Origin of the sequence: Delftia sp. DS1230 (genome assembly GCF_040112715.1) — a bacterium.
GTDB lineage: Bacteria > Pseudomonadota > Gammaproteobacteria > Burkholderiales > Burkholderiaceae_C > Comamonas > Comamonas tsuruhatensis.
Map to the genome: position 1 here is coordinate 2,783,189 of NZ_CP157763.1, position 56,759 is coordinate 2,839,947.

Below are 56,759 nucleotides of genomic sequence, written 5' to 3' on the forward strand. Positions count from 1 at the left end.
GAATGTGCCCACGGTGCGTGAGGGCCGGGAGCTGAAAAACTTCGCCTACAAGACTTGGACCAGCTTCCTGGTGCGCAAGGACACGCCGCAGGAGGTGGTGCAAAGGCTGCACCAGGCGATAGGCGCCATGCTCAAGGACCCGGGCGTGCGCGAGCAACTGGCCCTGCAGACCCAACTGGCCGCGGCGCCCATGTCGCTGGCCGAAGCGGCGCAGTTCTATGAGGCCGAGACGGCCCGCTACCGCAGCATTGCCCGCTCCATCCGCCTGCAACCCCAGTGAGACGCCGCACATGAACACCCTTCTGGACACTTTGCGCGGCTCGGCCGCAGCCTTCGTCGAGCTGCGCCGCGACATCCACAGGCACCCCGAGCTCGGCTTCGAGGAACATCGCACCAGCGCCCTGGTCGCGCAGCAACTGGAGCAATGGGGATACGAGGTGGAACGCGGCCTGGGCGGCACGGGCGTGGTGGGGCGGCTGGTGCGCGGCAGCGGCCACCGGCGCCTGGGCCTGCGCGCCGACATGGATGCGCTGCCCATCACCGAGGCCAATGAATTCGCCCATGCCAGCACGCATGCCGGCGTCATGCATGCCTGCGGCCATGACGGCCATACCGCCATGCTGCTGGCAGCGGCCCGGCATCTGGCCGAGCACGGCGGCTTCGACGGAACGCTCACGCTGATCTTTCAGCCTGCGGAGGAGGGCGGCGGCGGGGCCTTGCGCATGATGGAAGACGGGCTGTTCGAGCGACATCCCTGCGACGCCATCTTTGCCATGCACAACATGCCGGGCCTGCCCCAGGGAAGGCTGGCCTTGCGCGAGGGCGCAGCCATGGCGTCCTCCGACTACGCCACGCTCACGCTCACCGGGGTGGGCGGGCATGGTGCCATGCCGCACCGCGCGGCCGACCCCATCGTTGCGGCCGCCAGCATCGTCATGGCCTTGCAGACCATCGTCTCGCGCAACATCGATCCGCTGCAGATGGCGGTGGTGACCGTGGGCGCCATCCATGCGGGCAAGGCCAACAACGTGATCGCCCACAGCGCGGTGCTGGAGTTGAGCGTGCGTGCGCTGGACCCCGAAGTGCGCAGCCAGCTGCAGCGGCGCATTCGAGAACTGGTGGATGCGCAGGCTGCCAGCTTGGGCGTGCAGGCCCGGCTTGACTGGCGGCCGGGCTATGCCGTGCTGGTCAACACGCCACAGGAAACCGAGTTTGCGCGGCGCGTGGCCCTGGAGCTTCTGGGTCCCGATCACGTGACGCTGCAGGCGCCGCCCCTGCCCGGCAGCGAGGACTTTGCCTTCATGCTGCAACGCGTGCCCGGCAGCTACCTGCTGATCGGCAATGGCCATGCAAGCGAGCAGGGCGCCTGCATGGTGCACAACCCGGGCTATGACTTCAACGACGACAACATCGCCGTGGGAGCGGCGTACTGGGTTCTGCTGGCGCAGCGGTTTCTGGTGGCCGGTTGAACGGGTTCGGCCCGGCGCATTTCACTCGCCGTGGTGGATCTCCATCCAGCCCACGCGTCCTTGTCCGCCCTCATTGAGGCGGCCCACAAAGCCTTCAGCCTGCGACTGCGGCAGGCGCAGATCGAACTGCACCAGCGATCCATGCTCGACCTGGAGCAATTCGGCGCCTGCCGCCTCGATCTCGCGCCGCACCAGGCCTTCGAGCGCATAAGGGACACTGCAGCGCAGCAATTGCATGCGCTGCAGCGTCACCTTTTCGGCGGTCAGCAAGGCCTGGGCCACGGCATCGGTGTAGGCACGGACCAGGCCGCCGGCGCCCAGCTTGACGCCGCCGAAGTAGCGCACCACGGTGGCCAGCACGCCTTCCAGGTCCTGGTGGCGCAGCACGTCCAGCATGGGGCGGCCTGCCGTGCCGCTGGGCTCGCCGTCATCGACGGCTGCCGACTGGCCGCCTGCCAGCAGCGCCCAGCAGACATGGGCGGCGCCGGGGTGCTCGCGCCATAGCGCATCGACCACCGCCTGGGCGCTGGCGCGGTCGGCCATCGGCTGCACGCAACCGATGAAGCGGCTTTTCTTGATGAGGAGTTCGCTGTGCGCGGGCGCGCGGAGTGTCTGTGGCATGGAGGGCGGCAAGCTTACCCGATCGTCCCTGGCCCGGGGTTTGGCGCATGGATTCATTACGCCTTTATTACGAAGCGCTACACATTTGTGAGCATGCGTACCTTGTGTTATTTCAGCTTCAGAGGGTTGCATCCAGGTTTGTCCTACAGAAATCGTGAAAGATTCGCAGTAAGCTTTCTGTCAAGGAGGCGCAACCATGAACACCCCACCTTCCCGCGATCCCGTTCTCACCGAACACACCTTTGGCCGCGATCATTTCAGTCCTCCGCCCATGGCGTTGGAGCAGGCAGGCCAGGACCATGAAGCCGCCGGTGGCGGCCTTCCTCTGGACCTGGACCAGCGCATTCGCAACGTAGGCGAATGGTGATGGCTGCAGCCGTGCAGCCAAGGGCCATCCGGCCAGGCTGAGCGGCTCCAACGACCGCCGACAGGAACGCAGCAGGCAATGGCCTCGCTGCGCTGGATTTATCATTCCAACATCTTCACCCAGGCCGGCTGCGCAATGCACCGGCCTTTTTGCATTCCTGCCACAGCCTGTTCCCGCACCCATGAGCAATGACACCATTCGCAGCCATTGGCTGCTGGCACCTGCCTGCGCCAGCGATGCCAGCCTGCCTGTGCCGCTGGGCGATGTGACGGCGCTGCTGGAGCAGGTGGGCCGTTCCAGCGGCAGCAGCGACGAGGTGGCCGGGCAGCTGCTGCACTTGCTGGGCCGGCATGTGCCGTTGGCGCAGTGCACGATCTTTTCGTTCCAGGGGCGATCTCGGCCGCGCATCGTGGGGTTCGGGGACCGGGCACGCACAGGCGCACTGCCTTTGATTTCCCAGGATTACAGCGAGCGCTTCTATCCACTGGACGGCGCGCAGCGCGTGATGCAGTCCGAGCTGGCGCGGCAGCAGCGCAATCCCCAGGCGCCAGCGCGCGTCTGGCTCCATCGCCAGAAGCCTTCGGACGTGAGCCATCCCGAGTACCGCCGTGTCTGCTATGACCTGCCCCGCCTGGTGGAGCGGCTTTCGCTGCTGACCCTGCAGACCGGCGCACGCTGGCTGGCGGTGAATCTGTACCGGGGTGAGGAGCACAGCGGCTTTGACCCGCAGTCCATTGCACGCATCGAGGCCTTTGCTCCGCTGGTCATGCAGGCCATGCGCCTGCATTACGCGGGCCAGGCCCTGCAGGACGATCTGGCGGGCCTGGTGCTGGCGCGCCTGGCGCGGCGCTTTGCGCATCTCACGCAACGCGATATGGATGTGGTGCGCTGCGTGGTCGAGGGGCTGGACACCGAGCGGCTGGCGCAGCGCCTGGGCATCACGGTGGCCAGTGCCCGGACCTATCTCAAGCGCGTCTGCGGCAAGCTGGGCGTGCAGGGGCAGCGCGAGCTGTTTGCCTTGCTGATGGAGCCCGAGGCGCTGTCCTGAGCCTGGGGGCTGGAGGGTCCTGTCTGTCCCCATCCGGGGACATTGCCGGAGCGGGGGCTGCCTACACTGCGGCCTCACAAAGACGCAAGACGCAAGACGGAGACATCCATGCACCAGCCCCATGCCCAGCCGCGGCATTCCATCTACTACCGGTACCGGGTGCACCAGCCCTGGCTGCCTTCGCAGCATCCAGGGGTGCAGCGCCATCCTGTCGTCATCGTCGGCACGGGCCCTGTGGGGCTGACCACGGCGCTGGAGCTGGCGCGCCACGGCCAGCGCTGCGTGCTGCTGGAGTCCGAACTGCAGGTGTCCGAAGGCAGCCGCGCCATCGTCTTCACGCGCCGCTCCATGGAGATCCTGCAGCAGGTGGGCGTGGCCGAGCGGGTCATGGCGAACGCCTTGCCCTGGCGCTGTGGCAACTCGTTCTACCGGGGGCAGCGCGTGTTCCGCATGGAGGCGCCGCACAGCGATGACGATCGCTTCCATCCCATGACCAATCTGCAGCAGCAGTACCTGGAGGAATACCTGGTCGATGCGGTGCTGGCCCATCCGCTGATCGAGCTGCGCTGGGGCAACCGCGTGGACCGGGTGGAGCAGGTCGGCAACGGCGCCGCCGCAAAGGCGCGGCTGCAAGTGGACACGCCGCAAGGCCCGTATGCGATGGAGGCCGACTGGCTGGTCGCCGCCGATGGCGCCCGCTCCGGCATACGCACGGCCATGGGCCTGGTGATGGAGGGGGCGTCGTACGAGGGCCGCTTCGTGATCGCCGACATCCGCATCGACCTGCCACTGCCCACGGAGCGCCTGGCCTTCTTCGACCCGGTCTGGAACCCCGGCAACACCATCCTCATGCACCGCGAGCCGCATGGCATCTGGCGCGTGGACTACCAACTGCCTGCGGGCGAGGACGCGCAGCAGGCGCTGCAGCCCGAATCGCTCAAGGCGCGCATCGACGCGCAGCTGCAGATGATCGGCTTCGGCGGCACGCCCTGGGAAATGGACTGGAGTTCGGTCTACTCCGCCCGCGCGCTGACCTTGCCGGACTATGTGCACGGCCGCGTGATCTTCGCGGGCGATGCGGCCCACATGCTGCCCATCTTCGGCGTGCGCGGTGCCAACACGGGTTTTCAGGATGCCCAGGCCCTGGCCTGGCGGCTGGCCCTGGTGGCGCGCGGCGTGGCGCCGGTGAGGCTGCTGGACAGCTACAGCGGCGAGCGCGTGGGCGCGGCGCGCGAGATTGTCGAAGAGGCCGGCAAGAGCACGCGCTTCATGGCGCCGCCCTCGCGCGGCTTCCGGCTGCTGCGCGATGCCGTGCTGTCGCTGTCGCTCACCCAGGAATTCGTGCGGCCGCTGTACCACTGGCGCACCTCCCGGCCGCACGAATACGCGCACTCGCCGCTCAACAGCGCGGATGACGACAACCACCTGTTTGAAGCCGGCCCTGGCCATGGCGCACCGCCGCTGAACCTGCGCCTGGGGACCGATGACTATTTGCTGGACCACCTGGGCGGTGGATTCGACCTGCTGTATTTCACCGATGGCACGCCCGTGCCTGCCCCGTGGTGCGAAGTTGCCAGGATGGTGCGCGGCCGTGGCGTGGGCCTGCGCATCGTGGCCATCTCCAGCCAGGCGGCCGCGCAGCCGGTCCAGGGTGCCGATCTGACCCTGGCCGATGCAGATGGCCGCTGCCGTGCACGCCATGGCGTGCCGGCAGGGCACCCGCCCGGCGCCGCCTATCTGCTGCGGCCCGATCAGCATGTCTGCGCGCGCTGGCTGGCGCTGGATGCCCGGCGCCTGCAATCGGCCATCGACAACGCCACCTGCACGCAAGGAGTTCCGGCATGAGCCAAGAACAGACATCACCCCACACCCTCGATATCGCCGGCCTGGAAACTGTCTACGACCAGCTGGCCACAGCCATCGACACGGCGGGCCCGCAGCGGTCCGAGCTGTTCCTGGTCAAGCTGGCGCTGCTGGCGGCCGAACGGCTGGGCAGCGCGTCCGTGTTCTCGGAGCTGGTGCAGGCGGCGCAGCAGGATCTCTAGTGCGTAGTCGCGCTCCAGGGAAAACCGCTATCGCTGTCGGGGCGCCGACGGGCCGTGGCATGGGCGGCACTGGCTAACATCGGCCCGAAAACAAGGGTCCCGCGAGCCATGGATGTACTCAGTGAAGTTCTCGATATTTGCCGCTCGGAGCGCGCCGTCACGGCGCGCTTTGCGCTGACGGCGCCGTGGAGCCTGAAGTCCACGGGCGTCACCGGCGCCATGATCCGCATGGCGCGCGGCGCGCCTTACTGGATCCAGGTGGAGGGCATGCCGGCGCTGCGGGTCGACCCCGGCGATCTGGTCATGCTGCCCATGGGCGCCGCGCATGTGGTGGCGTCCGACATGGACGTTGCCAGCGAGCTGTTCTCGCGCATGATCGCCCGCCACGCCGAAGGACCGCGGGACGAGAATCCCCTGGTCTTCAGCCATGGCGGCGGCGGCGAGGCCACGGACATGTTTTCGGCCCTGTTGTGGTTTTCCGCCTACTGCCGTCATTCGGTGTTCCGCATCCTGCCGCCGCTGATCCACATCCGGGCAAGCGGCCTGCCGCTGGCCGACTGCCTGGCCACCACCATGGAGTCGCTCACGCTGGAGACGCTGGCGCGGCGCCCGGGCTGGCGCCTGTCGGCCGCGCGCATGGGCGAACTGCTGCTGGTCAACATCCTGCGCGAGCACCTGGCGCGCGAGGCCGCCGTGGGTGAAGGCTGGCTGCGGGGCCTGGGCGACGCCTGTGTTGCGCGTGCCCTGGTGTGCATGCACCGCGAACCGCAGCGGGCCTGGAGCGTGGAGACGCTGGCCATCGAGGCCGGCATGTCGCGCACCCGCTTCAGCATGCGTTTCAAGGAGCTGGTGGGTGCCACGCCCATCGGCTATCTGACGGCGCACCGCATGGCGCTGGCCGCCCAGCAGATGGAGGCCGGCGGGCTGTCATCGGCCCGCATCGCCGAGAACGCGGGCTACGACTCGCCGAAGGTGTTTGCACGGGCATTTCGCCGCTGGTCCGGGCACACGCCCAAGGCCTGGCTGGCGCAGGAGGCCGCAAAGAGGTCGGGCTGGCAGCAGCAGGAAGGCCGTATCAGGGGGCTGGAGCAAGACCCTTGACCAGCAGGGTTGAGTGCCGAAACGTACACTGGCCGGTTCCTTCCGCACAGGCTCCCAGAAGCCGAACCGCCCATCATGAACGCCCCCGTTGACGTTTCCTTCTTCCATCGCGCCGCCAAGCCGCTGACCAGCTATCGTCCTTACTGGGCCAAGCGCTTCGGCACGGCCCCGTTCCTGCCGATGAGCCGGGCCGAGATGGAACAGCTTGGCTGGGACAGCTGCGACGTGATCCTGGTGACGGGCGACGCCTATGTGGATCACCCCAGCTTCGGCATGTCGGTGATCGGCCGGGTGCTGGAGGCACAGGGCTTTCGCGTGGGCATCATTGCCCAGCCTGACTGGCAAAGCGCCGAGGCCTTCAAGGCCCTGGGCCGGCCCAACCTGTTCTGGGGCGTGACGGCGGGCAACATGGATTCCATGATCAACCGCTACACGGCCGATCGCAAGATCCGCTCCGACGATGCCTACACGCCGGGCGACGTGGGCGGCAAGCGCCCTGACCGCGCGGCCATCGTCTACAGCCAGCGCTGCCGCGAGGCCTACAAGGACGTGCCCATCGTGCTGGGCGGCATCGAGGGCAGCCTGCGCCGCATCGCCCACTACGACTACTGGAGCGACAAGGTGCGCCGCTCCATCGTCGTGGACAGCAAGTGCGACATCCTGCTGTACGGCAACGCCGAACGCGCACTGGTCGAGGTGGCCCACCGCCTGGCTGCGCGCGAGCCCGTGGAAAGCATTACCGATGTGCGCGGCACGGCCTTCTTCCGCCGCGAGTCGGAAGCGGGCTGGTTCGAGCTGGATTCCTCCGTGGTGGACGAGCCCGGCGTGGTCGAGCCCCACATCAACCCCTACATGACCACCAGCGAGCAGGCCGAGGCCCAGGGCCAGACCTGCTCCAAGGAAGAGGGTGATGCCGACGCGAAGCCGGACGGCGCCTCGGTCGCCGCCGTTCAGACCATCCAGTTCGTGCCCAACCCGTCGCTGCGCGGCAAGGGCAAGCAGCCGCCGCGCGACAAGACCGTGCTGCGCCTGCCCAGCTACGAGCAGGTCAAGGCCGATCCCATCCTCTACGCCCACGCCAACCGCGTGCTGCACCTGGAGACCAATCCCGGCAACGCCCGCGCCCTGGTCCAGGCCCACGGCGAAGGCGTGACCGCGCGCGATGTGTGGCTGAACCCGCCCCCCATCCCGCTGACCACCGCCGAGATGGACTGGGTCTTTGGCCTGCCGTATGCGCGCAGCCCCCATCCCAGCTATGCCGACGCCAACGGCAGCCATGAGGGCGAGACCAAGATCCCGGCCTGGGAGATGATCCGCACCTCGGTCAACATCATGCGCGGCTGCTTCGGCGGCTGCACCTTCTGCTCCATCACCGAGCATGAAGGCCGCATCATCCAGAGCCGCTCCGAGGAGTCCATCATCCAGGAGGTCGAGGACATCCGCGACAAGGTCAAGGGCTTCACCGGCACCATCTCCGACCTGGGCGGCCCCACGGCCAACATGTACCGCCTGGGCTGCAAGAGCCCCGAGATCGAGGCCGCCTGCCGCAAGCCCAGCTGCGTGTTCCCCGGCATCTGCCAGAACCTGCACACCGACCATGCCCCGCTGGTCAAGATCTACCGCCGCGCGCGCAATCTGCCGGGCATCAAGAAGATCCTGATCGGCTCGGGCCTGCGCTACGACCTGGCCGTGAGGTCGCCCGAGTACGTCAAGGAACTGGTGCAGCACCATGTGGGCGGCTACCTGAAGATCGCGCCCGAGCACACCGAATCCGGGCCGCTGACCAAGATGATGAAGCCGGGCATAGGCAGCTATGACCGCTTCAAGCAGATGTTCGAGCAGTTCAGCGAGGAAGCGGGCAAGAAGCAGTACCTGATTCCCTACTTCATCGCCGCTCACCCGGGCACCAGCGACGAGGACATGATGAACCTCGCCATCTGGCTGAAGAAGAACGGATTTCGCGCCGACCAGGTGCAGACCTTCTACCCCAGCCCCATGGCCACGGCCACGGCCATGTACCACTCGGGTCGCAACACCCTCACCAAGGTGCGTCGCCAGATGCGCGACGTGAACGAGGAGTCGGTGGACATCGTGCGCGGTGAAAAGCGCCGTCGCCTGCACAAGGCCTTCCTGCGCTACCACGACCCCAACAACTGGCCGCTGCTGCGCGAGGCCTTGAAGACCATGGGCCGTGCCGACCTCATCGGCAACGGCAAGCAGCACCTGATCCCCACCTTCCAGCCCCTGGTCGATGGCGGCTACCAGAGCGCGCGCCGCAAGAACAGCACCCAGGGAACGGGCGTGGCCGCGCGTGCCGTTGTCTCCCAGCAGGGCAAGGCCTATGCCCTCAACAAGGCCGGTGGCAAGAGTGCGGGGCCGGGCAAGGCGCAGGCACAGGCCCGCGACCCCGGAGGCGACGTGCGCTTGCGCTCCAGCCAGCCCAAGCCCGGCCGCATGCTGACCCAGCACACGGGCCTGCCACCGCGCCCTGGCGTGGGCGGCTCCGCAGGCGCTGCCGGGGCCGGCCGCAAGGCCGCGCCGGGCGGACGCAAGCCGCGCTGACGCGCCTCAGCCGACTGCCGGCGCCAGCGTGCCCTGCCATTCGCGGCGGGCGGCCTGGGCACCGCTTTCGAAGTACTGCGTGTCCAGCGGCACGGGCCGCGCCAGGGCAAAGCCCTGTGCGTAGTCCACGCCCACGGCCTGCAGGGCCTGGGCGATCTCCCGGCTTTCCACATACTCGGCCACCGTGCGCTTGCCCAGGATATGGCCTATGCGGTTGATCATCTCCACCATGGCGTGGTTGCTGGGGTCCTGCAGCATGTCGCGCACGAAGCCGCCGTCGATCTTCAGATAGTCCACGGGCAACTGCTTCAGATAGGTCAGCGAGGACATGCCCACGCCGAAGTCGTCCAGCGCAAAACGGCAGCCCAGCGTGCGCAGGGCCTGGATCAGCCGGGTGGCGCTGGACAGACTGGCGATGGCGCTGGTCTCGGTGATCTCGAAGCACAGCAGCTGCGGCGCGATGCCGTGCGTGCTCAGCTGCGCCTGCACAAAGTCCAGCAGCCCGTCGTCGTCGAGGCTGGGGCCTGACAGATTGATGGCGCAGGTGTCGATATGGCGCAGCGCGGCCGGATGCTCGGCCAGCGTGGCCAGCGTTCTGGCGATCACCCAGCGGTCGACGGTGGGCATGATGCCGTAGCGCTCTGCTGCGGGTATGAACGCGGCTGGCGAGATGATCTGGCCCTGCTCGTCGCGCAACCGCAGCAGCACCTCGAAATGCAGGCCGCGCTGGCCATCGGGCTGCAGCGGTGCAATGCTTTGTGCGTACAGGCAAAAGCGCTCCTGCTCCAGCGCCGTGCGTATGCGCGTGACCCATTCCATCTCGCTGACGTGGCGGGTGTATTCGCCGTCGTCGCTGCGGTAGACATAGATGCGGTTGCGGCCGCGCTCCTTGGCGCGGTAGCAGGCCATGTCGGCCATGCGCAGCAGGTCCTGGGCCGACTGGACCTCGCCGCCGATGTGGACCAGTCCAATGCTCAGTCCTGTGCGCAGCACCTGCTTGCCCCAGTGCACGTGCAGGGCTTCGGCAGCCTGGCGCAGCTTTTCGGCAATGCGCAGCGCGGGCTCGGGCGGACAGTTCTCCAGAAGAACGCCGAATTCGTCGCCGCCCAGGCGGGCCAGGGTGTCTGTCTCGCGCAGGTTGTGCAGCAGCAGACGGCTGACCTCGCACAGCATTTCATCGCCCGCCGGATGGCCGCAGGTCTCGTTGATGAGCTTGAACTGGTCCAGATCCATGTACAGCAGGGCTGCGGGCCGCAGCCTGTGCTGGCCCTGGTTGAGCAGGCGCTGCAGGCGGCGCTCGAATTCCACGCGGTTCTCCAGCCCGGTCAGGCCGTCATGGCTGGCATGCCAGGAAAGCTGGTCCAGATACTGCTGCTCACGCGAGACATCCCTGAGCACGATCACCGCACCTGCCGGGCGCTCCCCGCCGCCGCTGATGGCCGAGCCCATGAGCTTGACCGGCACGATGCTGCGGTCATGGCGCCGCAGCCACCGCGTGTGCTCTTCGCGCAATTGCCGACCCGACAGCAGATGGGTCAGCAGGCTTTCCGCCGTCTGGGTGGTGTCAATGCTGTTGAAATGCAGGCCCTTGGCCAGGTGCCGTCCCTTGAGCTGCTGCTCGCTGCTGCCCAGCAGGCCCAGCGCGGCAGGGTTGGCATAGTCCACCACGCCCTGGGCGTCCGTGGTGATCACGGCATCGCCCAGCGATGCCAGCGTGGTCTGGGCCCTTTCCTTTTCGGTCAGCAGGTCGTTTTGCACCTGCTGGCGCTGCTGCAGCATGCGCCGCGTATGCCAGAGCGCCACCAGGATCAGCGCCACGCCCAGCATCAGGTGAATGCACTGCAGCCACACCACCATCTGCCGGGAGCTGCGGCCCAGCGAGGCGCTGAACTGCTGGGTGGCGGGTGTGACGCCGGCGTTGATCTGCTCGATCTCGCGCTTCCAGGTGATGACGTCCTCGGCGCTCACGCTTCCCACGGTGTGGCGCTGCTCTATCTCCTGCGCCAGCCGGTCGAGCTGCTGCAGGTACTGGTCGCCCTGCTTCCAGTAACGATAGGGCTCCTCCAGCAGTTCGACATGGCGAAAAGTCTGCATCAGCCAGATCAGCGCGTCGGCATCGTCCGGGTGGTTGCCTCCCAGCAGAATGCCTGCGCGCGCGTCCTTGACCCTGGCCGGCACATCGTCCAGCGCCATGCGGGCCTGCCAGTCGCCTGCAGGAACGATCATGGCCTGCTCGAAGCGCGCCAGGTCGCGCGCCGAGCCGCTGTCCACATAGCGGCTCAGGGCGTAGATGGCATCCTTCTGTGCCTTGGACCACAGGCTTTCTCCGGCCACGAAGGCGCGCACCGCAGACACAAGGTAGAGGCTGCCGCTGGCCATGACCACCAGCACCACGACCACCAGCACCAGGGGCCAGATGCGCTGCACCAGCTGCAGTACCGGCACATGGGCTGGGGGCTGGCTTTGCATAGGCGGTGGACGGAAGGGGGACCCGGCGGCGGCCTCAGGCGCTGGCGCCGATGCGCTGCAGGCCAGGCGCTGAGTGGCTAGGTGGCTGACGCATCCCGGATAGCGGGGCGGTCGATGGATGTTCTCGAACCATGGGGCTGCCTCCAGATGAGCCGATTATGGGTGTTTCCAGATGTGTTCGGGTTGTCTGGTTGTATGCGCAGCTCTGATTTAAGAGGAGCAGGCTATCGCGGTAAAGAGGGTCGTCGGCAGCAGCATGTTCATACTCAGCGGGCAGCCGCGACCCAGGCGGCTTGTAGGTCGTGCGCAGATGCTGCCTTTCGGCATTCGCCTACAAGCGGCGCGAGGCCGCTGGCTGAGCGGCGAGCGGATGCAGGGGCAGGTCGTGGCGCTCGGCCAGGTCTGCCAGTTCGGCGCAGGACAGGGCAGCCAGGAAGGCTTCCAGGGCCGCATGCGTGGCCGGGTTGCGCATGCAGGCGATGCTGCCATCGCCCGGCACCGATGCTGCTGCGCACAGGCGTGCCGCGAAATGCGGCTCCAGTGCCGCCACGGCCACCGAACCGTCGGCGCAGGCATAGACGCGATAGCCTGCGTGTGCTCCGCCCACATCTCCGTCGGGCCGGGTCAGGCCCCAGTGCCAGGGCAGGGCCAGCCATTGCGCGGCCTGTGCCAGTCCTGTTTCCTGGAGGTTGCCGTGGCCGCTGCGCTGGCGCAGCAGCCAGGCCTTGAGCACGGCCTCGCTGGCCATCAGCGCGCCAGCCATGTCGGCAAACAGGCTGGGTGGCATGGCGCCGCCCTGTACCAGCCCCGCCTCGGCCTGATAGGTCAGGTCATGGCCCGGCACATCGGCCAGGGCTCCCGCGCTGCCGACGATGCGCACCAGCGACAGCTGCGGATGGCGCTGCTGCAGCGACGCCCAGTCCAGCCCCAGCTTGGCCAGCGCGGCGGGGCGGAACGAGGTCAGCAGGATATCGGCGCTGTCCAGCGCCTTGTGCAGCGCGGCCTGTCCGTCCTCGGTCTTGAGCTGTGCCTGCCAGACCGCGATGCCCTGGTGCATGTCGGAATAGGCCTGCGGGCTGTAGAGCGCCATCGGGTCCGCGCCGGCAGGCCCTGGCTGCGCAGAGGGCGGCTCCAGCTTGCTGCACTGCGCGCCCATGGCCGCGCAGCGCATCAGGGCGGCGGGACCCGGCAGGTTCAGTGCCAGGCTCAGAATGCGTACGCCGGACAGGGGCAGCCCGTCTGCAGGCGAGGAGGTGAAGGGAGTGAGGCAGGCGTAATCTGGCATGGGAATGGAGCGTCTCGTTCTTCATTCGATGTTTCGGCTGCCCGCATGATCGCACCGGTACCCGCGCAGCCCTGGCGCATACCGGACTGCCAGGATGCAAAAATCGCCCGCACAAAGAAAATGCCGCCAGGGCAGGGAGCGCTGGCGGCATGCCTTCTCACCCGGCGCAGGGCCAGGTGGCTGGAGTGGCGGTCAGACCACCTTGGCGATCGACTGGCAGACGTAGTCGATATTCTTGCTGTTGAGCGCGGCCACGCACATGCGGCCCGTGTCCGTGCCGTAGACGCCGAACTCGGTGCGCAGGCGCACCATCTGGTCCTTGCTCAGGCCGGAGTAGCTGAACATGCCGATCTGCGTGGTGATGAAGCTCATGTCCTGCTGGACGCCGGCAGCCTTCAGGCCATCGACCAGCTTCTGGCGCATGGCCTTGATGCGCACGCGCATCTCGCCCAGTTCCTTTTCCCACAGGGCGCGCAGCTCGGGGTTGTTCAGCACGGCCGCCACCACGGCGCCACCATGGGTGGGTGGGTTGGAATAGTTGGTGCGGATCACGATCTTGAGCTGGCTCAGCACGCGGGCCGCCTCTTCCTTGTCGTTGGCGACCACCGACAGTGCGCCCACGCGCTCGCCGTACAGGCTGAAGCTCTTGGAGAACGAGGTCGAGACGAAGATGTTCAGGCCGGCGGCCACGAACTTGCCGATCACGGCGCCGTCTTCGGCAATGCCGTGGCCAAAGCCCTGGTAGGCCATGTCAAGGAAGGCCACCAGGCCCTTGGCCTTGACGGCGGCAATCACCTGGTCCCACTGCTCGGCCGTGATGTCGTAGCCGGTCGGGTTATGGCAGCAGGCGTGCAGCACCACGATGGTGCCAGGGGCCGCTGCGTTCAGGTCGGCCAGCATGCCTTCGAAGTTCACCTTGCGGTTGACGGCGTCGTAGTAGGCATAGGTGCCCACCTCGAAACCGGCGTTCGTGAAGATGGCCTTGTGGTTTTCCCAGCTCGGGTCGGAGATCAGCACCTTGGCAGCGGGGCTGATCTTCTTGAGGAAGTCGGCGCCGATCTTCAGGCCGCCGGTGCCGCCGATGGCCTGCACCGTGGACACGCGGCCGGACTTGACGACGTCGGACTCGGCGCCGAACACCAGGCCCTTGACTGCGGCATCATAGGCAGCGATGCCGTCGATGGGCAGGTAGCCGCGGGCCGTGGGCTTGTCCATCATCGCCTTCTCGGCGGCCTGCACGCACTCGAGCAGGGGCAACTTGCCGTTGTCGTCGAAGTACACGCCCACGCCCAGATTCACCTTGCTGGGGTTGGTGTCGGCAGCGAACTGCTCGTTCAGACCCAGGATGGGGTCGCGGGGGGCCATTTCGACGGCGGTAAACAGAGACATGAAGCGTCCTTGGGATGTCTTGGGAGGTGGAAAAAACGCGGCTAGCCCCAAGCTGCGGTAGGCTTTCGGGTTAACCCATGAATTCTAGCGATCTCGCCGGCCGATACCCACTTTTGCGAACCCACGTCATGCACGAAGTCTCTGATTCCTCTCCAGCACCTGCGGCCTCGGGCCAGTTCGTGCATTTCGCGGACTCCCCCTTCGAGCTGTTCCAGCCCTATCCACCGGCTGGCGACCAGCCCGCCGCCATTGAGAAGCTGGTCGAGGGCATCCAGGACGGTGAATCCTTTCAGACCCTGCTGGGCGTGACGGGCTCGGGCAAGACCTTCACCATGGCCAACGTGATCGCCCGCCTGGGTCGTCCGGCCATCGTCTTCGCACCCAACAAGACACTGGCCGCACAGCTGTACAGCGAGTTCCGCGAGTTCTTTCCCAAGAACTCCGTCGAGTACTTCGTCAGCTACTACGACTACTACCAGCCCGAGGCCTACGTGCCCCAGCGCGACCTTTTCATCGAAAAGGACAGCGCCATCAACGAGCACATCGAGCAGATGCGGCTTTCGTGCACCAAAAGTCTCATGGAGCGGCGCGACGTGGTCATCGTGGCCACGGTCTCGGCCATCTACGGCATCGGCGAACCCGAAAGCTACCACCGCATGATCATGACGCTGCGTACCGGCGACCGCATCAACCAGCGCGACGTCATCGCGCAGTTGATCCGCATGCAGTACCAGCGCAACGACCAGGACTTCAGCCGCGGCAAGTTCCGCGTGCGCGGCGACACCATCGATGTCTTCCCCGCCGAGCATTCCGAGCTGGCCATCCGCATCGAACTCTTCGACGACGAGGTTGAAAGCCTGCAACTGTTCGACCCGCTCACGGGCCGCGTGCGCCAGAGCATTCCGCGCTTCACTGTCTACCCCAGCAGCCACTACGTCACGCCGCGCGACAAGGTGCTGGCCGCCGTGGAAACCATCAAGCTGGAACTGGCCGAGCGGCTCAAGCAACTGGTGGGTGACGGCAAGCTGGTCGAGGCCCAGCGCCTGGAGCAGCGCACGCGCTTCGACCTTGAAATGCTCACCGAGGTCGGCCACTGCAAGGGCATCGAGAACTACACGCGCCACCTCTCCGGCGCAGCCCCGGGCGAGCCGCCCAGCACATTGACCGACTACCTGCCCAGCGACGCGCTCATGTTCCTGGACGAAAGCCACCAGATGATCGGTCAGCTCAACGCCATGTACAGCGGCGATCGCTCGCGCAAGACCACGCTCGTGGAATACGGCTTTCGGCTGCCGTCGGCGCTGGACAACCGGCCGCTGAAATTCGAGGAATTCGAGCGGCGCATGCGCCAGGTCATCTTTGTCTCGGCCACGCCGGCAGACTACGAAAAAACCCACTCAGGTCAGATCGTGGACCAGGTTGTGCGCCCGACGGGGCTGATCGACCCCGAAATCGAAGTGCGCCCAGCCACCAACCAGGTGGATGACGTGCTGCAGGAAATCCGCCTGCGCGTCGAGCGCGGGGAGCGTGTTCTCATCACCACGCTCACCAAGCGCATGGCCGAGCAGCTCACCGACTACCTGAGCGAAAACGGGGTCAAGGTGCGCTATCTGCACTCCGACGTGGAGACGGTGGAGCGCGTGGAGATCATTCGTGACCTGCGTCTGGGCGTCTTCGACGTTCTCGTGGGCATCAACCTGCTGCGAGAGGGCTTGGACATCCCTGAAGTCTCGCTGGTCGCCATCCTCGATGCCGACAAGGAAGGCTTTCTTCGCGCCGAGCGAAGTCTCATCCAGACCATCGGCCGCGCAGCACGCAACCTGCACGGCAAGGCCATCCTCTACGCGGACAGGATCACGGAGTCGATGAAGAAGGCCATCGGCGAGACCGAGCGCCGCCGCGCCAGGCAAATGGCGTTCAACGAGGAAAACGGCATTGAGCCCAAGCAGATTGTCAAGCGGGTGAAAGACCTGATTGATGGTGTCTACAGCGAAAAAAGCGGCAAGGAAGCGGAACGTCTGGAGGCCAATCAGCTCGAAAGAGCGCGTGTCGAGGACATGTCCGAAAAAGATGTGGCCAAGGAAATCAAGCGTTTGGAGAAGCAGATGCTTGAACATGCGCGCAGCCTGGAGTTCGAACAGGCGGCGCGGGTGCGCGATCAGCTGGCACTGCTCAAGGAGCAACTGTTCGGAGGCTCTTCCGCGCAGGTTTCCTGAGGCGGTGCCTTGTCTGAAGCCTGTTGGCTCTTGTTACCCGACAAAATTGATGGGGAATGTGGTACACTCAGGGTCAACACTCAACAACAACAAAAACTTCGATGAAAAGAAGGGCTCTGAACCTTTTGAACAGGACGGAGTAAGGGCGGAGACTGTGCCCAACTCCAGTCAAATCGCTGGAGCGGGTGTTTCTGTAACGTACAAGCCTGACTGAAGGAGCTCGTAATGCGTCTCACCACCAAAGGCCGTTTTGCGGTCACTGCCATGATCGATCTGGCCCTGCGCCAGAACAATGGCCCTGTTACGCTGGCTGCCATCAGCCAGCGACAGCAGATTTCCCTGTCGTATCTCGAACAGCTGTTCGGCAAGCTGCGCCGCCATGAACTCGTCGAGTCCACCCGTGGACCCGGCGGCGGCTACACGCTGGCCCGCAAGGCTGGCGACATCACCGTGGCCGACATCATCGTCTCCGTGGACGAGCCCATTGACGCCACCCAATGCGGCGGCAAGGAAAATTGTCTGGGCGAAGCAGGCCGCTGCATGACGCATGAACTGTGGGCGGCATTGAATCAGCGCATGGTCGAGTTCCTCGATTCCGTGACGCTGCAAAAGCTCGTCGACGAACAATTGGCCAAGGGCATCCAGATCGAGGACAAGCCCGTAGTGCGTCGTGCGATTTCCACGGCCCCCGTGGTCAAGCCCATCCGCGTGAATGCACCGAACTCGGTATTCGCGCTGGGCAACGCCTTCGCCAAGTCCTGATCGACTTTTGACACCCTGAGGGCAGGGCGCCGCTGCGCATGGCTGTGTGGCGCGGTGCTGCCCGCCCGGATGGATTCACCGGAGTTCATCGCCTTCCCGATTTTTGCCAGCCGGAACTTTGATAAGAGCCAGTCATGGACATGACCCCGCATTTCCCCATCTATCTCGACTATGGCGCGACCACTCCCGTGGACCCTCGCGTGGTGGACGCCATGATCCCATGGTTGCGTGAGCACTTCGGCAACGCTGCATCGCGCAGCCATGCCTGGGGTTGGGAGGCCGAAGAGGCCATCGAGAAGGCCCGCGGCCAGGTGGCGGATCTGATTGGCGCGGATCCCCGTGAAATTGTGTGGACCAGTGGCGCGACCGAGTCCATCAATCTTGCCATCAAGGGTGCGGCGCACTTCTATCAAGGCAAGGGCAAGCATCTGATCACGCTCAAGACCGAGCACAAGGCCGTGCTCGACACCATGCGTGAACTCGAGCGCCAGGGCTTTGAGGTGACCTACATGGACGTGCAGCCTGATGGTCTGCTCGACATTGAGGCCTTCAAGGCCGCGCTGCGCCCCGACACCATTTTGGTCAGCGTGCTCTTCGTAAACAACGAAATCGGCGTCATCCAGGACATTCCCACCATCGGCGCGCTGTGCCGCGAGAAGGGCATTCTGTTCCATGTGGATGCTGCGCAGGCTACGGGCCGCGTGGAGATCGACATGTCCAAGTTGCCGATCGACCTGATGAGCATGACCGCGCACAAGACCTACGGTCCCAAGGGCGTGGGTGCCCTGTACGTGCGCCGCAAGCCGCGTGTGCGCCTGGAGGCGCAGATCCACGGCGGTGGTCATGAGCGTGGCATGCGTTCGGGTACGCTGCCCACGCACCAGATCGTCGGCATGGGCGAGGCTTTCCGCATCGCCAAGGAAGAGATGGTCGAGAGCAATGCCAAGGCCTATGCGCTGCAACAGCGCCTGCTCAACGGTTTGAAGGATCTGGAACAGGTCTTCATCAACGGCAGCATGGAGCACCGTGTGCCTCAGAACCTGAACATGAGCTTCAACTTCGTCGAAGGCGAGTCGCTCATCATGGGCATCAAGGGGCTGGCAGTGTCGTCGGGCTCCGCTTGCACTTCGGCCAGCCTGGAGCCCAGCTATGTGCTGCGTGCCCTCGGTCGCAGTGACGAGCTGGCGCACAGCAGCCTGCGCATGACCATCGGCCGTTTCACGACCGAGGAAGAAATCGACTACGCGATCAGCACCATCCGCACCAATGTGGTCAAGCTGCGCGAACTCAGCCCGCTGTGGGAGATGTACAAGGACGGCATCGACCTCAGCACCATCCAGTGGGCGGCGCACTGAGCGTCGGCCGGCACGCGAATCAAGTATTGAAGAGGTAGACATCATGGCTTATTCCGACAAAGTGGTAGACCACTATGAAAACCCCCGCAACGTGGGTTCGTTCGACAAGAGCGACGAATCGGTGGGCACCGGCATGGTCGGCGCGCCTGCCTGTGGCGACGTGATGAAGCTGCAGATCAAGGTCAACCCCGAAACCGGCGTCATTGAAGATGCCCGTTTCAAGACCTATGGCTGTGGTTCGGCAATCGCCTCGTCTTCGCTGGTGACCGAGTGGGTCAAGGGAAAGACGCTGGATGAAGCGGCTGCGCTGAAGAACAGCCAGATCGCCGAAGAACTGGCCCTGCCTCCCGTCAAGGTGCACTGCTCCATCCTGGCCGAAGACGCCATCAAGGCCGCAGTGGACGACTACCGTGCCAAGCGCACTGCGGTGGTGGCCGCCTGATATGGCGATCTCGCTGACCGAGTCCGCGGCCCGCCATGTGAGCCGCTACCTGTCGCGCCGCGGCAAGGGCATCGGCGTGCGCCTTGGGGTCAAGACCACGGGCTGCTCCGGGCTGGCCTACAAGCTGGAGTATGTGGACGAACAGTTGCCCGAGGATGTGATCTTCGAGGACCACGGCATCAAGGTGCTGGTCGACCCCAAGAGCCTGGCCTATATCGATGGCACGGAACTGGACTTTGTGCGTGAAGGCTTGAACGAAGGCTTCAAGTTCCACAACCCCAACGAGCGCGATCGCTGCGGCTGCGGCGAGAGCTTTCGCATCTGACCGGCATTTGCCGGGGGGCCAGGCTCTGGTGGCCTGGCGGCATGCCCGGCAGGCCCTGACTTTTTACTCCCTCAAGAGGCCGCCATCGCTTCGGTGCTGGCGGCTTTTTATCGACATGAACCTGCAATCGGACGATTTCGAGCTGTTTGCGCTGCCGCGCCAATTTGCGCAGGAGCGCAGCACCATTGACGCGCGCTGGAAGGAGTTGCAGCGCGAGGCCCATCCTGACCGCTTTGCCTCGCAGGGCGCAGCTGCGCAGCGTGTGGCCATGCAATGGTCGGTGCGCATCAACGAGGCCTATCAACGGCTGAAAGAGCCGCTCAGGCGAGCAGCTTATCTTTGCGAATTGCTGGGTGCACCCGTGCGTGCCGAGGACAACACCTCCATGCCCACCGCCTTTTTGATGCAGCAGATGGAATGGCGCGAGGCGCTGGACGATGCGCAGGACGAGGCGGCCTTGGACGCGCTGGACGGCGAAGTGTCGCGGGCCAGAAAGAGCATGCTGGCCGAATGCGGCCGCCAGCTCGATGAACTGCACGATCCCCAGGCGGCCGTGCAGCAGGTCAGAGCCCTCATGTTTGTTGCGCGATTTGCGCAGGACATAGAGCGTCGCCGCGATCAACTGGGACAATAGTCCGCGACCCGAACCTCCCACGAGAGTCCCTCATTCACAAGGCAGGCCGGCCGGCCCGGACCTGCAATTTCCCCGAGTATTTCCATGGCGCTTTTGCAGATTTCCGAACCCGGTCAGTCCCCCGATCCCCACCAGCGACGCATTGCCGTGGGTATCGACCTGGGCACCACCCATTCGCTGGTCGCCGCAGTCCGCAATGGCGTGGCCGAATGCCTGCCGGATGATCAGGGCCAGGTACTGCTGCCTTCCGTCGTGCGCTATCTGCCCCAGGGGCGCCGCGAGATCGGCTACGCCGCGCAGGCGGCGCTGTCCACCGATGCGGGCAACACCATCGCCTCGGCCAAGCGCTTCATGGGCCGTACGCTGGCGGACATCGACGCGCCGGAGAAGCTGCCTTACCGCTTTGCTGAGCAAGAAGCCGGTCGTGGCGTGATCGGGATCGAGACCATCGATGGCACGAAGACCCCCGTGGAAGTCAGCGCCGAGATCCTGGCCACGCTGCGCTTTCGCGCCGAGGACACCTTCAACGACGACATCCATGGCGCGGTCATCACCGTGCCAGCCTACTTTGACGACGCGCAGCGCCAGGCCACCAAGGATGCGGTCAAGCTCGCCGGCATCAACCTGCTGCGCCTGATCAACGAGCCCACGGCTGCCGCCATTGCCTATGGCCTGGACAACGGCTCCGAAGGCGTTTACGCCGTCTACGATCTGGGTGGCGGCACTTTCGATATTTCGGTCCTGCGCCTGTCCCAGGGTGTGTTCGAGGTCGTCTCCACGGGGGGGGACTCGGCCTTGGGTGGCGATGACTACGATGCGGCACTGGCTGAGTGGGTGGCCCAGCAGACCGGCGTGGTTCCGCAGACCGCCGAGGACAAGGCCCGCTGGCGTATGGCGGCACGCCTTTGCAAGCAGGCATTGACGGATGCTCAGGCCGCCACGTTCACGGCAGAGCTGTCCACCGGCACTGTGCATTTCGATGTCAAGCGTGGCGACTTCGATGCGAGCACGGCCCATCTGACGGCGCGCTCGCTGGCGGCGGTGCGCCGCGCACTCAAGGACGCTGGCCTGACGCGCGACGAGGTGCAGGGCGTGGTCCTGGTCGGTGGTTCCACCCGCATGCCCCAGGTGCGCGAGGCAGTGGCCCAGTTCTTTGGCCGCGATCCTCTCGTCAACCTCAATCCCGATGAAGTCGTGGCGTTGGGCGCTGCCATTCAGGCCAATCAACTCGCGGGCAACAGTTCCAGCGGCGACATGCTGCTGCTGGATGTGATTCCCCTGTCGCTGGGTGTGGAGACCATGGGCGGCCTGGTGGAGCGCATCATCACGCGCAACGAGACCATTCCCACGGCCCGCGCCCAGGACTTCACCACCTACAAGGACGGGCAGACGGCCCTGGCCATTCATGTGGTGCAGGGTGAGCGCGATCTTGTGGCGGACTGCCGCAGCCTGGCGCGTTTCGAACTGCGCGGCATCCCGCCCATGGCAGCCGGCGCGGCGCGCATCCGCGTGACCTTCACCGTGGATGCCGACGGCCTGCTGTCGGTGGGTGCCAAGGAGCAGATCAGCGGCGTCGAGGCGCATATCCATGTCAAGCCCTCGTACGGCCTCTCGGACGACGAGGTTGCCCGCATGCTGCAGGACGGCTTTGCCACGGCCCAGCAGGACATTCAGGCGCGCGCGCTGGTGGAGGCGCGTGTCGATGCCGACCGCATGCTCATGGCCACGGAGAGCGCGCTGCAGGCCGATGGCGATGTGCTGGCTGCAGACCAGCGCGCAGCCATCGACGCTCTGGTCGACGCCCTGCGCGCCAGCGTGGGCTCCGAGGATGCCGCCGTCATCGAGGCCGCAACACAGGCGCTGGCCAAGGGCACGGAGTCCTTTGCCGCCGAGCGCATGAACCGCAGCATCCAGCAGGCCCTGGCCGGCAAGAGCGTGCAATCCCTTTCCTGATTTCTGATCCGAACGCAGATCCGCCATGCCCGTTATCAAAATACTTCCCCACGCCGAATACTGTCCTCAGGGTGCCGAAATCGAGGCGCCTGCCGGCACCTCCATCTGCGAGGCACTGCTGGACAACAACATCAAGATCGAGCACGCCTGCGACATGAGCTGTGCATGCACCACCTGCCACGTGGTGGTCAAGGCAGGCTACAACTCGTTGAACGAGGCCGAGGAAGAGGAAGAAGACCTGCTGGACCGCGCATGGGGCCTGCAGCCGCAGTCCCGCCTGTCCTGCCAGGCCATCCTGGCGCGCGAGGACGTGACCATCGAGATTCCCAAGTACTCGCTCAACCACGCCAAGGAAAACCACTGAGGACCCAGCACATGTCGCGTCAAATCATTCTCGACACGGAAACCACGGGCCTGTCCGCCGACAACGGCGACCGGCTCATCGAGCTGGGGTGCGTGGAGATGGTCAACCGCAAGCTGACCGGCAACAACCTGCATCTGTACTTCAATGCGGGGCGCGACAGCCATCCGGACGCGCTGCGCGTGCACGGCATCACCACCGAGTTCCTCAAGGACAAGCCTCGCTTCGAGCAAAAGGTCGATGAGATCTGGGAGTATCTGCAAGGCGCTGAACTCATCATTCACAACGCGCCTTTCGATCTGGGATTCCTGAACAAGGAGCTGGAGCTTGCCAACCGCCCGCCGATCAGGCAGTGCGTGAGCGGTGTCATCGACACCCTGGTCATGGCCAAGGAAATGTTCCCAGGCAAGCGCAACTCGCTGGACTCGCTGTGCGACCGCCTGGAAGTGGACAACTCCGGGCGCACGCTGCACGGCGCCTTGCTGGATGCGGAACTGCTGGCCGATGTCTACATCAACCTCACGCGAGGCCAGGAGGCCCTGCTGATGGTGGAGGAGCCGGCCCAGTCCGAGGGCGGCCTGGTGGTCGCGCAGGTCGATCTGCGCAGCTTCAGGCTGCGCGTGGTGAGCGCCAATGATCAGGAGCTGGCCGCGCACGAGGACGTGATGGTGCAGATGGATAAATCGAGCGGCGGCAAGACAATTTGGCGCAGCTTCGAAAATCAGTCCTAGAAGTTATGACATAATCTAAGTCTTGTCGCAGTAACGACATATGGGTGATTAGCTCAGCGGTAGAGCACTGCCTTCACACGGCAGGGGTCACATGTTCGATCCATGTATCACCCACCAGTTTTTCCAGGGAAGCGGGCCTCACAGCCGGCTTCATGGGTGATTAGCTCAGCGGTAGAGCACTGCCTTCACACGGCAGGGGTCACATGTTCGATCCATGTATCACCCACCAATTTTTTCCAAGGAAGCATGGCCTCGCAGCCATGCTTCACGGGTGATTAGCTCAGCGGTAGAGCACTGCCTTCACACGGCAGGGGTCACATGTTCGATCCATGTATCACCCACCAATTTTTTCCAAGGAAGTACGGCCTCGCAGCCGTGCTTCACGGGTGATTAGCTCAGCGGTAGAGCACTGCCTTCACACGGCAGGGGTCACATGTTCGATCCATGTATCACCCACCATTCAAGCCCTCCTGAAACTTGTTCAGGAGGGCTTTTCCGTTTTGGTTGCTCCCATTTGTTCCAGGTCCTGGATATTCCAGTGCAGCCCGGTGATCTGCGGCGTATTCGTATCTGGCGCGGTCTGATAATCAGTGGCTGAACGACGAAAGGGCAGGCAGGATGAGCGAGCAGGTCGATTGCGTGGTGGTGGGGGCGGGCGTCGTGGGGCTGGCCGTGGCCAGGGCCCTGGCGTTGCAGGGCAGGGAAGTCATGGTGCTGGAGGCAGCTGAAGCCATTGGTACGGGCACCAGTTCGCGCAACAGCGAGGTCATCCATGCCGGCATCTACTATCCCCAGGGTTCGCTGAAGGCCCGGTTTTGCGTCGAAGGCCGCAAGCGTCTCTATGCCTATTGCGAGGAACGCGGCGTTGCCCACCAGCGCTGCGGCAAGCTCATCGTGGCAACGGATGAGGCGCAGCGCGGCCAGCTCCAGGCCATTGCGCGCAAGGCCGAGGCCAATGGCGTCAATGATCTGCGCTGGCTGGATGGCCCCGAGGCACGGGCCTTGGAGCCTGCGCTGCAGTGTGTGGCGGCACTGCATTCGCCCAGCACCGGCATCATCGACAGCCACGGCCTGATGCTGGCTCTGCAGGGCGATCTCGAAAACGCAGGCGGCATGGTGGTCTGCCATGCCGAGGTGCAGGAGGCCGCCGCAACGTCTGGCGGCGTGTGGCTGCGCACCGCCGACGGCACGCAGCTGCAGGCGCGTAGCCTGGTCAACGCGGCAGGCCTGAATGCCCCGTTGCTGGCGGCGCGCCTGCAAGGCTTTCCGCAGCAGTTGGTTCCACGCGCCTTCTATGCCAAGGGCAACTATTTCACACTGTCCGGGCGCGCGCCGTTCTCGCGCCTCATCTATCCCGTGCCCGAGGCTGCAGGTCTGGGCGTTCATCTCACGCTGGACATGGGTGGACAGGCCAAGTTCGGCCCCGATGTGCAGTGGGTGGAAAGCGCAAGCGATCTGCAGGTCGATCCAGCGCGCGCCGACGCCTTCTATGCAGAGATCCGCCGGTACTGGCCGGCCCTGGCCGATGGCGCGCTGGTGCCCGGCTACGCTGGCATCCGTCCCAAGATCAGCGGTCCTGGCGAGGCGGCGGCAGACTTCACGATCCAGGGACCGCAGGTCCATGGCGTTGCGGGCGTGGTGCAGTTGCTGGGCATCGAATCGCCGGGTCTGACCAGCTGCCTGGCCATCGGCGCACATGTGGCGAAGCTGCTGGCCTGATGGTCTGCCGGTCCACGACACACGGCCACGGCAGGCCTTGTCTGACAAGGCTCAGGCCCCCTCGCTTCCCGGAAGCCAGGGAACAATTGGATAAGATGCTTGCATGTAACAAGGGCCTGCCCATGTTGCGTGACAGGTATCGGGCGACATGATTGCCTGCTCCCCGCTGTATTTGTTTTCACCTCAATAGAAAGGCTCATCATGACGAAGTCGATCACTGAAACCGTCTCCACCGCGCAAGCCGATCTTGAAAAACTGGTCAGCGACCTGCGTGGCCTGCTGTCTGCCAAGGAGCTGGATGCCGTGCCGGAAATCCACATGCTGCGCCAGCGCATCGATGACGGCATGTCCAATGTGCGTGACTCGGCTGTGCGCGCCGCGCAGGAAGCGGCCCGCCAAGCCAAGGATGCCGCCTATGCGGCGGATCGCTATGCCCACGACGAGCCGTGGCGTGTGGCTGGCGCAGCCCTGGCTGTGGGCGCCTTGCTGGGCTTCATGCTGGGCCGTCGCTGATCAACGGCATGCCTGACCAGAAAAGGATGCCTGTGAACTGGATTTCCCTTCTGGGTTTGGATGCCTGGGTGGCGCGCTGGCGTGCTGCCGTGATCGAGCTGGCCATTGCCGCCGAGGACCGTACCGACCTGGCTCGGCTTGAATGGGTCCAGCACAAGCGCAGCATGCAGACCGTGGTCGTGCTGCTGATTGCGCTGGCCGGACTCAGCGTCGTGGTCATGCTCATGCTGTCCGTGGCGGTGCTGGTGCAGTTCTGGGACACCGAGCACCGCGTGATGGTGGCCTGGCTGCTGTTTGGCGGCTGGCTGGCTATCCTTGCAATTGCCTTGTGGCAGTTGCTTGCGGCCGTACGACGTCTGGCACGCCCTTTCATCCTCACCCGCAACGAGCTGAGCCAGGACTGGCAGGCGCTGAAGAAGAGGCTGTAATCATGGTCAATGCTTCCAACGCTTCCCAATCCCGCGACGAGGTTGCGCCGCCTAGGCCCACGGGCCCCAATGCGGCGCTGTGGCCCACTTCCACCGTGGAGCAGCAGCAGGTGATGCAGCGCATTGCCCAGCAGCGCGAGCGCCTCAGGGCGCGCTCGGCGGCCGTGGCCCAGGCCCGGGCGCTGAGCCGTGCCGCCACACACGTGCGCCCGGATGCACCGCTGATCGAGCGCGTCGCAACGTTTGCGCGTCTGCACCCCGTGGCCGTGGGCGTGGCGGCTGCCGCTGCCTTGGTCATGGGGCCGCGCAAACTGATCCGCATCGGCACCACACTCATGCCTTTGCTGGCACGCCTTCAGCAGCGCAGGGGCTGAGATAAGGCCTTGCAAGGCTTCTTGCACAAAAAACGCCCGGCATGCCGGGCGTTTTCTTTGGTCAGCACGCGGATAACGCGGCAGTCAACGCAGTTGCGCGATGGCCCGTGCGGCCTCTGGTACCAGGCAGGGGCCCCGATAGATCAGGCCGCTGTAGATCTGGACCACATCGGCGCCCGCCCGGATCTTGCTGACCGCATCTTCGCCGCTGAGAATGCCTCCCACGCCGATGATGGGGTAGCGGCTTCCCAGCGCAGAGCGCAGTTGGCGGATGACCTGGTTGCTGGCCTCCAGCACCGGCGCGCCGGAAAGGCCGCCCGTTTCTTCGGCGTGGGGCAGGCCCTTGACGGCATCCCGGCTGATCGTGGTGTTGGTGGCGATCACGCCGTCCATGCCGTGGCGCTGCAGCGTGGTGGCGATGACGCCGACCTGCTCCTCATCCAGGTCGGGTGCGATCTTCACGAACACCGGCGCACGCTTGCCGTGCTGCGTGGCCAGTTGCTCGCGCCGCTCGGCAATCGCTCCCAGCAAGGCATCCAGCGCTTCGTCGCTTTGCAGGGCACGCAGATTCTTGGTGTTGGGCGAGCTGATGTTCACCGTCACGTAGTCGGCATGCGGGTAGACGCCATCGAGCGCCTTGAGGTAGTCGCTGGTGGCTTCTTCGATGGGCGTGCTGGCGTTCTTGCCGATGTTCAGCCCCAGCAGCATGGGCTTGCCCATGGCGCGGGCCTGTGAGCGCTTGACGTTGCTCAGGAATGCATCGAGGCCTTCGTTGTTGAAGCCCAGTCGGTTGATCAGCGCATTGCGTTCGGGGATGCGGAACATGCGCGGCTTGGGGTTGCCGGGCTGCGCGCGCGGAGTCACGGTGCCCACCTCGACGAAGCCGAAGCCCATGGCGGCCAGCGCATCGATACAGCGTGCGTTCTTGTCCAGGCCTGCAGCCATGCCGACGCGATTGGGGAACCTGAGTCCGGCAAGCTCGACGGGATCACTCACCATGGGTTGGGCCCAGGCCTGCTGCAGGAGCGTGTTCTGCCCCTTTGCCATCAGGTTCATCGTGAGATCGTGGGCGGATTCGGGGTCCATGCCGAAGAGAAAGGGACGGGTCAGGGCGTAGGGGATCAAAGACATGGGGATAATCGAAGGATTACCTGGATTTTCCCTCATGACGACATCTGCTGCCTCTTTTTCCCAAGATGAACTCAAAGCCCTGGTCGGGCAAGCCGCTCTGGCCTACGTAGTGCCCGGCGAAATCGTCGGCGTCGGCACGGGCTCGACGGTCAACAAGTTCATCGATGCGCTGGCCACCATCAAGGACCAGATCCCTGGGGCCGTGTCCAGCTCCGTGGCCAGCACCGAGCGCCTGAAGGCGCTGGGCATCAAGGTGCTGGATGCCAACGAGGTGGACCGCCTGTCGGTATACATCGATGGCGCCGACGAGATCGACGGCCGGGGCTACATGGTCAAGGGCGGGGGCGCGGCACTGACGCGCGAGAAAATCGTTGCGGCGCTGGCCGAGCGCTTTGTCTGCATCGCCGATGCCTCCAAGCGCGTCGAGGTGCTGGGAGATTTTCCGCTGCCTGTGGAGGTGATTCCCATGGCTGCTGCCCAGATTGCCCGGCGTTTCGAGGCCAGGGGTGGCCGGGCCGAGATCCGCATGAAGGACGGCGCTCCTTTGGTGACGGACAACGGCCAGCACATTCTTGATGTGCGCGACCTGAAGATTGCTGAGCCGCTGGCCTTTGAGTCCGAGGTCAACCAGTGGCCCGGCGTGGTCACCGTGGGCGTTTTTGCGCACCAGAAGGCATCGGTCTGCCTGCTGGGCACGCCTGAAGGCGTGCAGACGCTCGACTATTGAGGCAGGAACCCGGTCCTGGCCTCTCGGCTGCTAGCCGATGCTCTCGAACACCGCAGCGCCTGCGGTCCAGACGAGCAGGGCCATGCCACCGAGACACAGCGCGCGCAATGAGGCTTGCGTGCGCTGCTTTTTGATGCGCTGAATGAGCCAGGTGACGGCCGCCAGCCCGGCGTAGATGGCAAAGAAGCCAGCCGTCGTCATGTAGTAGGCCAGGCGGTTGAGACCGTTGCCCAGGCCTCCGTCATGCATGAACCACAGCGTGATCAGGCAGGGCACCAGCACCAGGCAGGTTAGCCGCAACGGCTCTCGCCACGAAGGCCTTGCCACCAGTACCCACCCGATGAGCGCAGGCAGGCCCACAAGAATGCCCAGCCTGGCCAAGGTCCAGGCCACGTCGGACAGCATGGAATCCACGGCCGGGCTCCTGACGGCGGCAGTGTCTGCCTAGAAGCTCAGGCCTGCGGGGTTGTCGCTGGTGCGTGCACCTGGCGCGGGGGCGGGTATGGGGGTGCGCCTGTTTGCCTGCTCCTCGGCGGTGGGTGCTGCGGCGGGAGCTGATGCGGCCGGTGCGGCAGGCTTGGGTGTGGTCAGGGGCTGCGCGGGTGGCCGCTTGTACTGGGCTGGCAGCTGGGAGCTTGCGGGGTAGCCTGCGGCATCCAGGTACTGCGTCCATTCGCTGGAGGAGAAGCCGGTCAGAAACTGCTTGCCGATGGTGGCAAACGGCAGTCCGGTCTGCCCGCTGAGCTTGTTCAGGGCTGCCGCGTCCGCCTCGGTCTGCACCAGGCGCTCGGCATAGGGGATGCCCCGGGACTGCAGCAACTGACGAGCGCTATCGCAGGGCGTGCAATCGGACGAGGAGTACAACGTCACTGGAAAGCGGCTCGCAATCTGGCGCAGCGCATAGGGCAGGCCTGCGTTGCTGTCCGAGGCGCCCGCCACTGCCTGGGCGGCGGGCGCTGCCTGCTGCTGTGCGCTTGGGGCGGGGCGGTCCGAGAAGGTGACTTTTCCATCCGGCCCGACGATACGGTAGACCTGCTGTGCGGCAGCTGGCAGCGCGGCGGCAAGGCAGGCGAGGGCGAGGCATGGCATCAGGTGGCGCAGGGCGCCGTGGCCAAGGCTGGGAGAAGACTGCATGGACGATCTCGGTTTCGGAAGAAGGGTTTCGTGCCGGGGCGGCGACCACTCGCCGGATGGATGCCCGCACAGGAGTGCCTGCAAGCATAGCGTGCCATTCATCCTGGGCCATCTTCTGGAGTCGCAGGATGTGGCTGCGCGCATCCGGTGGAGTTGCCGGGCCAGGAAAAAGCGCCCCATCGGGGCGCTGCAGACCGGGTTGCCAGGCTCAGGCCTCGGCCATGCCCTGGTGGCGCAATAGCGCGTCCAGCTGGGGTTCGCGGCCACGGAAGGCCTTGAACGACTCCATCGCCGGGCGGGATCCGCCGGCTTCAAGAATGGCCTCGCGGTAGCGGCGGCCTGTCTCGGGGTTGGGGGTTCCATCGGCCAGCATGGTTTCCTCGAAGGCCGCATAGGCATCCGCCGAGAGGACTTCGGCCCACTTGTAGCTGTAGTAGCCCGCTGCGTAGCCGCCTGCAAAGATGTGGCTGAAGGTATGGGCCGAGCGGCTGTAGGCGGGCGAGGGCAGCACGGCCACTTCGGCGCGAACCTGGGCCAGCAGCGGCATGATGTCGGCCTTCGGATCGTGCTCGGTGTGCAGCAGCATGTCGAACAGCGAGAACTCGATCTGGCGCAGCGTCTGCATGCCCGACTGGAAGTTCTTGGCCGCGATCATCTTGTCGTACAGTGCGCGCGGCAGTGGCTCGCCCGTGTCCACGTGGGCGGTCATGTGCTTGAGCACTTCCCACTCCCAGCAGAAGTTTTCCATGAACTGGCTCGGCAGTTCCACCGCGTCCCATTCCACGCCCGCGATGCCCGAGACATCGCGCTCGTTGACCTGGGTCAGCATGTGGTGCAGGCCATGGCCTGTCTCATGGAACAGCGTGATCACGTCATCGTGCGTGAGCAGGGCCGGCTTGCCGTCAACGCCGGTGGCAAAGTTGCAGATCAGGTGCGCGACCGGCGTCTGCAGCTTGTGGCTGTCGGGGCGCAGCCAGCGGGTGCGTACATCGTCCATCCAGGCGCCGCCGCGCTTGCCCGAACGCGCGGGCTGGTCCAGGTAGAACTGGCCGACCAGTTGGGGGCCTTGTGGCGTGCTGCGCTCGATGCGATAGAACTCGACAGCGGGATGCCACACCGGCGCCACGTCGCGGCGGATGGCCACGTCGAACAGCGTCTCCACGATCTTGAACAGGCCGGCCAGTACCTTGGGGGCGGGGAAGTATTGCTTGACCTCTTGCTCGCTGAAGGCATAGCGCGCTTCCTTGAGCTTTTCGGAGATATAGGCCCAGTCCCAGGGCTGGGGATCGGCCAGGCCCAGTTCCTTGCGTGCGAAGCTGCGCAGGTCGGCGACATCCTTTTCGGCATAGGGGCGGGCGCGGTGCGCGAGGTCACGCAGGAAGTCGATCACCTGCTGCGGCGAATGCGCCATCTTGGGAACCAGCGAGATCTCGCCGAAGTTGCGGTAGCCCAGCAGCTGCGCCTCTTCCTTGCGCAGGGCAAGTATTTCGGAAATGTTGGCCGTGTTGTCGAAGCGGCGGGCATCGCCCTCTGCCTGGTCGGAGGCGCGTGTCACATAGGCGCGGTAGAGCTTTTCGCGCAGCGCGCTGCTGGTGGCGAACTGCATCACGGGCAGGTAGCAGGGCATCTTCAGCGTGAGCTTGAAGCCTTGCTTGCCTTCGGCTTCGGCGGCGGCACGGGCGGCCTGGCACACGTCCTGGGGCACACCGTCCAACTCATCGGCCGTGGCGTAGTAGGCAAAGGCATCGGTGGCATCCAGCGCGTTCTCGCTGAACTTCTGCGTGAGTTCGGCCGAGCGTTCCTGAATCTTGGCAAAGCGCAGCTTGGCTTCACCCTGCAGCTCCGCGCCAGACAGCACGAAATTGCGCATGGCATGGTCCCATGCGGCGCGCTGCTCCACGTTGAGCGTGGCAGGGTCGATGGCCTTGTACTTGGCGTACAGCCGCTCGTCGGCGCCCAGGCGCGTCCAGAACTCGGTGACCTTGGGCAGGGATTCGTTGTAGGCAGCGCGCAGCTCGGGTGTATCGGCCACGCTGTTGAGGTGGCTGACGGCGCCCCAGGCGGTCCCCAGCTTCTCGGTGGCGACATCGAGCACGGCGGAGATCGAATCCCAGCGCGCGGGGAAGTCAGGTGCCGTGACGGTCTCCAGGGCCTCGCAGGCCCCGGTCAGAAGATGGTCGATGGCCGGGCCGACGTCGGCGGGGCGGATGCGATCGAACAGGGGCAGGTCGGAGGATTCGAGGAGGGGATTGCTCATGCGTGTCAGATGCCGTCGGGTGCATTGAAATCAAGCGGCTCCCCGGGGAGCTGCCCGATGCTTGTCAGCTCCTGGTCAGCCGGCGGCGCGCTCGGCCGCCTCCATGGTGTTGACCAGCAGCATGGTAATCGTCATGGGGCCGACGCCGCCCGGCACGGGGGTGATGAAGCCGGCCACTTCCTTGACACCGTCAAAGTCCACGTCGCCGCAGAGCTTGCCTTCGTCGTTGCGGTTCATGCCCACGTCGATGACCACGGCGCCAGGCTTGCACATGTCTGCGGTCAGCACATTGCGCTTGCCCACGGCGGCGACCACGATGTCGGCCTGGCGCGTCATGGCGGCCAGGTCCGCCGTGCCGCTGTGGCAGATGGTGACGGTGGCATTGGCGGCCAGCAGCATCATGGCCATGGGCTTGCCGACGATGTTGGAGCGGCCGATGACCACGGCGTGCTTGCCGCGCAGGTCCTTCATGCCGATGGATTCGAGCATCTTCATGCAGCCATAGGGCGTGCAGGCCTTGAAGCCGACTTCGCCCACCATCAGCGCGCCGGCGCTAGCCACGTGAAAGCCATCCACATCCTTGAGCGGCGAGATGGTCTCGATGACCTTGTGGTCGTCGATGTGGGCGGGCAGCGGCAGCTGGACCAGGATGCCGTGGATGCGGGGGTCGTTGTTCAGCGCCTCGACGCGGGCCAGCAGTTCGGCTTCTGTCATCGAGGCGTCGTACTTCTCCAGCACGGAATGAAAGCCTGCGTCCTCGCAGGCCTTGACCTTGTTGCGCACATAGACCTGGGAGGCCGGGTTGTCGCCGACCAGGACCACGGCCAAGCCGGGCGTGGTCCCTCGGGCCTTCAGGGCAGTGGCGCGCTGTGCGACTTCGGCACGCAGTTGGCGGGAGAGGGCGTTGCCGTCGATGAGTTGGGCTGTCATTGCAGTGGATACCAAAATAAAAATGCTGCTAGGGCTTGTTGGTCAAGCGCTAGCAGCCCTTTGAAAAAAGCAGGGGATGGCGTCGGTGCTTATCCTGCGACGGCCGCCTTGGCCGCCGCAGCGGTCTGGCCCTGGCCCAGGGCGATCTTGAGCAGGTCGGCCACGGTGTTGGCGTTGAGCTTTTCCATGATGTTGGCGCGGTGCGCCTCCACGGTCTTGATGCTGATGCCCAGATCGTCGGCGATCTGCTTGTTCAGGCGGCCGGCGACGATGCGCTCGAGCACCTGGGCTTCGCGGCTGGTCAGCTTGGCCAGCAGGGCGTCGCGGCTGGCGGCCTGCTGGTGGCCGGCAAAGGCTTCGCGGGCATGGTCCAGCATGCGCTCGACCAGGTTCAGCAGTTCTTCCTCGTTGAACGGCTTCTGGATGAAGTCCAGTGCGCCCTTCTTCATGGTGTTCACCGCCATGGGCACGTCGCCGTGGCCGGTGATGAAGACGATGGGCAGGGGAGACTTGCGTTCGATCAGTCGGTCCTGCAGTTCCAGGCCGGTCATGCCGCCCATGCGGATGTCGACGATGAGGCAGGCGATTTCGCGTGGGTCGTAGCGCGAGAGGAAGGTCTCGGCCGAGTCGAAGCAGCGCACACGATAGTCCTTGCCCTCCAACAACCATTGCAGCGAATCACGAACCGCTTCGTCGTCATCAACTACGTACACAGTGCCTTTTTTGGGGATCAAGCTCATGCAATCGTCCTTGTTGTGGGTTCAATGGTCGCTGCCGGCGTTGTCGCGTCGCCCGGCGGGGCCAGCGGCAGCCAGAATGAAAATCGGCAGCCGACAACCTCGGAACCATTGTAGAGGTTCTCGGCACGCATACGGCCCTGGTGGGACTCGACAATGCTGCGGCACAGATTCAGGCCCATGCCCATGCCTTCGCTCTTGGTGGTGAAGAAGGCCTCGAAGAGGCGCTCCAGCACCTCGGGCGGCAAGCCCTTGCCGGTGTCCTGCACGTTGAATTCGATGACGCGCTGGTCCTCGATGGTGCGCGGCACCACGCGCAGTTCCACGTTGCGCTGGTGGCTGGGTCGGCCCGATTGCTCGATGGATTCGGCGCCGTTCTTCATGAGGTTGACCAGCACCTGCTCGATGAGGATGGTGTCGGCCATGATGGCCGGCATGCGCTCGGCCACGTGGTAGGTCAGCTGTACATTGCGGCGGCGCAGCTCGATGCCGGCCAGCTCCACTGCCTCGCTGACCATGTCGGTGACCTGGGCCAGGGTGCGGTTGGGTTCGCTGCGCTTGACGAAGGAGCGTATGCGCAAAATGATCTGGCCCGCGCGCTGCGCCTGGTGGGCGGTCTTCTCCAGCGCGAACTTCATCTGCTCCTCGGTCAGCGTGCCTTTTTCGAGGCGCGTGAGCATGCCGCTGCAGTAGTTGCTGATGGCGGTCAGCGGCTGGTTGAGTTCGTGGGCCACGCTGGAGGCCATCTCGCCCATGGTGATCAGGCGGCTGACGGACTGGGCGTGCTCGGCCTGGCGATCGGCCTGCTCCTCGGCCAGGCGGCGCGGCGTGATGTCGGTGGCGATCACCATCTGCGCCAGGCGTCCGTCCACCCAGCTCAGGTAGCGCGAGCGCACTTCCAGCCACTTGCCCAGTTCGGGCAGATAGATCTCGGCGTTCTCGCTGCGTGCGCTGGTCAGCGAGTCGGTGGGCAGGCCCATCAGGCCATCCTCATCGTCCATGCCCTGCGGCTGAGAGCGCACGGGCAGCACGCCGGCCTGGGCGACGAGCTGCAGATGGCCATCGGTCTGCGAGCCGAACCATTGCCGGTACAGCTTGTTGGCGAACAGCAGCTCGGCGCTGCCAAGCGGGGCGACGGACACCGAGGCGTCCAGCGCCTCCAGCACGATGGTGAAGCGCTCGTAGGAGGCCGACAACTGCTCGCGGATGCGGTTGGGCTCGGTGATGTCGGTCATGGACGACATCCAGCCCGTGTGCTGGCCGTGGGCGTCGATCAGCGGCGAGACATACAGGCGCGCGTCGAACTGCGTGCCGTTCTTGCGCTGCACGCGCACCTGAAAGCCCCCGACGATGGTCTTGCCGGACAGCTCCTCGCGCAGCTTGGAGTGCAGGTTGTCATAGTCGTTGTCGGGCCAGTAGGAATAGGGCGGCATCTGGCCGACGAGTTCGGATTCGCTCCATCCCGTCATCTGGCAGAAGGCGGCGTTCACGTAGGTGATGCGGCCTTGCAGGTCCAGCGCGCGCATGCCGGTGAGCACCGAGTTCTCCATGGCGCGGCGGAAATTGGTTTCGGCAACCAGGGCTTCCTGCGCGCGCTGGCGGCGTCGCGTGTGGCGCCAGGTGGCCAGCAGCAGCCATGCCGTCATCGCGCTGAGCGTGCCCACCAGCCAGAACAGGCCGCTGCCCACCACGCCCAGCGAGGTGCGGTAGGCCTGTGCGCGCAGCACCAGACTGTTGCCCACGGGGGCGACCGGAGCCTCGTCCTCATTGGCCACCGTGCGCCAGCGCAGCAGGTCGGTGGCATTTTGCTTGCGCGGCGTCAGCGGTGTGCCGGCCAGAACCTGGCCCCGGCTGTCGAGCATGGTCATGGCATAGCGGGCCATGATTTCGGTGGGCGTGCCGTAGCGCAGCAGGCTGTCCACGGAATACTCGCCCAGCAGCTCGCCGATGTAGCGGCCGTCCTGCGCCAGCGGCACATGCAGCTGCAGCAGCGGCGCGGCCTCGCCCTTGTGGGCCAGGCCTTGCACATAGATGGGCTGCTGCATCTCGCGCGCGAGCTGGTAGGCCTCCAGTGCGTCACCGGCGCGCAGTACCTCGCGGGGGATACGCAACTGGTCGCTGCTCACGGTGGGGGCGGACTGGCTGGCCAGAATGCGGCGTTGGGAGTCGATCCAGGTGATGGACTGCAGTTCGGGATACTGGCTGATGAGCGCTTCCGCGCGGCTGGCGAAATCGGACTCGGCCAGATCGTGGTTGCTGATGTCGCGCGCCATGCGCATCAGTTGCTCCTGGCGCTCCAGCAGGCGCAGGCGCACGCGCTGCTGGGCATATTCCACGTCGCGGTGCAACGCTTCCTTCTCGCGGTCGATCTCCTCCATGCGCAGATACCAGAACGACGCGACGATGGCGGCCATGAACATCAGTACGGCGGCCAGCGGGGCGAGTGCCGCAAAGCGGTCCTGGCGCGTGGGGGAAAGACTGCGCCACCAGCTGCGCCACCAGCGCACTGGCGCGGCCACGCCTGCCATGGGGGCAGGGCTGTGCGTGCCGTGCTCGGAAGGGGAGGATTGCATGCGCCCAGTGTAGGGGAGAGTCTGACTGTTTTTAAGGAGTATTGGAGTCGCCACGCAGGCGCTTCGGCGACGTTCTTTGGGGTCTTCACTGTATGTGCGTTTGCAGCAAAATTTCAAATTATGAAATCAAAAAGCACCATTTGAAATTCGAAAAAAGTATGCGACACTCGCCGAGCATTGAGGCAGTGAATCGGTATCTTCAAGTTCGCCAGACAGGGTCTGTGCCGCGCAAGGCGTGGTGAACTACCCGCCTGCGATGGCGCGCTGCGCCGCTCACTGGTTCGACCCCAAGACGCTACCTTCTGCAAGGAGACATTCCCATGACAGCTCAGACTGACCCGCAAGGCAATGCAGGCGTTCCCGCCGGCCTGGACCAACAAGAATCGCGCGAATGGATGGACGCACTGTCGGCCGTCATCGACCGTGAAGGCGCCGAATATGCGCACAAGCTGATCGAGGACCTGCTCGAACATGCACGCCAGAACAGCGTGGACATGCCCTTCTCGGCCAACACCGGCTACGTGAACACCATCGAGGCCTCGCAGGAAGCGCGCTGTCCCGGCAACCTGGAAATCGAAGGCCGCCTGCGCGCCTACATGCGCTGGAACGCCATGGCCATGGTGGTCAAGGCCAACCGCCTGCACCCACCCGAAGGCGGTGACCTGGGTGGCCACATCGGCTCCTTCGCTTCGCTGGCCAACATGTTTGCGGCCGGCTTCAACCACTTCTGGCACGCCGAAAACGAAAACCACGGTGGCGACTGCCTGTACATCCAGGGCCACGTCTCGCCCGGCATCTATGCCCGCGCCTATCTGGAAGGCCGCATCTCCGAAGAGCAGCTGCTGAACTTCCGCCAGGAAGTGGACGGCAAGGGCCTGTCCAGCTACCCGCACCCCAAGCTGATGCCCGAGTTCTGGCAGTTCCCCACGGTGTCCATGGGCCTGGGCCCGCTGATGGCCATCTACCAGGCGCGCTTCCTCAAGTACCTGCACGCCCGCGGCATTGCCGACACCGAAAACCGCAAGGTCTGGGTCTTCTGCGGCGACGGGGAAATGGACGAGGTCGAGTCGCTGGGTGCGATCTCCCTGGCCGCCCGCGAAAAGCTGGACAACCTGATCTTCGTGATCAACTGCAACCTGCAGCGCCTGGACGGTCCGGTGCGCGGCAACGGCAAGATCATCCAGGAACTCGAGGGCGAGTTCCGCGGCTCCGGCTGGAACGTCATCAAGCTGCTGTGGGGCAAGGGCTGGGACGAGCTGCTGGCCAAGGACAAGGACGGCGTGCTCAAGAAGATCATGGCCGAGTGCAACGACGGCGACTACCAGTCGTTCAAGGCCAATGACGGCGCCTACGTGCGCAAGAACTTCTTCGGCCGCGATCCGCGCGCGCTGAAGATGGTCGAGCACATGAGCGACGACGAGATCTGGAACCTGCGCCGCGGCGGCCACGATTCGCAGAAGGTCTATGCGGCCTTCCATGCGGCCAACTCGCACAAGGGCCAACCCACCGTGCTGCTGGTCAAGACCGTCAAGGGCTTCGGCATGGGCAAGATCGGTGAAGGCAAGAACACCGTTCACCAGACCAAGAAGCTGGGCGACGAGGACATCAAGGCCTTCCGCGACCGCTTCAACATCCCGATTCCCGACAGCCAGATCGCCGACCTGCCTTTCTACAAGCCGGCTGACGACACGCCGGAAATGCGCTACCTGCACGAGCGCCGCAAGGCCCTGGGCGGCTACCTGCCGCACCGCCGCGTCAAGGCCAGCGAGCAGTTCACGGCGCCTGCGCTGGACACCTTCAAGGCCATCCTCGAAGCCACGCCCGAAGGCCGTGAGATCTCGACCACGCAGGCCTATGTGCGTTTCCTGACGCAGCTGCTGCGCGACAAGGAAATCGGCCCGCGCGTCGTGCCCATCCTGGTGGACGAGGCACGTACCTTCGGCATGGAAGGCCTGTTCCGCCAGATCGGCATCTACAACCCCGCTGGACAGCAGTACACCCCGGTCGACAAGGACCAGGTGATGTACTACCGCGAGGACAAGGCCGGCCAGATCCTGCAGGAAGGCATCAACGAAGCCGGCGGCATGAGCAGCTGGATCGCGGCAGCCACGAGCTACAGCACAAGCAACCGGATCATGATCCCGTTCTATGTGTACTACTCGATGTTCGGCTTCCAGCGCATCGGTGACCTGGCCTGGGCGGCCGGCGACATGCAGGCGCGCGGCTTCCTGCTGGGCGGCACCTCGGGCCGCACCACGCTGAACGGCGAAGGCCTGCAGCACGAAGACGGCCACAGCCACATCCTGGCCAACACCATTCCCAACTGCGTGAGCTACGACCCGACCTTCGCCCACGAAGTCGCCGTGATCATGCAGGACGGCCTGCGCCGCATGGTGCAGGAGCAGGAAAACGTCTTCTACTACATCACGCTGCTCAACGAGAACTACGCCATGCCCGGCCTCACGCCCGGCACCGAGCAGCAGATCATCAAGGGCATGTACCTGTGCAAGCCCGGCCAGAAGGTGCCGGAAAGCGGCCTGCGCGTGCAGCTGCTGGGATCGGGCACCATCCTGCGCGAATCCTTCTTCGCCCAGGAACTGCTGCTGGCCGACTGGGGCATTGCCGCCGACGTGTGGAGCTGCCCCAGCTTCAACGAACTGACCCGCGACGGCCAGGAAGCCGACCGCTGGAACCTGCTGCATCCGCTGGAAACGCAGAAGGTGCCCTTCGTCACGCAGCAGCTGCAGTCGCACAATGGCCCGGTGATCGCATCCACCGACTACATGAAGGCCTACGCCGAGCAGATCCGTCCCTATATGCCCAAGGGCCGCACCTACAAGGTGCTGGGCACCGACGGCTTCGGCCGTTCGGACTTCCGCCGCAAGCTGCGCGAGCACTTCGAGGTGGACCGCCACTACATCGTGGTCGCCGCACTGCGCGCGCTGGCCGAAGAAGGCAAGATCAACGCCACCACCGTGGCCGAGGCGATCGCCAAGTACGGCATCAAGGCCGACAAGATCAACCCGCTGCACGCCTGAGTAAGAACGGGAGACACCTATGGCATTGGTAGACATTCAAGTTCCGGACATCGGCGATTTCGATGAAGTCGGTGTGATCGAAGTGCTGGTCAAGGCCGGCGACCAGATCAAGGCCGAGCAATCGCTGATCACCGTCGAGTCCGACAAGGCATCGATGGAGATTCCGTCCAGCCACGCCGGCGTGCTCAAGGAGCTGCGCGTGAACCTGGGCGACAAGGTCAAGCAAGGCAGCATCATTGCCGTGATCGAGACCGCAGACGCTGCGGCACCGGCACCGGCAGCTGCTGCCCCGGCTCCCGTGGCAGCGCCTGCATCTGCTGCGCCTGCATCTGCGCCTGCGCCGGCCGCTGCTCCCGCTGCCGCGCCTGCGGCCTCGGGCGCCGCCACGCAGATCGATATCAAGATTCCCGACATCGGCGACTTCAAGGACGTGGCCGTGATCGAGATGCTGGTCAAGGTCGGCGACACCGTGACGGCAGAGCAATCGCTGTTCACTGTCGAATCCGACAAGGCCTCGATGGAGATCCCCTCGCCCGCAGCGGGCACCATCACGGCGCTGACGCTCAAGATCGGCGACACGGTCAATGTGGGCGACGTGGTCGGCCAGATGAGCGTGCAGGGCGCTGCCGCGCCTGCAGCCCAGGCTGCGGCCCCGGCACCTGCTGCTGCAGCCCCTGCACCGGCAACTGCTGCCCCGGCCGCTGCAGCTCCGGTGGCTGCCGCTGCAGCATCGGCTCCTGCCGCTGCACCTGCACACAACCCCACCGTGGCGCCCACCGGCAAGCTGCCCCATGCATCGCCCTCCGTGCGCAAGTTCGCCCGCGAACTGGGTGTGCCGCTGGACGAGGTCAAGGGCTCGGGCAACAAGGGCCGCATCACGGCCGACGACATCCAGGCTTTCACCAAGTCCGTCATGGCCGGTGCCGTGCAGACCAAGGCCCAGGCTGCGGCGGCTCCCAAGGGCGGCTCCGGCGGCGGCGCCGGCCTGGACCTGCTGCCCTGGCCCAAGGTGGACTTCGCCAAATTCGGCCCGGTCGAGCGCAAGGACCTGTCGCGCATCAAGAAGATCAGCGGCGCCAACCTGTCGCGCAACTGGGTCATGATCCCCCACGTCACCAACAACGACGAGGCCGACATCACCGACCTGGAAGCTTTCCGCGTCTCCACCAACAAGGAGAACGAGAAGAGCGGCGTCAAGGTGACCATGCTGGCCTTCGTGATCAAGGCGGTGGTCGCGGCGCTCAAGAAGTTCCCGGAGTTCAACGCCTCGCTGGACGGCGACACCCTGGTCTACAAGCAGTACTTCCACATCGGCTTTGCGGCAGACACGCCCAATGGCCTGGTGGTGCCCGTGCTGCGCGATGCCGACAAGAAGGGCATCCTGCAGATCAGCCAGGAAATGGGCGAGCTGGCCAAGAAGGCCCGCGATGGCAAGCTCGGCGCTGCCGACATGCAGGGCGGCTGCTTCTCGATCTCGTCGCTGGGCGGCATCGGCGGCACGAACTTCACCCCCATCATCAACGCCCCGGAAGTGGCCATCCTCGGCCTGTCCAAGGGCCAGATGAAGCCCGTGTGGGACGGCAAGCAGTTCGTGCCGCGCCTGACGCTGCCGCTGTCGCTGTCCTATGACCACCGCGTCATCGACGGTGCCTCGGCCGCGCGCTTCAATGCCTTCCTGGGTCAGGTGCTGGCGGACTACCGCCGCATCCTGCTGTAAACGGAGGCCCGACACATGGCAATCATCGACATCAAGGTGCCCGACATCGGCGACTTCGCCGAAGTGGGCGTGATCGAACTGCTGGTCCAGCCCGGTGACACCGTCGCCAAGGATCAGTCTCTGATCACCGTGGAGTCCGACAAGGCCTCCATGGAGATTCCTTCCAGCCATGCCGGCGTGGTCAAGGAACTCAAGGTGCAGCTCGGCGACAAGGTCGCCGAGGGCTCCGTGGTCCTGACGCTGGAGGCTGCCGGCGAGGCGGCCGCTGCGCCCCAGGCTGCCGCTGCGGCTCCTGCAGCCGCCAGCGCCGCGGCACCTGCCGTGCCGGCTCCAGCGGCCCCGGCCCCTGCTCCTGCGGCAGCCAGCTACGCGGGTGGCGTGGCCGACTATGACTGCGACGTGGTCGTGCTCGGCGGTGGCCCTGGCGGCTACTCTGCCGCCTTCCGCGCAGCCGACCTGGGCCTGAACGTGGTCATCGTCGAGCGCTACAAGACCCTCGGCGGCGTCTGCCTGAACGTGGGCTGCATTCCCTCGAAGGCGCTGCTGCACGTGGCGGCCGTCGTGGACGAGGTCAAGCACCTGGAAGTGGCAGGCGTCAAGTTCGGCGCGCCCGAGGTCAACATCGACCAGCTGCGCGGACACAAGGACAAGGTCATCGGCAAGCTGACCGGCGGCCTGGGCCAGATGGCCAAGATGCGCAAGGTCACCGTGGTGCGCGGCTACGGCAACTTCGTCGGTGCCAATCACCTTGAGGTGGAAGAGACCACGGGCGACGGCCAGGAAAAGACCGGCAGCAAGAAGATCGTGCAGTTCAAGCGCGCCATCATTGCCGCCGGCAGCCAGGCCGTGCACCTGCCCTTCATGCCCAAGGACCCGCGCGTGGTGGACTCCACCGGCGCGCTGGACCTGGCCAGCGTGCCCAAACGCATGCTGATCCTGGGTGGCGGCATCATCGGCCTGGAAATGGGCACCGTCTACTCCACGCTGGGCGCACGCCTGGACGTGGTGGAGATGATGGACGGCCTCATGCAGGGCGCCGACCGCGACCTGGTCAAGGTCTGGCAGAAGATGAACGCGCCGCGCTTCGACAACATCATGGTCAACACCAAGACCGTGGGTGCCGAAGCCACGCCCGAAGGCATCAAGGTCAGCTTCGCGCCCGCCAAGGACGGCATCACCGTGCCCGAGCCCCAGGTCTACGACCTGGTGCTGCAGGCCGTGGGCCGCACGCCCAACGGCAAGAAGATCGCCGCCGAGAAGGCCGGCGTGGCCGTCACGGACCGCGGTTTCATCGAAGTCGACATCCAGATGCGCACCAACGTGCCCCACATCTTCGCCATCGGCGACGTGGTGGGCCAGCCCATGCTGGCGCACAAGGCCGTGCACGAGGCCCATGTGGCCGCCGAAGTCATCGCCGGTGAACTGCAGGGCAACAAGGAGCTGGCCGCCAGCGCCTTCAATGCCCGCGTGATCCCCAGCGTGGCCTACACCGACCCGGAAGTGGCGTGGGTGGGCCTGACCGAGGACCAGGCCAAGGCCCAGGGCATCAAGGTCAAGAAGGGGGTCTTCCCCTGGACGGCATCGGGCCGCGCCATTGCCAATGGCCGCGACGAAGGCGTCACCAAGCTGCTGTTCGACGACAGCCCCGAGGCGCATGGCCATGGCCGCATCCTGGGCGGCGGCATCGTCGGCACGCATGCAGGCGACATGATCGGCGAAATCGCGCTGGCCATTGAAATGGGTGCCGACGCCGTGGACATCGGCAAGACCATCCATCCTCACCCCACGCTGGGCGAGAGCCTGGGCATGGCGGCGGAGGTGGCGCACGGCTCCTGCACGGACTTGCCGCCGCAGCGCAAGTAAGCGCAACGCCCGGCCTTCGGAACGGGCAAGGACACAAAGGCAGCTTCGGCTGCCTTTGTGCTTTGGGGGGGTAGTACGGGTCGCAGGCCGGCTCAGGCCTGGGAGCGCAGCCACTGCAGCAACTGGGCGTGCACGCCATTCGGTGCAGGCGGGGCAGGGGACAGCAGGCAATAGCGCGATCCATCCTCCACAAAGCCCATGGGCGCCGCCAGCACGCCGCTGGCAATGTCGTCGCGCACCAGTTGCCAGGGGCCTATGGCCACGCCCATTCCGGCCACGGCAGCCTGGAGCGTGAAATAGAAATGTTCGAACTGCAGCTGCGGTCCCGAGGGCTGGGGCTGGCCGCTGCACTCGGCCCAGGTGGCCCAGGCGCCAGGGCGCGTGCGGCTTTGCAGTAAGGGCGCATCGGCGCGCAGCCTGGGCGTGTGCTCTTGCGCGGGGCGGTCGCACCATTGCGCCAGGCGATCGGGCCGGCAGACCGGGCCTATGCGCTCTGCGAACAGCGTTTCGGCATGGCAGCCTGCGGGCAGGGCGAAATCGTCGCGCCGTATGGCCAGGTCGATCCCGTCCGCAAACGAGAACGGGCCACCGCCGGCCACCAGGTGCAGTTGCAGCTCGGGATGCATTTGCTGGAACTGTGGCCAGCGCGGAATCAGCCAGCGCATCAGCAAGGTGGGTTCGCAGGACAGCACCCAGCGGCGCGCATGCCGCGCGCGTGCGCGCAACTCCTGCGTCGCCTGGCGCATGCGCTCCAGGCCTTCATGCACGGCCTGTGCGAGATGGCGCCCAGCGTCGGTCAGGAAGACGCGGCGGCTGCGGCGGTCAAACAGGGTCACGCCCAGATCGTCTTCCAGCAGGCGCACGGCCCGGCTGATGGCGCCGTGGGTCAGATGCAACTCTTCAGCTGCCTTGCTGAAGTTCTCCCGCCGGGCGGCCGCTTCGAAGCAGCGCAGGGCCTGCAACGACGGCAGCCGCTTGCTGGGAGTCTGTGAATTGAGTTCACTAACTGTGTCAGAAAACATCGTTATGTATTTTCATGGAAGGCCAATACTATCCCGCGTTGCACTGAGTCGAACGGAGAATGCATGACCGAATGGATAGCTGTAGTCACCATTACCTTGCTGGCCGTGATCAGCCCCGGGGCGGATTTCGCCATGGTCACGCGCAACAGCCTGCTGCGCTCGCGCCGCGCGGGCATGCTCACGGCGCTGGGCATAGGCCTGGGCGTGCTGGTCCATGTCAGCTATACCTTGCTTGGTGTGGGGTTGCTGATGCAGCAGGCCACCTGGCTGTTCGATGTGGTCAAGCTGCTGGGTGCAGCCTATCTGATCTATCTGGGCGTGACCATGCTGCGCAGCCGGCCGGACGGAGAAATGGCCAGCCAGCCGGCTGCCGTACTGTCCGACATGGCGGCGCTGCGCACGGGCTTTCTGACGAATGCGCTCAATCCCAAGACCACGGTGTTTGTGGTGAGCCTGTTCCTGCAGATCGTGGGGCAGGACACATCTCTGGCCACGCAACTGGCGTACGGCGGGTTCATCTCGCTGGCCCATGTGGGTTGGTTTTGCATCGTGGCGCTGTGCTTTTCCGCACAGCGGGTTCGTGCCCGGCTGCTGGCCGTACGGCACTGGATAGACCGGGCCTTTGGCGGCATGTTGGTGGGCTTCGGTGTGTTGCTGGCCAGTGCCAAGCTGAGGCTGTGATGCCATAAAGGCCTGACAGGAATCGGTGGGGGAGGACGGGCGAAAGGCCGCAGCGCATGCGACCTCTGCCCGGCATGCAAGGCCTGCGAGGTGCCATGGGGTGCCTCGCAGGCCAAGCTGTTTTTGGGCAACGGAAATGCCTGGCCGCGCAGCTGGAGCGCCTCACCTGGGCGTTCCAGTGCCACGGGCTATGTCGAATGCGCTGCCGATGCCCGCTGCCGCAAGCCGGTTGGTGGGCAGATGCCAGGGGCGCTGCTTGCGGGCGCCGCTTGGCCTATGCTTTCGATACTTCACACATCACCCACAGGGCGCACGGCATGTGCCCCCAGGAAACCGCATCCAATGGAAACAACAAGGCAGGGGGTGCATCCCTCATGGATCGTCGTGATGGCCGGCGTCAGCGCGGCCCTGCATGTAGGCAAGCTGCCGCCGGCCGTGCCGGTGCTGCAGCAGCAGCTGGGCGTGTCCCTGCTGCAGGCCGGCTTTCTGCTTTCCACCGTGCAGGTGGCCGGCATGCTGCTGGGCCTGGTGGTGGGCCTGGGGGCTGACCGCTGGGGACTGCGGCGCAGCATGCTGGCGGGCCTGCTGTTGATGGCGGGTGCCAGCGCCCTGGGCGCCATCGCCACGGGTTTTGCACCGTTGCTGGCCCTGCGCGCCGTGGAAGGACTGGGCTTTCTGCTGGTCGCCATGCCGGGGCCAGGGCTGATTCGCCGCTGCGTGGCGCCGCACGATCTGAGCGCGCGCATGGGCTGGTGGGGCACCTACATGCCGCTGGGCAGTGCCATCGGCTTGCTGCTGGGTCCCTGGGTGATGGCCTGGGCTTCCTGGCCGCTGTGGTGGCTGCTTCTGGGGCTGGTCTCTGCCCTGGCTTGCGCCGCCGTGTGGTACGGCGTGCCGGCAGACGGCCCGAAGGCACCCGTTAGCACGTCGGCGGCTGGCGGGGGGTGGCGTCCGCGCCTGGCGCTGACTTTGCGCAGCCCTGGCCCCTGGTGCGTGGCGCTGGGCTTTGCCGTGTATTCGGGACAGTGGATGGCCGTCATCGGCTTTCTTCCCACGGTCTATGCTGAGGCGGGCCTGGGAGCGGCGTTGTCGGGCACGCTGACGGCCGTGGTGGCGCTGGCCAACATGGTGGGCAATGTGGCATCGGGCCGTCTGCTGCAAGGCGGCTGGAGCGCCTCGCGGGCGCTGCGCATGGGCTTCGGCTGCATGGCGTTGTGCGCGCTGCTGGCCTATGTGCAATGGCAAGGCCAGCCGTTGGCACCTTTGTGGCTGCGCTTTGCTGCGGTAGTTGTGTTCTCGGCAGCGGGGGGACTGATTCCGGGCACGCTGTTTTCCATGGCCGTGCGGCTTGCCCCCGATGAGTCCACTGTTTCGACCACGGTGGGCTTCATGCAGCAATGGTCCAGCGTGGGCCAGTTTGCAGGGCCGCCTCTGGTGGCGGCCGTGGCAGTGCAGGCGGGCGGATGGCAGTGGACCTGGGTGGTGACGGCGGCCATGTGCGCCATCGGCTGGTGGCTGGCCGGCGCCATTGCCCGCATCAGCGCGGCGCCTGCAAGGCAGCGCGAACGCGCTGCCGCCTGATCACGCGTCGCGCGAACCTGTGAGCGCCTTCAGGGCCTCTTCCATCTGTCGTGCGTGGTCCAGCGCGGGCAGCCAGGCCTCAGGCAGCGGTTGGGTGGGCGCCTGGGGGGCCGAGGCGGCCAACCTGGCCAGGGCGTCGTCGGGCTGCAGGGCCACCACGTTGCCATTGGCGGCCAGTTGCCGGCAGGCTTCGATCAGCCATTCACAGTGCAGGACGATGGCGCGCGGCATGAGGCCGCTGTCATGCGACATTCCGCGCACCAGGCTTTCGCCCAGCAGCAGCGCGCTGGCGTACAGGCGCACGGCATGGCGGTCGTAGCGCGCCGTGACGGTCTGCAGTGCCGCGCCACCCAGGCGTCCGCGCACGGACCAGCGGCTGGCGCTTTGCGCCTCCGTCATGGCGGTGCGCAGCGCGCTCAGCGCATCGCTGCTGCGCGTGAGCTGGCCCAGTGCCACGGTGGCGTCGGGTGTGTCGTGGGTGGCGGTGGCACGCAGCGTGGCGTCCAGCCCGTCGGCCAGCTGGCCCAGCAACGCGCTTGCCGAACGTGATACGGCACGCAGCGGATTGGCCGTGAAGATGACCTGGCTGAACATCAGGCCCACGCCTGCGCCGACCAGCACGTCGACCAGCCGGGTTTCGCCCGCCGCGCTGGGCCCCATGCTGAGGACCAGCACCACGGAAACGCCGGCCTGTATCGGAACCACAGGCGGCTGCCCCAGCATGGCGGCCAGCGACAGCGCGACCAGCGAGGCCAGGCTCAGCCGCAGCAGGGGAATGGTGTCGGGCAGCAGCCAGGCCAGTTCGCCGACGATGATGCCGATGGCGCAGCCCAGCACCAGGCCCCAGGTTTGCTTGAGATGGCTGGGCAGGCCGGGCGCCAGGCAGACCAGGGCGGTGACGGCGGCAAAGACGGGTCTGGGGTGGCCCAGCAGGTAGTGGGACAGTTCCCAGGCCAGCATGGCGCCCAGCGAGGCGGCGATGGCATCGCGCAGCGCCAGCCGCAGGCGGCCTGGCGCCGCGGCCATGCCGCTCTTGAGTGGTCCAGTGGTTGTTTTTGCTTTTGATTTTCGCCAGCGCACGAAGATGGTCCCTCCAGCTTGCGAAATCCAGGTTCGCAAATGCCCAAAAGCATAGCGGCCGATGCAGGGCAGGAGTGCAGGAAAGAGGCTTCTTGCTTGTAAGAAAGCAGCCCGTGCGAGGCGTGTTCAGCCGTGCCTGAGCAGGCCTTCGATGAAGCTCCATTCCTCGGGCGTGACCGGCGTGATCGACAACCGATTGCCCTTTTGCAGCACACGCATCTGCGCCAGTTCAGGATGCGCGCGCAGCTCGGCAATCTGCAGCGTGCGTGTCTTGCGCAGCGCCTGCACGTCCAGCGTGAGCCAGCGCGGCTTGTCGGGAGAAGACTTGGGGTCGTAGTACGGGCTGGCCGGGTCGAACTGCGAGGCGTCGGTGCGCAGATTGCCGGCAATGCGGGCGATGCCGTAGATGCCGGGCTCGGCGCAGCTGGAATGCCAGTACAGCACCCCGTCGCCGACCTGCATGGCATCACGCATGAAGTTGCGCGCCTGGTAGTTGCGCACCCCGTCCCAGGCAATGGTGGCCTGCGGCGCGGCCAGCGCATGGTCTATGGAGTATTCGTCGGGCTCGTTCTTCATGAGCCAGAACTGGCGGGCGGAGGGTGTGGGGGCTGCAGTCATGCAACGATTGTGGCAAATCCCCGGACGCCGTGGCGGCGTTCTGCGCGCGGCGGCAGGAGTGTGTCAGGGGCTGGACAATGGCCTTCAGCCGGGCGCCTTTCCCATGCCCGCGAACCACAGGAATCCTGCATGTCCGACCGCTCCACCTATGTCCCGCCCGCCGTATGGCAGCCTGCGCCCTCGGGCGGCACCTTCGCCAACATCAACCGCCCGGTCGCCGGGCCGACCCACGACAAGACACTGCCGGTGGGGCAGCAGCCTCTGCAGCTGTATTCGCTGGCCACGCCCAACGGCGTGAAGGTCACCATCATGCTGGAGGAGCTGCTGGCGCTGGGCCATGGCGGCGCCGAGTACGACGCCTGGCTGATCCGTATCAGCGATGGCGACCAGTTCTCCAGTGGCTTTGTCGAGGTCAACCCCAATTCCAAGATTCCCGCGCTGGTGGACCGCAGCGTGGAGCCGCCGGTGCGCGTGTTCGAGTCGGGCTCCATCCTGCTGTACCTGGCCGAGAAGTTTGGCGCGCTGCTGCCTGCCGAACCCGCTGCACGCACCGAGACGCTGAACTGGCTGTTCTGGCAGATGGGATCGGCGCCTTACCTGGGCGGCGGCTTCGGTCATTTCTATGCCTATGCTCCCGAAAAATTCGAGTACCCGATCAACCGGTTCACCATGGAAACCAAGCGCCAGCTGGACGTGCTCAATCGCCAGCTGGCCGAGCACGCCTTCATTGCGGGAGAGCACTACAGCATTGCCGACATCGCCATCTGGCCCTGGTATGGCGCACTGGTGCTCAACGAGGTGTACGGCGCGGCCGAGTTCCTGGCGGCCCATGAGTACACGCATGTGATGCGCTGGGCCCGCGAGATTGCCCAACGGCCGGCGGTGGTGTGCGGCCGCCGCGTCAATCGCACCTGGGGAGACGAGGCCACCCAGGTGCCGGAGCGCCACCGCGCCTCGGACCTGGGCTGATCGCCATTTACTGGGAGCGGCCCCAGGGGCCGCGGTCCGGCTGGCGCCAAAAGCGCGGGCGCTTGCCGGATGGCTCGGCCCCGGGCTCGCCCTCGCCCTTGCTTTTGCCGTGCTCATGCAATTGCTTGTCGGTCTGCTCGACCTTGCGGGCCGTGCGTTCCAGCTGCGTGGGCAGATGCGAGGGAATGTCGAGCTCCGCCTGCTCGACCACGCGAATGCAGTCCTGGATGTGGCGCTCTCCCAGGTAGCGCAGCGTGGCGTAACCCAGCGCGGCCGCTGCAGCCTGGCCGGCCAGCGGCACGTACTTTGCCGCTTGGGTTGCCGTCATGCGCATGCCGGCAGCGCGTGCCAGGCGCACCACCATGTCGCGCGTGATCAGCTTGCCGATCAGTACCGAGCCGACCATGGCCACGGCCTTTTGCACCTGCTCGCGCTTGCCGGGGTCCAGCCTGTCCAGCTGTTCGGGCGTGAGGCCGAACTCACGGTTGATGCGCGGCAGCAGGCGCGCCAGCAGGGCTGCGTCAACCAGCCAGTCCAGCCCCGGGATCGGCAGGCTGCTGGCTGCGGCTCCCACCAGCGCACGCCGGTGCAGCAGCTTGCGCGCGCTCTCTGCGGCCTGCGCCACATCGTGGCGCGGTGGTGGAGGGGGAGGGGTCTTGTCCGATGTGCGAAAGATCATGCGTGCCAGTGGGTCCGGGGCAGATGTCGATCAGTAGAATGCGCCAGCCGGAGGAGGCGGCTGGCACCGGTGCGGTCAGCGTGCGCTCTTGCTGCGCACCAGGCTGTAGATGAAGAGGATGACGATGGCGCCAACGATGGAGGCGATCCAGCCAGCGGGCTGCCCGGCTTCATACCAGCCCATGGCGACACCGACATAGCTGGCAAGAAACGATCCTGCCACACCAAGCAGGATGGTCATGATCCAGCCAAGGCTGTCGTCGCCGGGTTTGAGTGCGCGCGCCAGCAGGCCAACGACCAGGCCAACGATGAGGGTGCCAATCAAGGACATCATGCTTTTCTCCGAACTGAAGCTTCCATGCCGCGACTCTAGGGCCCGGCGCATGCCGGCCCTGTCGGACAGCGTCTCAACCTGGGACGAAGGCAGTGCAGTGCCCTGAAAAACAAAACGCCTGCATCTGCAGGCGCCTGGACTGGGGGAGGGCAGACAGCCCGCCGTGGTTACTGCAGCTGGCTTGCCTGCATCTGCATGGCCAAGGCAGCCTTGCTGGCATCCAGGCCCAGGCCGTCGGAGTCCTGCACGCGACGGGCGCCATCGAAGCGGCGGGCCCAGTAGGCGCTTTGCATGCTTTCCACGCGCACCTGTGCACCGGTGCGGGGGGCATGAATGAAGTTGCCGTCGCCGACATAGATGCCGACGTGGCTGAAGGCGCGGCGCATGGTGTTGAAGAACACCAGATCGCCGGGCTTGAGTTCGTTCTTGTCGATTTTTTCCGTGGCCTGTGCCTGCTGGTCAGCGCGACGCGGCAGGACCTTGCCCAGGGTCTCGGAGTAGATGGCACGGACAAAGCCGCTGCAGTCGAAGCCGGTCTCGGCACTGTTGCCGCCGCGACGGTAGGGAACGCCGATGAAGCCCATGGCGGTCACGACCAGGTCGGAGGTCTTTTCGGCGACGCTTTGTCGGGCTTCCTTGACGAAGTCGGAAGTGCGCTCCGCCATGTGGTGGCGGGCTTCGCGCAGCTGCGAGATGAGGCTGCGGTTGACCAGCAGCTGGTTCATATCGTCGTCACGCAGCTCGGGCGGAGCCGCGTGTGCAGTGGCGCTGACGAACAGGAGTGCGATAAGCCATCGGGACATGGGGCGCGAGATTACCACGCAAAAACGTAGGACAAATTCGATAAGACCCCCGAAGGCCCGGGTTTTTGAGCCACCTCAGGAATCGCCGGCGCCCGGCGGTGATGGCCCCCAAGCTGCGACAATAGCGGGCTGTCCTGTTTTCCGATAAGAAGGGCGGCCCGCGCCGCCTCGTATTCCAAGAAAGATCCGCCATGCTGCTTGAAGCCTCCGACTCCCAGCTTGTACTCGTCGATTACCAGGAGCGCCTGATGCCGGCCATCTTCGAGGGCCCGGCAGTCCTGGCCAATGCCGTGAAACTGGCTCGTCTGGCGCATCTGGTGGAAGTGCCGGTGTTCGGCACCGAACAGAACCTCTCGCGCCTGGGTGCCAACGATGCCCAACTGCGCGCGCTGTGCGACAGGACACTGTCCAAGATGCATTTCAGCGCCGTGTCCGAAGGACTGGGCGAGTGGCTGCGTCCGCCTGCACGTCCCCAGGGCGGCAATGCGCGCAGCCTGCCCAAGCACCTGCAAAAGCCCCAGCAGCAGGCGCCCGAGCGCAGCATGGTGGTGATTGCCGGCTGCGAAGCCCATGTCTGCCTGCTGCAGACGGCGCTGGAACTGCTGGAAGACGAGTTCGACGTCTGGGTCGTCACCGATGCCTGCAGCTCGCGCACCGAGCGCAACCGCGATGCTGCCTTCGATCGCCTGGCAGGCGCGGGTGCCGAACTGGTGACCACGGAGATGGTGGCCTTCGAGTGGCTGCGCAGCTGCGAGCACCCGGCCTTCAAGGATCTGCTGGCCCTGGTCAAGTAAGCGGCTGAAGCGATGGTTTTCGTCGAGGCGCCTGCACGGCGCCTTTTTTTACGCCCGTCGCAAGGCGGGGCCATGCAAGACGAATGGGACGGAGGGGGCCGGCCCGGGCCGCTGTGCAGGATTTGTCAGCTTTGGGCAAGCGCATTATGAATAATTATGAATTCAGAAGCCGCCAATCCATGACAACGACAGGAGACAGACAATGGCCCCGCGTTTCGACGATTTCCACCGCCGCTCCATCCAGGAGCGCGATGCCTTCTGGGCCGAGCAGGCCGGCCGCATCGACTGGCATGTGCCGCCCCAGCGCATCTGCGACTATGACAACCCGCCGTTCGCCAGGTGGTTCGTGGGCGGCCAGACCAATCTTTGCCACAACGCCGTGGACCGGCATCTGGCCGAGCGCGCCGACCAGAATGCTCTGATCGCCATCTCCACCGAGACCGGCACCGAGAAGGTCTATACCTACCGCGAACTGCATGCCGAGGTGCAGCGCATGGCCGCCGTGCTGCAGTCGCTGGGCGTGCAAAAGGGCGACCGCGTCCAGATCTACATGCCCATGATTGCCGAGGCGGCCTTTGCCATGCTGGCCTGTGCGCGGCTGGGTGCCATCCATTCGGTGGTGTTCGGCGGCTTTGCGTCGGCGGCGCTGGCCTCGCGCATCGACGATGCCGAGCCCAAGGTCATCATCAGTGCCGACGCGGGCTCGCGCGGCGGGCGCGTCGTGGCCTACAAGCCTTTGCTGGACGAGGCCCTGCAACTGGCCAGCCACAAGCCAGCGGCCGTGCTCATCGTGGACCGTGGCCTGGCGCCTGCGCCCATGCGCGCCGGCCGCGACCACGACTGGACCAGCCTGCGTGCGCTGCACGCCGACGCCCAGGTCGCCTGCACCTGGGTGGAATCCACCGACCCCAGCTACACGCTCTACACCAGCGGCACCACGGGGCGCCCCAAGGGCGTGCAGCGCGACACGGGCGGCTACACGGTGGCGTTGGCCGCCAGCATGCCGCTGATCTTCGGGGCCGAGGCAGGGCAGACTTTCTTCTGCACCAGCGATATCGGCTGGGTCGTGGGCCACAGCTACATCATCTATGCGCCGCTGATCGCAGGCATGGCCACCGTGCTCTACGAGGGCCTGCCCATACGCCCCGACGCGGGCATCTGGTGGAGCATCGTGGAGAAGTACCGGGTCACCCACATGTTCTCGGCGCCCACGGCCATCCGCGTGCTCAAGAAGCACGATGCCGAGTACCTGCACCGCCACGATATCTCCAGCCTCAAGGCGCTGTGGCTGGCCGGCGAGCCGCTGGACGAGCCCACGGCGCAGTGGATCAGCCAGGCCCTGGGCAAGCCCATCATCGACAACTACTGGCAGACCGAGACCGGCTGGCCCATCCTCACGCTGTGCAACGGCGTGGAGCAGCAGACCACGCGCTTCGGCAGCCCGGGCAAGGCCGTCTATGGCTATGACGTCAAGCTGATCGACGAGGCCACGGGCGAGGAGCTGCGCGGCGCCGGGCAAAAGGGCGTGCTGGCCATCGAGGGACCGCTGCCGCCGGGCTGCATGCAGACCGTCTGGCGAGACGACCAGCGCTTCGTCAACACCTACTGGAAGAGCATTCCGGGCCGCATGATCTACAGCACCTTCGACTGGGGCATACGCGACGAGGACGGCTACTTCTTCATCCTGGGCCGTACCGACGACGTGATCAACGTGGCCGGCCATCGCCTGGGCACGCGCGAGATCGAGGAATGCATCTCCGCCCACCCCCATGTGGCCGAAGTCGCCGTGGTCGGCGTGGCCGATGCGCTCAAGGGCCAGGCGGCGCTGGCCTTTGCCGTGCCGCGCACGGCGCTGGAAGGCGAGGCCGAGCGCGCGGCGCTGGAGGCCGACGTGATGAAGCTGGTCGATGCGCGCCTGGGCGCCGTGGCCCGGCCCTCGCGCGTGGTCTTCGTCAGTGCGTTGCCCAAGACGCGCAGCGGCAAGCTGCTGCGCCGTGCCATGCAGGCCGTGGCCGAGGGGCGCGACCCGGGCGACCTCAGCACCATGGAAGATCCGGCTGCGCTGGCCCAGGTGCAGCAGCAGCTGTGAGGCAGGGCACGCGCCGCAACCGCTTGCAGCCGGGGTGATGTGCGCCGGCGCCCCTGCCTGCCGCGCCTACAAGCCTGCCGCGCCTACAATCGCGCCTTGGGCCGCAGCCGGGCCAGGTCCCCAGGCTGCGGCGCCCTGTTTTCAACCGACGAGAAAGCGTTTTCGACGTGCAGGTCGCATCTTCCATCTTCAAAGCCTATGACATCCGCGGCATCGTGCCGTCCACGCTCAACGAGGAGGTCGCGCTCGGCGTGGGCCGCGCCTTCGGCATGGCGGCCCTGGCGGCCGGCGAGACCGTGGTGGCCGTGGGACGCGATGGCCGCCTGTCGGGACCCTCGCTGTCCGCGGCGCTGATCGCCGGGCTGACCGAGGTCGGCATCGAGGTGATCGACATCGGCCTGGCCACCACGCCCATGCTGTACTACGCAGCCAGCACGCTGGCGCGCTCGGGCATCCAGGTCACGGGCAGCCACAACCCCAAGGATTACAACGGCTTCAAGATGGTGCTGGCCGGCCGCGCCATCTACGGCGAGGAAATCCAGGCGCTGCGCCGCCGCGTCGAAAGCGATGACTGGACGATCACGGGCACCGGCAGCGTGCGCCGCGCCGATGTGCAGGCCGACTACCAGGCGCGCATCGTGGGTGATGTGAAGCTGGCGCGCCCCATCAAGATCGTGGTGGACTGCGGCAACGGCGTGGCCGGTGCCTCGGCGCCCGGCATCTTCCGCGCCCTGGGCTGCGAGGTGATCGAACTGTTCTCCGAAGTGGACGGTGAATTCCCCAACCACCATCCCGATCCCAGCAAGCCCGAGAACCTGCGCGACGTGATCGAGGCGCTGCGCACCTCGGACGCCGAGCTGGGCCTGGCCTTCGACGGTGACGGCGACCGCCTGGGCATCGTCACCAAGGACGGCCAGAACATCTTCCCCGACCGCCAGATGATGCTGTTCGCCAAGGACGTGCTCTCGCGCGTGCCGGGCGGCAGCATCGTCTACGACGTGAAATGCACGCAGCGCCTGGCGCCCGCCATCCGCGAGGCCGGGGGCGAGCCCGTGATGTTCAAGACCGGGCACTCCCTGGTCAAGGCCCGCATGAAGGAGCTGGACGCGCCGCTGGGCGGCGAGATGAGCGGCCACATCTTCTTCAAGGAGCGCTGGTATGGCTTCGATGACGGCACCTACGCGGGCTGCCGCCTGCTGGAGATCGTCAGCCGCGAGGCCGACCCCAGTGCCTTGCTCAACGCGCTGCCCACCAGCTTTTCCACCCCTGAACTGAATGTGGCCTGCGCCGAGGGCGAGCCCCATCGCCTGGCCGCCGAACTGCAGGCCCTGGCCGCCGAGACCTTTGCCGCACCGGCCCAGGTCAGCACCATCGACGGCCTGCGTGTGGACTGGGCCGACGGCTTCGGCCTGATCCGCGCCAGCAACACCACGCCCGTGCTGGTGCTGCGCTTCGAGGGCCAGACCCAGGAGGCGCTGTCGCGCATCGAGACGCAGATGCTGGCGCTGCTGGAGCGCGTCAAGCCCGGCGCGCAGGTTGGCGGTGCCGCGCACTGATTTGCGCGCCAGGCGATGACTTCCCGCTCTCCCACGTCCTGGGCGCGCGCGCTGTACAGCGCTGTGACCTGGGCGGCGCAGCCGCTGCTGCGACGCAAGCTGCTGCGCCGCGCCGAGGCCGAGCCCGTCTATGCCGAGCACATTCCCGAGCGCTTTGGCCGCTACCAGCCGGCCACGCTGGGGCAGGACGGACGCGGCCTGTGGATCTGGATTCATGCCGTATCGCTGGGTGAGACGCGCGCTGCCGCCATCTTGCTGACCGCGCTGCGCGAGCGCCTGCCCGGCATGCGCCTGCTGCTGACCCATGGCACGGCCACAGGCCGCACAGAAGGCCGCCGGCTGCTGCAGTCCGGCGACCTGCAGGTCTGGCAGCCCTGGGATACCCCAGCGGCCGTGCGCCGCTTCGTGCAGCAATTCAGGCCCGCGGTCGGCGTGCTCATGGAAACGGAGGTCTGGCCCAATCTGGTCGCCATCTGCCGCGAAGAGGGCGTGCCGCTGGCGCTGGCCAATGCGCGGCTCAGCGACAAATCGCTGGGCCAGGCGCTGCGCGTGGCGCCGCTGGCGCGCCCTACCTATGCCGCCCTGGCCGCCGCCTGGGCACAGACCGAGGACGATGCCCGGCGACTGCGCCTGCTGGGCGCGCCCGTGCACGGCGTGCTCGGCAACCTGAAATTCGATGCGCGTCCGGACGCGGCGCTGCTGGAGCGCGCCCGGCAATGGAAGTCCGGCCTGTCCCGCCCTGTGGTGCTGCTGGCCAGCAGCCGGGAGGGCGAGGAGGCCATGCTGCTGTCCGCCCTGCGCACGCTGGGGCCTGTGGGCCGGGCCGTGCAATGGCTGGTCGTGCCGCGCCATCCGCAGCGCTTTGACGAAGTGGCGGCGCTGCTGGCTGGCGGCGGCCTGCATGTCTCGCGCCGCAGCCAGTGGGTGGGTGGCCCGCCCTGCGGGGCTGCGGCGGATGACATCGACATCTGGCTGGGTGATTCGCTGGGCGAGATGGCCCTGTACTACGGCCTGGCCGATGCCACGCTCATGGGCGGCAGCTTTGCGCCGCTGGGCGGACAGAACCTCATCGAGGCCCTGGCCTGCGACTGCCCCGTGGTGCTGGGGCCGCATACCTTCAACTTCAGCGAAGCCTCGGACCTGGCCTGCGAAGCCGGCGCCGCGCTGCGCGCACCCGACCTGGAGCACGGGCTGCGCCTGGCCGTGGACCTGGCCGGGGACCGCCAGTCCCACGCCCATGCCGTGGCCCAGGCGCGCGGCTTTCTGGACCAGCACCGTGGGGCCGCACGGGCCACGGCGCAGGCGGTGGCCGGGCTGGTGCAGTCCCAACCGTTGCGCTGAGCACTAGGTTTTCGGCTGGCGGTATCCGCAGGCCGGATCAGCCGGCGTCCTGCAGCACGGGCAGGCTGACACTCGCCAGCAGCCCTCCATCCTCCGCACTGAGCAGCTCGATGCTGCCGCCGTGCCGCTCGGTCACGGTTCTGGCGATGGCCAGGCCCAGGCCGCTGCCGCTCTGGCTCTGGTCGGGTACGCGGAAGAAGCGGTCGAAGACACGCTGGCGCCAGGCCTCGGCGATACCCGGGCCACGGTCGCGCACCTGGAGCACGGCCCGGTCGCACTGGCGCTGCAGGCGCACGCTGATGGTGGCGTGCGCGGGGCTGTATTTGATGGCGTTGTCCACGAGGTTGTCGATCAGCGAGACCAGGCCTTCGCGTTCGCCCATCACGCTCAGTGGCTCGCTGGCTTCCAGGGCCAGTTCCACCGGACGGCGGCAGGCCAGGGCGTCGAGTGCGGCGAGCCGGTCTTCCAGCAGCAGGTCCAGGCGCAGCGGCTGCATGGCCATGCCGGGCGCTTCGGTCTCGCTGCGCATGAGCTGCAGCAGCTGGGCCACCATGCGGCTGGCGCGCTGGTTGCTGCGCAGCAGGCTGTCCATGAGTTCCTGCTGGCGCGGTTCGCTGCCAAGGCGCAGCAGGGCCTCGACGTTGACGTGCATGGCGGCCAGCGGCGTGCGCAGTTCGTGGGCTGCATCGGCGATGAGGTTGCGCTCGCGCTCGCTGCTGGAGCGCACGCGGGCCAGCAGGGCGTTGATGTCCTGCACCAGCGGCCGCAGCTCGGCATGTGGCGGCGCATAGGTGAGCGCGCTGAGGTCGTCGGGGCCGCGTGTGGCCAGCTCGTCGCCCACGCGGCGCAGCGGGCGCAGTGCCGCGCGTACCGACCACCAGGCCGGAAAGGCCAGGAAGGGCAGGCTGATCAGCAGCGGCAGCAGGTAGTAGCTGCG

50 protein-coding genes and 4 tRNA genes (2 of these 54 running past the window's edge) are annotated in these 56,759 nt (G+C 66.0%); 36 read left to right on the forward strand and 18 right to left on the reverse strand.

Annotated elements, in window-relative coordinates; translation table 11 throughout:
- On the forward strand, positions 1–280 hold the 3' portion of the coding sequence (locus tag AAN986_RS12455) for a tripartite tricarboxylate transporter substrate binding protein (protein ID WP_013802199.1). It extends 704 nt beyond the left edge of the window; 280 of the gene's 984 nt are visible here — the last part of the coding sequence; its start codon lies beyond the left edge, outside the window; the stop codon is at positions 278–280.
- A 10-nt stretch (positions 281–290) separates the two neighbouring features.
- Positions 291–1,469, forward strand: a complete 1,179-nt coding sequence (locus AAN986_RS12460; RefSeq protein WP_047217007.1) for a M20 aminoacylase family protein — start codon at positions 291–293, stop codon at positions 1,467–1,469.
- A 21-nt stretch (positions 1,470–1,490) separates the two neighbouring features.
- Here the strand turns inward: AAN986_RS12460 and AAN986_RS12465 are convergent, their stop codons facing one another.
- The gene (locus AAN986_RS12465; RefSeq protein WP_047217008.1) at positions 1,491–2,090 is read right to left on the reverse strand and encodes a YigZ family protein; all 600 of its coding nucleotides are present in this window, start codon (positions 2,088–2,090) and stop codon (positions 1,491–1,493) included.
- 196 nt (positions 2,091–2,286) lie between these two features.
- On the opposite strand from AAN986_RS12465, the gene AAN986_RS12470 reads away from it, so the two are divergent.
- From AAN986_RS12470 to AAN986_RS12495, 6 genes are all read left to right on the forward strand, one after another.
- Positions 2,287–2,457, forward strand: coding sequence for a hypothetical protein (locus tag AAN986_RS12470; protein WP_016447134.1), 171 nt, complete (start codon positions 2,287–2,289; stop codon positions 2,455–2,457).
- Positions 2,458–2,638: 181 nt separating this feature from the next.
- Positions 2,639–3,505 carry a LuxR C-terminal-related transcriptional regulator gene (locus AAN986_RS12475; RefSeq protein WP_047217009.1) on the forward strand — a complete coding sequence of 289 codons (867 nt, stop codon included), beginning with the start codon at positions 2,639–2,641 and terminating at the stop codon, positions 3,503–3,505.
- Positions 3,506–3,613: 108 nt separating this feature from the next.
- The gene (locus AAN986_RS12480) at positions 3,614–5,350 is read left to right on the forward strand and encodes an FAD-dependent monooxygenase (RefSeq protein WP_047217010.1); all 1,737 of its coding nucleotides are present in this window, start codon (positions 3,614–3,616) and stop codon (positions 5,348–5,350) included.
- Positions 5,347–5,550 carry a hypothetical protein gene (locus AAN986_RS12485; protein WP_016447131.1) on the forward strand — a complete coding sequence of 68 codons (204 nt, stop codon included), beginning with the start codon at positions 5,347–5,349 and terminating at the stop codon, positions 5,548–5,550. Before AAN986_RS12480 ends, AAN986_RS12485 begins: the two co-directional genes overlap by 4 nt.
- Before the next feature lie 108 nt (positions 5,551–5,658).
- Entirely contained in the window at positions 5,659–6,651 is a 993-nt protein-coding gene (locus tag AAN986_RS12490; RefSeq protein ID WP_047217011.1) for an AraC family transcriptional regulator, read from the forward strand.
- Positions 6,652–6,726: 75 nt separating this feature from the next.
- Positions 6,727–9,213 carry a YgiQ family radical SAM protein gene (locus tag AAN986_RS12495; protein ID WP_047217012.1) on the forward strand — a complete coding sequence of 829 codons (2,487 nt, stop codon included), beginning with the start codon at positions 6,727–6,729 and terminating at the stop codon, positions 9,211–9,213.
- A 6-nt stretch (positions 9,214–9,219) separates the two neighbouring features.
- Here the strand turns inward: AAN986_RS12495 and AAN986_RS12500 are convergent, their stop codons facing one another.
- From AAN986_RS12500 to AAN986_RS12510, 3 genes are all read right to left on the reverse strand, one after another.
- Positions 9,220–11,682: an EAL domain-containing protein gene (locus AAN986_RS12500; protein ID WP_043790148.1), complete on the reverse strand. Its 2,463-nt coding sequence runs from the start codon at positions 11,680–11,682 to the stop codon at positions 9,220–9,222.
- 331 nt (positions 11,683–12,013) lie between these two features.
- Positions 12,014–12,967 (reverse strand): CoA transferase, encoded by a 954-nt coding sequence (locus AAN986_RS12505; protein WP_047217013.1) that lies wholly within the window; start codon positions 12,965–12,967, stop codon positions 12,014–12,016.
- 192 nt (positions 12,968–13,159) lie between these two features.
- Positions 13,160–14,356 (reverse strand): amino acid aminotransferase, encoded by a 1,197-nt coding sequence (locus tag AAN986_RS12510; protein ID WP_016447126.1) that lies wholly within the window; start codon positions 14,354–14,356, stop codon positions 13,160–13,162.
- Between the two features lie 128 nt (positions 14,357–14,484).
- Here AAN986_RS12510 and uvrB point away from each other — a divergent pair, with 128 nt between their 5' ends.
- From uvrB to AAN986_RS12595, 17 genes are all read left to right on the forward strand, one after another.
- Positions 14,485–16,572, forward strand: coding sequence for an excinuclease ABC subunit UvrB (gene uvrB, locus AAN986_RS12515; protein ID WP_016447125.1), 2,088 nt, complete (start codon positions 14,485–14,487; stop codon positions 16,570–16,572).
- A 225-nt stretch (positions 16,573–16,797) separates the two neighbouring features.
- The gene (gene iscR, locus AAN986_RS12520) at positions 16,798–17,334 is read left to right on the forward strand and encodes a Fe-S cluster assembly transcriptional regulator IscR (protein ID WP_012205825.1); all 537 of its coding nucleotides are present in this window, start codon (positions 16,798–16,800) and stop codon (positions 17,332–17,334) included.
- A 134-nt stretch (positions 17,335–17,468) separates the two neighbouring features.
- Positions 17,469–18,689: an IscS subfamily cysteine desulfurase gene (locus AAN986_RS12525; RefSeq protein WP_017403940.1), complete on the forward strand. Its 1,221-nt coding sequence runs from the start codon at positions 17,469–17,471 to the stop codon at positions 18,687–18,689.
- Positions 18,690–18,732: 43 nt separating this feature from the next.
- Positions 18,733–19,131 (forward strand): Fe-S cluster assembly scaffold IscU, encoded by a 399-nt coding sequence (iscU, locus tag AAN986_RS12530; RefSeq protein WP_016447123.1) that lies wholly within the window; start codon positions 18,733–18,735, stop codon positions 19,129–19,131.
- A gap of 1 nt (position 19,132) precedes the next feature.
- On the forward strand, positions 19,133–19,456 hold the full coding sequence (iscA, locus tag AAN986_RS12535; protein ID WP_016447122.1) for an iron-sulfur cluster assembly protein IscA: 324 nt from the start codon (positions 19,133–19,135) through the stop codon (positions 19,454–19,456).
- A 115-nt stretch (positions 19,457–19,571) separates the two neighbouring features.
- Entirely contained in the window at positions 19,572–20,090 is a 519-nt protein-coding gene (hscB, locus tag AAN986_RS12540; protein ID WP_047217014.1) for a Fe-S protein assembly co-chaperone HscB, read from the forward strand.
- A gap of 84 nt (positions 20,091–20,174) precedes the next feature.
- Positions 20,175–22,043 carry a Fe-S protein assembly chaperone HscA gene (hscA, locus tag AAN986_RS12545; protein WP_047217015.1) on the forward strand — a complete coding sequence of 623 codons (1,869 nt, stop codon included), beginning with the start codon at positions 20,175–20,177 and terminating at the stop codon, positions 22,041–22,043.
- Between the two features lie 25 nt (positions 22,044–22,068).
- A complete protein-coding gene (gene fdx, locus AAN986_RS12550) occupies positions 22,069–22,407 on the forward strand; it encodes an ISC system 2Fe-2S type ferredoxin (RefSeq protein WP_013802212.1) in 339 nt (112 codons plus the stop codon).
- 11 nt (positions 22,408–22,418) lie between these two features.
- Positions 22,419–23,135 carry a DNA polymerase III subunit epsilon gene (gene dnaQ / locus AAN986_RS12555; protein ID WP_016447119.1) on the forward strand — a complete coding sequence of 239 codons (717 nt, stop codon included), beginning with the start codon at positions 22,419–22,421 and terminating at the stop codon, positions 23,133–23,135.
- Positions 23,136–23,177: 42 nt separating this feature from the next.
- A tRNA-Val gene (locus AAN986_RS12560) sits at positions 23,178–23,252 on the forward strand.
- A gap of 37 nt (positions 23,253–23,289) precedes the next feature.
- Positions 23,290–23,364 (forward strand) — tRNA-Val (locus AAN986_RS12565).
- Positions 23,365–23,404: 40 nt separating this feature from the next.
- A tRNA-Val gene (locus AAN986_RS12570) sits at positions 23,405–23,479 on the forward strand.
- A gap of 40 nt (positions 23,480–23,519) precedes the next feature.
- Positions 23,520–23,594 (forward strand) — tRNA-Val (locus AAN986_RS12575).
- Between the two features lie 159 nt (positions 23,595–23,753).
- Complete coding sequence (locus tag AAN986_RS12580) at positions 23,754–24,854, forward strand: NAD(P)/FAD-dependent oxidoreductase (RefSeq protein ID WP_034365914.1); 1,101 nt, start codon at positions 23,754–23,756, stop codon at positions 24,852–24,854.
- A gap of 201 nt (positions 24,855–25,055) precedes the next feature.
- Positions 25,056–25,367, forward strand: coding sequence for a DUF883 domain-containing protein (locus tag AAN986_RS12585; protein WP_016447117.1), 312 nt, complete (start codon positions 25,056–25,058; stop codon positions 25,365–25,367).
- Positions 25,368–25,375: 8 nt separating this feature from the next.
- Entirely contained in the window at positions 25,376–25,795 is a 420-nt protein-coding gene (locus AAN986_RS12590) for a phage holin family protein (RefSeq protein WP_016447116.1), read from the forward strand.
- A gap of 2 nt (positions 25,796–25,797) precedes the next feature.
- Positions 25,798–26,169: a hypothetical protein gene (locus tag AAN986_RS12595; RefSeq protein ID WP_016447115.1), complete on the forward strand. Its 372-nt coding sequence runs from the start codon at positions 25,798–25,800 to the stop codon at positions 26,167–26,169.
- An 84-nt stretch (positions 26,170–26,253) separates the two neighbouring features.
- Here the strand turns inward: AAN986_RS12595 and AAN986_RS12600 are convergent, their stop codons facing one another.
- A complete protein-coding gene (locus AAN986_RS12600; RefSeq protein ID WP_046239218.1) occupies positions 26,254–27,300 on the reverse strand; it encodes a quinone-dependent dihydroorotate dehydrogenase in 1,047 nt (348 codons plus the stop codon).
- 34 nt (positions 27,301–27,334) lie between these two features.
- On the opposite strand from AAN986_RS12600, the gene rpiA reads away from it, so the two are divergent.
- Positions 27,335–28,027, forward strand: a complete 693-nt coding sequence (gene rpiA / locus AAN986_RS12605) for a ribose-5-phosphate isomerase RpiA (protein ID WP_046239219.1) — start codon at positions 27,335–27,337, stop codon at positions 28,025–28,027.
- A gap of 30 nt (positions 28,028–28,057) precedes the next feature.
- Here the strand turns inward: rpiA and AAN986_RS12610 are convergent, their stop codons facing one another.
- The 6 genes from AAN986_RS12610 to AAN986_RS12635 form a co-directional block, all read right to left on the reverse strand.
- Positions 28,058–28,432, reverse strand: coding sequence for a hypothetical protein (locus AAN986_RS12610; protein WP_223275203.1), 375 nt, complete (start codon positions 28,430–28,432; stop codon positions 28,058–28,060).
- A gap of 39 nt (positions 28,433–28,471) precedes the next feature.
- Positions 28,472–29,161: a glutaredoxin family protein gene (locus AAN986_RS12615; RefSeq protein WP_047217017.1), complete on the reverse strand. Its 690-nt coding sequence runs from the start codon at positions 29,159–29,161 to the stop codon at positions 28,472–28,474.
- A gap of 208 nt (positions 29,162–29,369) precedes the next feature.
- On the reverse strand, positions 29,370–31,418 hold the full coding sequence (locus AAN986_RS12620; protein ID WP_047217018.1) for a M3 family metallopeptidase: 2,049 nt from the start codon (positions 31,416–31,418) through the stop codon (positions 29,370–29,372).
- Positions 31,419–31,493: 75 nt separating this feature from the next.
- Positions 31,494–32,348, reverse strand: a complete 855-nt coding sequence (gene folD, locus AAN986_RS12625) for a bifunctional methylenetetrahydrofolate dehydrogenase/methenyltetrahydrofolate cyclohydrolase FolD (protein WP_046239222.1) — start codon at positions 32,346–32,348, stop codon at positions 31,494–31,496.
- An 89-nt stretch (positions 32,349–32,437) separates the two neighbouring features.
- Positions 32,438–33,088, reverse strand: a complete 651-nt coding sequence (locus AAN986_RS12630) for a response regulator transcription factor (RefSeq protein WP_012205807.1) — start codon at positions 33,086–33,088, stop codon at positions 32,438–32,440.
- The gene (locus tag AAN986_RS12635; protein ID WP_016447108.1) at positions 33,085–35,658 is read right to left on the reverse strand and encodes a PAS domain-containing sensor histidine kinase; all 2,574 of its coding nucleotides are present in this window, start codon (positions 35,656–35,658) and stop codon (positions 33,085–33,087) included. Before AAN986_RS12635 ends, AAN986_RS12630 begins: the two co-directional genes overlap by 4 nt.
- Positions 35,659–35,978: 320 nt before the next feature.
- Between AAN986_RS12635 and aceE the strand changes: the two genes are divergently transcribed.
- Genes aceE through lpdA form a run of 3 tightly spaced genes read left to right on the forward strand, consistent with a single transcriptional unit; the run spans position 35,979 to position 42,276 of the window.
- Entirely contained in the window at positions 35,979–38,696 is a 2,718-nt protein-coding gene (gene aceE / locus AAN986_RS12640; protein WP_016447107.1) for a pyruvate dehydrogenase (acetyl-transferring), homodimeric type, read from the forward strand.
- 19 nt (positions 38,697–38,715) lie between these two features.
- The gene (aceF, locus tag AAN986_RS12645; protein WP_047217019.1) at positions 38,716–40,413 is read left to right on the forward strand and encodes a dihydrolipoyllysine-residue acetyltransferase; all 1,698 of its coding nucleotides are present in this window, start codon (positions 38,716–38,718) and stop codon (positions 40,411–40,413) included.
- A gap of 15 nt (positions 40,414–40,428) precedes the next feature.
- Positions 40,429–42,276, forward strand: coding sequence for a dihydrolipoyl dehydrogenase (gene lpdA, locus AAN986_RS12650; RefSeq protein ID WP_034365904.1), 1,848 nt, complete (start codon positions 40,429–40,431; stop codon positions 42,274–42,276).
- Positions 42,277–42,368: 92 nt separating this feature from the next.
- Here lpdA and AAN986_RS12655 read toward each other — a convergent pair whose 3' ends face one another.
- Positions 42,369–43,298, reverse strand: a complete 930-nt coding sequence (locus tag AAN986_RS12655) for a LysR family transcriptional regulator (protein WP_016447104.1) — start codon at positions 43,296–43,298, stop codon at positions 42,369–42,371.
- A gap of 63 nt (positions 43,299–43,361) precedes the next feature.
- Here AAN986_RS12655 and AAN986_RS12660 point away from each other — a divergent pair, with 63 nt between their 5' ends.
- Entirely contained in the window at positions 43,362–43,979 is a 618-nt protein-coding gene (locus AAN986_RS12660; protein WP_016451705.1) for a LysE family translocator, read from the forward strand.
- A 342-nt stretch (positions 43,980–44,321) separates the two neighbouring features.
- A complete protein-coding gene (locus tag AAN986_RS12665) occupies positions 44,322–45,560 on the forward strand; it encodes an MFS transporter (protein ID WP_047217021.1) in 1,239 nt (412 codons plus the stop codon).
- Here AAN986_RS12665 and AAN986_RS12670 read toward each other — a convergent pair whose 3' ends face one another.
- Positions 45,561–46,586, reverse strand: a complete 1,026-nt coding sequence (locus tag AAN986_RS12670) for an FUSC family protein (protein ID WP_047217022.1) — start codon at positions 46,584–46,586, stop codon at positions 45,561–45,563.
- 180 nt (positions 46,587–46,766) lie between these two features.
- On the reverse strand, positions 46,767–47,258 hold the full coding sequence (locus AAN986_RS12675; RefSeq protein ID WP_016447100.1) for an EVE domain-containing protein: 492 nt from the start codon (positions 47,256–47,258) through the stop codon (positions 46,767–46,769).
- Positions 47,259–47,387: 129 nt separating this feature from the next.
- On the opposite strand from AAN986_RS12675, the gene yghU reads away from it, so the two are divergent.
- Positions 47,388–48,227, forward strand: coding sequence for a glutathione-dependent disulfide-bond oxidoreductase (gene yghU / locus AAN986_RS12680; protein ID WP_047217023.1), 840 nt, complete (start codon positions 47,388–47,390; stop codon positions 48,225–48,227).
- A 7-nt stretch (positions 48,228–48,234) separates the two neighbouring features.
- Here yghU and AAN986_RS12685 read toward each other — a convergent pair whose 3' ends face one another.
- The 3 genes from AAN986_RS12685 to AAN986_RS12695 form a co-directional block, all read right to left on the reverse strand.
- A complete protein-coding gene (locus AAN986_RS12685) occupies positions 48,235–48,906 on the reverse strand; it encodes a hypothetical protein (RefSeq protein WP_034365900.1) in 672 nt (223 codons plus the stop codon).
- A 75-nt stretch (positions 48,907–48,981) separates the two neighbouring features.
- Entirely contained in the window at positions 48,982–49,239 is a 258-nt protein-coding gene (locus tag AAN986_RS12690; protein ID WP_012205794.1) for a GlsB/YeaQ/YmgE family stress response membrane protein, read from the reverse strand.
- Between the two features lie 167 nt (positions 49,240–49,406).
- Positions 49,407–50,042 (reverse strand): C40 family peptidase, encoded by a 636-nt coding sequence (locus tag AAN986_RS12695; RefSeq protein ID WP_016447097.1) that lies wholly within the window; start codon positions 50,040–50,042, stop codon positions 49,407–49,409.
- 191 nt (positions 50,043–50,233) lie between these two features.
- Here AAN986_RS12695 and AAN986_RS12700 point away from each other — a divergent pair, with 191 nt between their 5' ends.
- From AAN986_RS12700 to AAN986_RS12715, 4 genes are all read left to right on the forward strand, one after another.
- A complete protein-coding gene (locus tag AAN986_RS12700; RefSeq protein ID WP_047217024.1) occupies positions 50,234–50,836 on the forward strand; it encodes an isochorismatase family protein in 603 nt (200 codons plus the stop codon).
- A gap of 202 nt (positions 50,837–51,038) precedes the next feature.
- Positions 51,039–52,925 (forward strand): propionate--CoA ligase, encoded by a 1,887-nt coding sequence (locus AAN986_RS12705; RefSeq protein WP_047217025.1) that lies wholly within the window; start codon positions 51,039–51,041, stop codon positions 52,923–52,925.
- Positions 52,926–53,092: 167 nt separating this feature from the next.
- Positions 53,093–54,481, forward strand: coding sequence for a phosphomannomutase/phosphoglucomutase (locus AAN986_RS12710; RefSeq protein ID WP_016447094.1), 1,389 nt, complete (start codon positions 53,093–53,095; stop codon positions 54,479–54,481).
- Positions 54,482–54,496: 15 nt separating this feature from the next.
- A complete protein-coding gene (locus tag AAN986_RS12715) occupies positions 54,497–55,822 on the forward strand; it encodes a 3-deoxy-D-manno-octulosonic acid transferase (protein WP_047217026.1) in 1,326 nt (441 codons plus the stop codon).
- Between the two features lie 37 nt (positions 55,823–55,859).
- Here AAN986_RS12715 and AAN986_RS12720 read toward each other — a convergent pair whose 3' ends face one another.
- Positions 55,860–56,759, reverse strand: partial view of an ATP-binding protein gene (locus AAN986_RS12720; protein WP_047217027.1) — the 3' portion only. 525 nt of this gene lie beyond the right edge of the window; 900 of the gene's 1,425 nt are visible here — the last part of the coding sequence; its start codon lies off the right edge, out of view — the gene reads right to left on this strand; it ends in the stop codon at positions 55,860–55,862.

Coding starts and splice junctions, on each gene's coding strand:
- AAN986_RS12460 (WP_047217007.1), top strand. CDS start 291: ATGAACACCCTTCTGGACACTTTGCGCGGCTCGGCCGCAGCCTTCGTC.
- hscB (WP_047217014.1), top strand. CDS start 19,572: ATGAACCTGCAATCGGACGATTTCGAGCTGTTTGCGCTGCCGCGCCAA.
- iscU (WP_016447123.1), top strand. CDS start 18,733: ATGGCTTATTCCGACAAAGTGGTAGACCACTATGAAAACCCCCGCAAC.
- uvrB (WP_016447125.1), top strand. CDS start 14,485: ATGCACGAAGTCTCTGATTCCTCTCCAGCACCTGCGGCCTCGGGCCAG.
- aceF (WP_047217019.1), top strand. CDS start 38,716: ATGGCATTGGTAGACATTCAAGTTCCGGACATCGGCGATTTCGATGAA.
- AAN986_RS12500 (WP_043790148.1), bottom strand. CDS start 11,682: ATGCAAAGCCAGCCCCCAGCCCATGTGCCGGTACTGCAGCTGGTGCAG.
- AAN986_RS12660 (WP_016451705.1), top strand. CDS start 43,362: ATGACCGAATGGATAGCTGTAGTCACCATTACCTTGCTGGCCGTGATC.
- AAN986_RS12670 (WP_047217022.1), bottom strand. CDS start 46,586: ATGGCCGCGGCGCCAGGCCGCCTGCGGCTGGCGCTGCGCGATGCCATC.
- AAN986_RS12705 (WP_047217025.1), top strand. CDS start 51,039: ATGGCCCCGCGTTTCGACGATTTCCACCGCCGCTCCATCCAGGAGCGC.
- AAN986_RS12490 (WP_047217011.1), top strand. CDS start 5,659: ATGGATGTACTCAGTGAAGTTCTCGATATTTGCCGCTCGGAGCGCGCC.
- AAN986_RS12685 (WP_034365900.1), bottom strand. CDS start 48,906: ATGATCTTTCGCACATCGGACAAGACCCCTCCCCCTCCACCACCGCGC.
- AAN986_RS12595 (WP_016447115.1), top strand. CDS start 25,798: ATGGTCAATGCTTCCAACGCTTCCCAATCCCGCGACGAGGTTGCGCCG.
- AAN986_RS12655 (WP_016447104.1), bottom strand. CDS start 43,298: ATGTTTTCTGACACAGTTAGTGAACTCAATTCACAGACTCCCAGCAAG.
- AAN986_RS12470 (WP_016447134.1), top strand. CDS start 2,287: ATGAACACCCCACCTTCCCGCGATCCCGTTCTCACCGAACACACCTTT.
- AAN986_RS12525 (WP_017403940.1), top strand. CDS start 17,469: ATGGACATGACCCCGCATTTCCCCATCTATCTCGACTATGGCGCGACC.
- AAN986_RS12635 (WP_016447108.1), bottom strand. CDS start 35,658: ATGCAATCCTCCCCTTCCGAGCACGGCACGCACAGCCCTGCCCCCATG.
- dnaQ (WP_016447119.1), top strand. CDS start 22,419: ATGTCGCGTCAAATCATTCTCGACACGGAAACCACGGGCCTGTCCGCC.
- AAN986_RS12675 (WP_016447100.1), bottom strand. CDS start 47,258: ATGACTGCAGCCCCCACACCCTCCGCCCGCCAGTTCTGGCTCATGAAG.
- AAN986_RS12615 (WP_047217017.1), bottom strand. CDS start 29,161: ATGCAGTCTTCTCCCAGCCTTGGCCACGGCGCCCTGCGCCACCTGATG.
- folD (WP_046239222.1), bottom strand. CDS start 32,348: ATGACAGCCCAACTCATCGACGGCAACGCCCTCTCCCGCCAACTGCGT.
- AAN986_RS12590 (WP_016447116.1), top strand. CDS start 25,376: ATGCCTGACCAGAAAAGGATGCCTGTGAACTGGATTTCCCTTCTGGGT.
- lpdA (WP_034365904.1), top strand. CDS start 40,429: ATGGCAATCATCGACATCAAGGTGCCCGACATCGGCGACTTCGCCGAA.
- AAN986_RS12480 (WP_047217010.1), top strand. CDS start 3,614: ATGCACCAGCCCCATGCCCAGCCGCGGCATTCCATCTACTACCGGTAC.
- AAN986_RS12580 (WP_034365914.1), top strand. CDS start 23,754: ATGAGCGAGCAGGTCGATTGCGTGGTGGTGGGGGCGGGCGTCGTGGGG.
- aceE (WP_016447107.1), top strand. CDS start 35,979: ATGACAGCTCAGACTGACCCGCAAGGCAATGCAGGCGTTCCCGCCGGC.
- AAN986_RS12495 (WP_047217012.1), top strand. CDS start 6,727: ATGAACGCCCCCGTTGACGTTTCCTTCTTCCATCGCGCCGCCAAGCCG.
- hscA (WP_047217015.1), top strand. CDS start 20,175: ATGGCGCTTTTGCAGATTTCCGAACCCGGTCAGTCCCCCGATCCCCAC.
- iscA (WP_016447122.1), top strand. CDS start 19,133: ATGGCGATCTCGCTGACCGAGTCCGCGGCCCGCCATGTGAGCCGCTAC.
- AAN986_RS12600 (WP_046239218.1), bottom strand. CDS start 27,300: ATGTCTTTGATCCCCTACGCCCTGACCCGTCCCTTTCTCTTCGGCATG.
- fdx (WP_013802212.1), top strand. CDS start 22,069: ATGCCCGTTATCAAAATACTTCCCCACGCCGAATACTGTCCTCAGGGT.
- iscR (WP_012205825.1), top strand. CDS start 16,798: ATGCGTCTCACCACCAAAGGCCGTTTTGCGGTCACTGCCATGATCGAT.
- AAN986_RS12505 (WP_047217013.1), bottom strand. CDS start 12,967: ATGCCAGATTACGCCTGCCTCACTCCCTTCACCTCCTCGCCTGCAGAC.
- AAN986_RS12700 (WP_047217024.1), top strand. CDS start 50,234: ATGCTGCTTGAAGCCTCCGACTCCCAGCTTGTACTCGTCGATTACCAG.
- AAN986_RS12665 (WP_047217021.1), top strand. CDS start 44,322: ATGGAAACAACAAGGCAGGGGGTGCATCCCTCATGGATCGTCGTGATG.
- AAN986_RS12510 (WP_016447126.1), bottom strand. CDS start 14,356: ATGTCTCTGTTTACCGCCGTCGAAATGGCCCCCCGCGACCCCATCCTG.
- AAN986_RS12630 (WP_012205807.1), bottom strand. CDS start 33,088: ATGAGCTTGATCCCCAAAAAAGGCACTGTGTACGTAGTTGATGACGAC.
- rpiA (WP_046239219.1), top strand. CDS start 27,335: ATGACGACATCTGCTGCCTCTTTTTCCCAAGATGAACTCAAAGCCCTG.
- AAN986_RS12485 (WP_016447131.1), top strand. CDS start 5,347: ATGAGCCAAGAACAGACATCACCCCACACCCTCGATATCGCCGGCCTG.
- AAN986_RS12585 (WP_016447117.1), top strand. CDS start 25,056: ATGACGAAGTCGATCACTGAAACCGTCTCCACCGCGCAAGCCGATCTT.
- AAN986_RS12715 (WP_047217026.1), top strand. CDS start 54,497: ATGACTTCCCGCTCTCCCACGTCCTGGGCGCGCGCGCTGTACAGCGCT.
- AAN986_RS12465 (WP_047217008.1), bottom strand. CDS start 2,090: ATGCCACAGACACTCCGCGCGCCCGCGCACAGCGAACTCCTCATCAAG.
- yghU (WP_047217023.1), top strand. CDS start 47,388: ATGTCCGACCGCTCCACCTATGTCCCGCCCGCCGTATGGCAGCCTGCG.
- AAN986_RS12620 (WP_047217018.1), bottom strand. CDS start 31,418: ATGAGCAATCCCCTCCTCGAATCCTCCGACCTGCCCCTGTTCGATCGC.
- AAN986_RS12475 (WP_047217009.1), top strand. CDS start 2,639: ATGAGCAATGACACCATTCGCAGCCATTGGCTGCTGGCACCTGCCTGC.
- AAN986_RS12610 (WP_223275203.1), bottom strand. CDS start 28,432: ATGCTGTCCGACGTGGCCTGGACCTTGGCCAGGCTGGGCATTCTTGTG.
- AAN986_RS12695 (WP_016447097.1), bottom strand. CDS start 50,042: ATGTCCCGATGGCTTATCGCACTCCTGTTCGTCAGCGCCACTGCACAC.
- AAN986_RS12690 (WP_012205794.1), bottom strand. CDS start 49,239: ATGATGTCCTTGATTGGCACCCTCATCGTTGGCCTGGTCGTTGGCCTG.